This is a genomic window from Oerskovia merdavium, assembly GCF_014836755.1.
GTDB lineage: Bacteria > Actinomycetota > Actinomycetes > Actinomycetales > Cellulomonadaceae > Oerskovia > Oerskovia merdavium.
This window is the reverse complement of record NZ_JACSQF010000006.1, coordinates 1-49,137: the sequence shown is the minus strand read 5'-3', so window position 1 is coordinate 49,137 and position 49,137 is coordinate 1. Positions and strand designations below refer to the sequence as shown.

At 71.6% G+C, this 49,137-nt stretch carries 50 protein-coding genes and 1 pseudogene; 21 read left to right on the top strand and 30 right to left on the bottom strand.

Going from position 1 to position 49,137, the window contains the following annotated elements; genetic code table 11:
• Positions 1 to 38: 38 nt before the first annotated feature.
• The 5 genes from H9641_RS07270 to H9641_RS07250 all read right to left on the bottom strand — a co-directional run bounded on the left by H9641_RS07270 (position 39) and on the right by H9641_RS07250 (position 7,633).
• The gene (locus H9641_RS07270; protein WP_191802373.1) at positions 39 to 4,238 is read right to left on the bottom strand and encodes a beta-L-arabinofuranosidase domain-containing protein; all 4,200 of its coding nucleotides are present in this window, start codon (positions 4,236 to 4,238) and stop codon (positions 39 to 41) included.
• 453 nt (positions 4,239 to 4,691) lie between these two features.
• On the bottom strand, positions 4,692 to 5,270 hold the full coding sequence (locus tag H9641_RS07265) for a Dps family protein (protein ID WP_191802371.1): 579 nt from the start codon (positions 5,268 to 5,270) through the stop codon (positions 4,692 to 4,694).
• A gap of 121 nt (positions 5,271 to 5,391) precedes the next feature.
• A complete protein-coding gene (locus tag H9641_RS07260; protein ID WP_191802369.1) occupies positions 5,392 to 6,351 on the bottom strand; it encodes a manganese catalase family protein in 960 nt (319 codons plus the stop codon).
• 239 nt (positions 6,352 to 6,590) lie between these two features.
• On the bottom strand, positions 6,591 to 7,226 hold the full coding sequence (locus tag H9641_RS07255; protein WP_191802367.1) for a transcriptional regulator: 636 nt from the start codon (positions 7,224 to 7,226) through the stop codon (positions 6,591 to 6,593).
• On the bottom strand, positions 7,223 to 7,633 hold the full coding sequence (locus H9641_RS07250) for a DNA-binding protein (protein WP_191802365.1): 411 nt from the start codon (positions 7,631 to 7,633) through the stop codon (positions 7,223 to 7,225). The genes H9641_RS07255 and H9641_RS07250 overlap by 4 nt, the downstream gene beginning before the upstream one ends.
• A gap of 58 nt (positions 7,634 to 7,691) precedes the next feature.
• On the opposite strand from H9641_RS07250, the gene H9641_RS07245 reads away from it, so the two are divergent.
• Both H9641_RS07245 and H9641_RS07240 read left to right on the top strand, forming a co-directional pair.
• Positions 7,692 to 8,999, top strand: a complete 1,308-nt coding sequence (locus H9641_RS07245) for a PEP/pyruvate-binding domain-containing protein (protein WP_191802363.1) — start codon at positions 7,692 to 7,694, stop codon at positions 8,997 to 8,999.
• Positions 9,000 to 9,015: 16 nt separating this feature from the next.
• Positions 9,016 to 9,627: a histidine phosphatase family protein gene (locus tag H9641_RS07240; RefSeq protein WP_191802361.1), complete on the top strand. Its 612-nt coding sequence runs from the start codon at positions 9,016 to 9,018 to the stop codon at positions 9,625 to 9,627.
• 22 nt (positions 9,628 to 9,649) lie between these two features.
• On the opposite strand, the gene H9641_RS07235 is transcribed toward H9641_RS07240, so the two are convergent.
• From H9641_RS07235 to H9641_RS07225, 3 genes are all read right to left on the bottom strand, one after another.
• Entirely contained in the window at positions 9,650 to 11,245 is a 1,596-nt protein-coding gene (locus H9641_RS07235) for an MFS transporter (RefSeq protein WP_225220132.1), read from the bottom strand.
• A gap of 111 nt (positions 11,246 to 11,356) precedes the next feature.
• Positions 11,357 to 12,550 carry an RNA polymerase sigma factor gene (locus H9641_RS07230; RefSeq protein ID WP_318244455.1) on the bottom strand — a complete coding sequence of 398 codons (1,194 nt, stop codon included), beginning with the start codon at positions 12,548 to 12,550 and terminating at the stop codon, positions 11,357 to 11,359.
• 23 nt (positions 12,551 to 12,573) lie between these two features.
• A complete protein-coding gene (locus H9641_RS07225) occupies positions 12,574 to 13,014 on the bottom strand; it encodes a YciI family protein (RefSeq protein WP_191802358.1) in 441 nt (146 codons plus the stop codon).
• A gap of 690 nt (positions 13,015 to 13,704) precedes the next feature.
• Here H9641_RS07225 and H9641_RS07220 point away from each other — a divergent pair.
• From H9641_RS07220 to H9641_RS07210, 3 genes are all read left to right on the top strand, one after another.
• On the top strand, positions 13,705 to 15,312 hold the full coding sequence (locus H9641_RS07220) for an ABC-F family ATP-binding cassette domain-containing protein (RefSeq protein WP_191802356.1): 1,608 nt from the start codon (positions 13,705 to 13,707) through the stop codon (positions 15,310 to 15,312).
• Between the two features lie 246 nt (positions 15,313 to 15,558).
• A complete protein-coding gene (locus tag H9641_RS07215) occupies positions 15,559 to 16,158 on the top strand; it encodes a SigE family RNA polymerase sigma factor (RefSeq protein ID WP_191802354.1) in 600 nt (199 codons plus the stop codon).
• A complete protein-coding gene (locus tag H9641_RS07210) occupies positions 16,151 to 17,230 on the top strand; it encodes a hypothetical protein (protein WP_191802352.1) in 1,080 nt (359 codons plus the stop codon). The genes H9641_RS07215 and H9641_RS07210 overlap by 8 nt, the downstream gene beginning before the upstream one ends.
• A 28-nt stretch (positions 17,231 to 17,258) precedes the next feature.
• On the opposite strand, the gene H9641_RS07205 is transcribed toward H9641_RS07210, so the two are convergent.
• From H9641_RS07205 to H9641_RS07170, 8 genes are read right to left on the bottom strand one after another with little or no spacing between them, the layout of a single operon-like run.
• Positions 17,259 to 17,654 (bottom strand): GNAT family N-acetyltransferase, encoded by a 396-nt coding sequence (locus H9641_RS07205; RefSeq protein WP_191802351.1) that lies wholly within the window; start codon positions 17,652 to 17,654, stop codon positions 17,259 to 17,261.
• Positions 17,655 to 17,702: 48 nt separating this feature from the next.
• Positions 17,703 to 17,855, bottom strand: coding sequence for a hypothetical protein (locus H9641_RS07200; RefSeq protein ID WP_191802349.1), 153 nt, complete (start codon positions 17,853 to 17,855; stop codon positions 17,703 to 17,705).
• 50 nt (positions 17,856 to 17,905) lie between these two features.
• Positions 17,906 to 18,535 carry a hypothetical protein gene (locus H9641_RS07195; RefSeq protein ID WP_191802347.1) on the bottom strand — a complete coding sequence of 210 codons (630 nt, stop codon included), beginning with the start codon at positions 18,533 to 18,535 and terminating at the stop codon, positions 17,906 to 17,908.
• Positions 18,532 to 19,092, bottom strand: coding sequence for a DUF6286 domain-containing protein (locus H9641_RS07190; RefSeq protein ID WP_191802345.1), 561 nt, complete (start codon positions 19,090 to 19,092; stop codon positions 18,532 to 18,534). Before H9641_RS07190 ends, H9641_RS07195 begins: the two co-directional genes overlap by 4 nt.
• Entirely contained in the window at positions 19,089 to 19,529 is a 441-nt protein-coding gene (locus H9641_RS07185) for an Asp23/Gls24 family envelope stress response protein (protein WP_191802343.1), read from the bottom strand. The genes H9641_RS07190 and H9641_RS07185 overlap by 4 nt, the downstream gene beginning before the upstream one ends.
• Entirely contained in the window at positions 19,522 to 19,701 is a 180-nt protein-coding gene (locus tag H9641_RS07180) for a DUF2273 domain-containing protein (RefSeq protein WP_191802341.1), read from the bottom strand. Before H9641_RS07180 ends, H9641_RS07185 begins: the two co-directional genes overlap by 8 nt.
• Positions 19,702 to 19,725: 24 nt before the next feature.
• Positions 19,726 to 20,181 (bottom strand): Asp23/Gls24 family envelope stress response protein, encoded by a 456-nt coding sequence (locus H9641_RS07175; protein WP_191802339.1) that lies wholly within the window; start codon positions 20,179 to 20,181, stop codon positions 19,726 to 19,728.
• Entirely contained in the window at positions 20,178 to 20,738 is a 561-nt protein-coding gene (locus H9641_RS07170) for an Asp23/Gls24 family envelope stress response protein (RefSeq protein ID WP_191802337.1), read from the bottom strand. The genes H9641_RS07175 and H9641_RS07170 overlap by 4 nt, the downstream gene beginning before the upstream one ends.
• A 164-nt stretch (positions 20,739 to 20,902) precedes the next feature.
• On the opposite strand from H9641_RS07170, the gene H9641_RS07165 reads away from it, so the two are divergent.
• From H9641_RS07165 to H9641_RS07150, 4 genes are all read left to right on the top strand, one after another.
• Positions 20,903 to 21,469, top strand: a complete 567-nt coding sequence (locus H9641_RS07165) for an RNA polymerase sigma factor (RefSeq protein WP_191802335.1) — start codon at positions 20,903 to 20,905, stop codon at positions 21,467 to 21,469.
• Positions 21,466 to 21,924, top strand: a complete 459-nt coding sequence (locus H9641_RS07160) for a hypothetical protein (protein ID WP_191802333.1) — start codon at positions 21,466 to 21,468, stop codon at positions 21,922 to 21,924. Before H9641_RS07165 ends, H9641_RS07160 begins: the two co-directional genes overlap by 4 nt.
• Before the next feature lie 96 nt (positions 21,925 to 22,020).
• The gene (locus H9641_RS07155; RefSeq protein WP_191802331.1) at positions 22,021 to 22,629 is read left to right on the top strand and encodes a hypothetical protein; all 609 of its coding nucleotides are present in this window, start codon (positions 22,021 to 22,023) and stop codon (positions 22,627 to 22,629) included.
• On the top strand, positions 22,626 to 23,450 hold the full coding sequence (locus H9641_RS07150; protein ID WP_318244435.1) for a glycosyltransferase family 2 protein: 825 nt from the start codon (positions 22,626 to 22,628) through the stop codon (positions 23,448 to 23,450). Before H9641_RS07155 ends, H9641_RS07150 begins: the two co-directional genes overlap by 4 nt.
• A 7-nt stretch (positions 23,451 to 23,457) precedes the next feature.
• Here H9641_RS07150 and H9641_RS07145 read toward each other — a convergent pair whose 3' ends face one another.
• Positions 23,458 to 24,126 (bottom strand): response regulator, encoded by a 669-nt coding sequence (locus H9641_RS07145; RefSeq protein WP_191802329.1) that lies wholly within the window; start codon positions 24,124 to 24,126, stop codon positions 23,458 to 23,460.
• Entirely contained in the window at positions 24,123 to 25,298 is a 1,176-nt protein-coding gene (locus H9641_RS20670; protein WP_318244434.1) for a sensor histidine kinase, read from the bottom strand. The genes H9641_RS07145 and H9641_RS20670 overlap by 4 nt, the downstream gene beginning before the upstream one ends.
• 170 nt (positions 25,299 to 25,468) lie before the next feature.
• Between H9641_RS20670 and H9641_RS07135 the strand changes: the two genes are divergently transcribed.
• The gene (locus H9641_RS07135; protein WP_191802327.1) at positions 25,469 to 26,419 is read left to right on the top strand and encodes an alpha/beta fold hydrolase; all 951 of its coding nucleotides are present in this window, start codon (positions 25,469 to 25,471) and stop codon (positions 26,417 to 26,419) included.
• A gap of 69 nt (positions 26,420 to 26,488) precedes the next feature.
• Here H9641_RS07135 and H9641_RS07130 read toward each other — a convergent pair whose 3' ends face one another.
• The 5 genes from H9641_RS07130 to H9641_RS07110 form a co-directional block, all read right to left on the bottom strand.
• Positions 26,489 to 27,787: an MATE family efflux transporter gene (locus H9641_RS07130; RefSeq protein WP_191802325.1), complete on the bottom strand. Its 1,299-nt coding sequence runs from the start codon at positions 27,785 to 27,787 to the stop codon at positions 26,489 to 26,491.
• Positions 27,788 to 28,027: 240 nt separating this feature from the next.
• Positions 28,028 to 28,642 carry a TetR family transcriptional regulator gene (locus H9641_RS07125; RefSeq protein ID WP_191802323.1) on the bottom strand — a complete coding sequence of 205 codons (615 nt, stop codon included), beginning with the start codon at positions 28,640 to 28,642 and terminating at the stop codon, positions 28,028 to 28,030.
• A 207-nt stretch (positions 28,643 to 28,849) separates the two neighbouring features.
• Entirely contained in the window at positions 28,850 to 31,252 is a 2,403-nt protein-coding gene (locus H9641_RS07120; RefSeq protein WP_191802321.1) for a family 43 glycosylhydrolase, read from the bottom strand.
• A 123-nt stretch (positions 31,253 to 31,375) separates the two neighbouring features.
• Positions 31,376 to 34,264 carry a family 43 glycosylhydrolase gene (locus H9641_RS07115; protein WP_318244433.1) on the bottom strand — a complete coding sequence of 963 codons (2,889 nt, stop codon included), beginning with the start codon at positions 34,262 to 34,264 and terminating at the stop codon, positions 31,376 to 31,378.
• 442 nt (positions 34,265 to 34,706) lie between these two features.
• The gene (locus H9641_RS07110; protein WP_191802319.1) at positions 34,707 to 35,333 is read right to left on the bottom strand and encodes a TetR family transcriptional regulator; all 627 of its coding nucleotides are present in this window, start codon (positions 35,331 to 35,333) and stop codon (positions 34,707 to 34,709) included.
• A gap of 148 nt (positions 35,334 to 35,481) precedes the next feature.
• Here H9641_RS07110 and H9641_RS07105 point away from each other — a divergent pair, with 148 nt between their 5' ends.
• Entirely contained in the window at positions 35,482 to 36,444 is a 963-nt protein-coding gene (locus tag H9641_RS07105) for an aldo/keto reductase (protein WP_191802317.1), read from the top strand.
• Positions 36,445 to 36,616: 172 nt separating this feature from the next.
• Here the strand turns inward: H9641_RS07105 and H9641_RS07100 are convergent, their stop codons facing one another.
• Genes H9641_RS07100 through H9641_RS07085 form a run of 4 tightly spaced genes read right to left on the bottom strand, consistent with a single transcriptional unit; the run spans position 36,617 to position 38,061 of the window.
• Positions 36,617 to 36,916 carry an SHOCT domain-containing protein gene (locus H9641_RS07100; RefSeq protein ID WP_191802315.1) on the bottom strand — a complete coding sequence of 100 codons (300 nt, stop codon included), beginning with the start codon at positions 36,914 to 36,916 and terminating at the stop codon, positions 36,617 to 36,619.
• Positions 36,913 to 37,374: a DUF6325 family protein gene (locus H9641_RS07095; protein WP_191802313.1), complete on the bottom strand. Its 462-nt coding sequence runs from the start codon at positions 37,372 to 37,374 to the stop codon at positions 36,913 to 36,915. The genes H9641_RS07100 and H9641_RS07095 overlap by 4 nt, the downstream gene beginning before the upstream one ends.
• A 52-nt stretch (positions 37,375 to 37,426) precedes the next feature.
• On the bottom strand, positions 37,427 to 37,684 hold the full coding sequence (locus tag H9641_RS07090) for a lipopolysaccharide assembly protein LapA domain-containing protein (RefSeq protein ID WP_191802311.1): 258 nt from the start codon (positions 37,682 to 37,684) through the stop codon (positions 37,427 to 37,429).
• Positions 37,681 to 38,061, bottom strand: coding sequence for an SHOCT domain-containing protein (locus tag H9641_RS07085; protein ID WP_191802309.1), 381 nt, complete (start codon positions 38,059 to 38,061; stop codon positions 37,681 to 37,683). The genes H9641_RS07090 and H9641_RS07085 overlap by 4 nt, the downstream gene beginning before the upstream one ends.
• A 176-nt stretch (positions 38,062 to 38,237) precedes the next feature.
• Between H9641_RS07085 and H9641_RS07080 the strand changes: the two genes are divergently transcribed.
• Genes H9641_RS07080 through H9641_RS07070 form a run of 3 tightly spaced genes read left to right on the top strand, consistent with a single transcriptional unit; the run spans position 38,238 to position 41,198 of the window.
• Entirely contained in the window at positions 38,238 to 38,912 is a 675-nt protein-coding gene (locus H9641_RS07080) for a response regulator (RefSeq protein ID WP_191802307.1), read from the top strand.
• Complete coding sequence (locus tag H9641_RS20665) at positions 38,909 to 39,811, top strand: hypothetical protein (RefSeq protein WP_191802305.1); 903 nt, start codon at positions 38,909 to 38,911, stop codon at positions 39,809 to 39,811. Before H9641_RS07080 ends, H9641_RS20665 begins: the two co-directional genes overlap by 4 nt.
• Entirely contained in the window at positions 39,693 to 41,198 is a 1,506-nt protein-coding gene (locus H9641_RS07070; protein WP_191802303.1) for an ATP-binding protein, read from the top strand. Before H9641_RS20665 ends, H9641_RS07070 begins: the two co-directional genes overlap by 119 nt.
• A gap of 76 nt (positions 41,199 to 41,274) precedes the next feature.
• Here H9641_RS07070 and H9641_RS07065 read toward each other — a convergent pair whose 3' ends face one another.
• Positions 41,275 to 42,597, bottom strand: coding sequence for a DUF1254 domain-containing protein (locus H9641_RS07065; RefSeq protein WP_191802301.1), 1,323 nt, complete (start codon positions 42,595 to 42,597; stop codon positions 41,275 to 41,277).
• A gap of 150 nt (positions 42,598 to 42,747) precedes the next feature.
• On the opposite strand from H9641_RS07065, the gene H9641_RS07060 reads away from it, so the two are divergent.
• The 4 genes from H9641_RS07060 to H9641_RS07045 are packed head-to-tail and all read left to right on the top strand — an operon-like array spanning position 42,748 to position 45,491.
• Positions 42,748 to 42,888 carry a hypothetical protein gene (locus tag H9641_RS07060; RefSeq protein ID WP_191802299.1) on the top strand — a complete coding sequence of 47 codons (141 nt, stop codon included), beginning with the start codon at positions 42,748 to 42,750 and terminating at the stop codon, positions 42,886 to 42,888.
• Between the two features lie 8 nt (positions 42,889 to 42,896).
• Positions 42,897 to 44,009 (top strand): ACR3 family arsenite efflux transporter, encoded by a 1,113-nt coding sequence (gene arsB / locus H9641_RS07055; protein ID WP_404821928.1) that lies wholly within the window; start codon positions 42,897 to 42,899, stop codon positions 44,007 to 44,009.
• Positions 44,006 to 45,016 carry a metalloregulator ArsR/SmtB family transcription factor gene (locus tag H9641_RS07050; protein WP_191802295.1) on the top strand — a complete coding sequence of 337 codons (1,011 nt, stop codon included), beginning with the start codon at positions 44,006 to 44,008 and terminating at the stop codon, positions 45,014 to 45,016. The genes arsB and H9641_RS07050 overlap by 4 nt, the downstream gene beginning before the upstream one ends.
• A gap of 28 nt (positions 45,017 to 45,044) precedes the next feature.
• Positions 45,045 to 45,491: an arsenate reductase ArsC gene (locus H9641_RS07045; protein WP_191802293.1), complete on the top strand. Its 447-nt coding sequence runs from the start codon at positions 45,045 to 45,047 to the stop codon at positions 45,489 to 45,491.
• 103 nt (positions 45,492 to 45,594) lie between these two features.
• On the opposite strand, the gene H9641_RS07040 is transcribed toward H9641_RS07045, so the two are convergent.
• Positions 45,595 to 47,025 carry an FAD-dependent oxidoreductase gene (locus tag H9641_RS07040; protein ID WP_191802291.1) on the bottom strand — a complete coding sequence of 477 codons (1,431 nt, stop codon included), beginning with the start codon at positions 47,023 to 47,025 and terminating at the stop codon, positions 45,595 to 45,597.
• An 83-nt stretch (positions 47,026 to 47,108) separates the two neighbouring features.
• Here H9641_RS07040 and H9641_RS07035 point away from each other — a divergent pair, with 83 nt between their 5' ends.
• Positions 47,109 to 47,501, top strand: a complete 393-nt coding sequence (locus H9641_RS07035) for an ArsR/SmtB family transcription factor (protein ID WP_191802288.1) — start codon at positions 47,109 to 47,111, stop codon at positions 47,499 to 47,501.
• A 100-nt stretch (positions 47,502 to 47,601) separates the two neighbouring features.
• On the opposite strand, the gene H9641_RS07030 is transcribed toward H9641_RS07035, so the two are convergent.
• Complete coding sequence (locus tag H9641_RS07030) at positions 47,602 to 48,483, bottom strand: universal stress protein (RefSeq protein WP_191802286.1); 882 nt, start codon at positions 48,481 to 48,483, stop codon at positions 47,602 to 47,604.
• 200 nt (positions 48,484 to 48,683) lie between these two features.
• On the opposite strand from H9641_RS07030, the pseudogene H9641_RS20905 reads away from it, so the two are divergent.
• Together H9641_RS20905 and H9641_RS20900 are read left to right on the top strand one after the other, a co-directional pair.
• Positions 48,684 to 48,782 (top strand): annotated as a pseudogene (locus H9641_RS20905) (aldo/keto reductase); the annotation flags it as partial.
• A gap of 145 nt (positions 48,783 to 48,927) precedes the next feature.
• Positions 48,928 to 49,035, top strand: a complete 108-nt coding sequence (locus tag H9641_RS20900; protein WP_404821925.1) for a hypothetical protein — start codon at positions 48,928 to 48,930, stop codon at positions 49,033 to 49,035.
• Positions 49,036 to 49,137: the final 102 nt, after the last annotated feature.

Here is a 49,137-nt window from a genome sequence, read left to right as displayed (position 1 = left end):
CCCCCCCCCCCCCCCCCCCCCCCCCCCCCGGCGACCTGTCAGCCGCAGGTGAGCGAGTCGTGCTCGACCTCGACCACGCTCGTCACCGGAGCACCGTCGAGGACCGCGCTCGCGGACACCGTCACGCTGCCCGCGGCCAGGCTCGAGGCCCGCACGGCGAACGTCTGGGACGCGCTCTTGCCCGGCGCCACCCCGGTGAAGGACTTCACGCCCGACGCCGTCGTGATCTTCACGTCGACCGGCACGGCCTCACCGTTGACGGCCCGCACCGCGAGCTGGACCTTGCCCGCGACGCAGCGGGGCGTGACGTCGACGGCGATCTCGACGGTCTCGGCCGGGGCGTCGGCCGCGACGATCGTCACGGTGTAGGTCGTCGACGTCGTGTGGTCCTGCGCGACCGCCGTGATCTCGACCGTCGTCGGACCGCCGTCAGGGGCGAGCGCGACCCGGCGCCCGATCGTGTCGTCGACCAGGATCCCGTCGACCCTGACCAGGCCGCTCGCCACGTGCGGGTCGGCGTCGAGCGTGACCGCGGTCGTCCCCGGCGCGACCCGGAGCTCGTAGCCCGCGTGCGCGGGCGAGAACTCCGGGGCGAGGACGCCCGTGTCGAACGAGAGTCCCGAGAGCTCCGGGATGCTGTCGAACACCGCCGAGCGGTCCGTCCTGACCCCGAACAACCCGCCCACGAGCCCGCCCGTCGACTGGAAGCGGACCGTGACGACGGGGATCTTCTGACCGTCCTCGTCCAGGACGAGGTTCCCGCTGCTGTCCTTCTTGTAGCGGGTGTCCGGGCCGAGCTCGAGGAACCGGGCCGGGATCTCGGTCGAGTCGACGTAGAAGCCCTGCTCGTCCTTGTTCTCCGCCTTGTCGGTCACGGTGACGGTCTTGAGCCGCACGTCGTCGACGTACACGTCAAAGCTGCGCCCGCGGTCGCCCGAGTAGAACGTCGCACCCAGGTAGTTCTTGTCCGAGCCCGGGTCGATCTCCAGGTCGTAGCTGAACCACCCGCCCGCCTGGGCGTCACGGTACTGGCGTCCCGCGAACACCCCGACGCCCGACGAGCTCGAGCGCAGGTTCTTCGCGTTCTCGAAGTTGTTGTTGTCGAAGCTCGTGAGGCTGTCGATCGTCAGGTCCTTCGCACGTTCCTCCTGCTTGGCCCGCAGGATCCGGTCCTGCGCGGCCTGGCCGTCGGGCTCCTCGAGGTTCATGTAGATGCCGTAGCGCTCGTTCCAGCGCGAGGTGTGCGGGGCGTACACCAGGTCGCCCGCGTCCGAGGTGTTCTTCAGCACGAACTGCACGTCGCCCGCGGCCGAGTCCTCGATGCGCACGACGTTCTCCGCGAGATGCTCCTTCCACGTGGCCGCGTCCATGCCCTCCGTGGTGATGGTCGTCTGCGCGTCCGGGTCGAACGTCGAGATGCGCACCAGGATCCCGGTGCCCACCGAGCCGCCCTGGTCCCGGGTGCCGAGCCCCGCGCTGAGCACCACGGGACCGTACTTGAAGGCCACGAAGCTCTCGTTGTCGGCCGTGCTGTGCAGCGTGACGTCGAGCGGCATCGTGTACGCGATCTCGTCACCCGCCCGGACGTCGGCCAGGACCACGTAGCCGCGCGAGACGGTCGGGGTGACCGTGGCGCCGTTGACGGTCACGGCCGGCTCGCCCGCGATCCAGTCGGGCACGCGCAGGCGCAGCGTGGTGCTCTCGGCGACCGCTCCGCCGTCGAGCGCACCGACCGTGAACCGGACCGTGTCCTCGTTGGGGAGGTTCGCGGACTGGGTCAGCACCAGGTTCTGCTCCGCGTGCTCGAACGTCGAGCTGAAGAACATGTTGACGTAGACCGATCCCTGCCCCGTGAAGTAGATCGAGTCGCCCAGCTTGGAGAAGTTCTCCATGCCGGTCCCGGTGCAGCACCAGAACTCGGTGAAGGGCAGGTTGAACACCTTGTGGTACCCGGGCGCCATGGGGTTGAAGTACGTCGTGGTGCCCGTCTCGGGGTTCTGCGAGGCGAGGATCGTGTTGATGAACGTGTTCTCGTAGTAGTCCGCGTACCGCACGTCCTTGCTCAGCCGGAAGAGCTCGCGCGACAGCTTGAGCATGTTGTACTCGTTGCAGGTCTCGGACGTCTCCGCGTTGGCGTGCGTCCCCTGGTTCGCAGCCCGGTCGAACAACGAGTCGGCCGCGTGGAAGTGCTCCGACTGGCTGTTGGCACCGGTCACGTACGTGTGGTGCTCGACCACGATGTCGAAGAAGTTCTCGGCCGCCGCGAGGTACATCGGCAGTTCCTCCTTCTCCTGCGGGGTCAGCAGGTCGTAGTACTCGGGGTTCTGCGTGAACACCGTGTAGCGCTTGAGCGCACCGATGAGCTTGGGGATCGTCGTGTTGGCGTGCTTGCCCGCCAGGACGTCCTGGCCCGACGCGAGCTGCCGGAAGAGGGTCACCTCGTCGAAGGCCTCGGCGGCGTCCTTGATGCGGACGTCGCCGGTGAGGTCGAACAGCTCGTAGAGCGCCTCGTTCATGCCGCCGTACTCGGTGCGCAGCAGCACGTCGGTGCTCGGGAGCTTCGCGACCCGGCCGGACACGTACAGGCCGAACCCGGTCGCGACCTCGCGCGCCTTGTCCCCCGTGGGCCCGTCGACGTACTCCGCGACGTCCAGCAGGCCCGCGAGCACCTTGTGCAGGTTGTACCAGGGCACGATCACGTTCTCGTCGGAGGGCCCGGTGCCCTGGACCTGGTCCAGGACGCTCTCACGGAAGGCGGAGACGTAGCCCGCGCTGCCCGGGTGGGCCGCCCCGTAGGCGTCCTGCACCCGCTCAAGGCCGTCGACGGCCGCGACGATCTCGGCCGACAGCGCGTCCCTGGTCGCACCGTCGGGCGTGCCCGAGTACGACATCGCGAGGGCCGACATGTAGTGCCCGAAAGCGTGGCCGCGGAAGTTCACCGCGTCGCTGCGCTCCCAGCCGCCGTAACCCTGCGGGGTCGTGGGCTCCAGGCCGGCGACCTTGTAGAACTCGTAGAGGAACTTCTCCGAGCTCAGGCTCAGGAGGTAGTCCTGCTCCTTGGACGCGGCGTTGTTCAGGAAGTCGTCCGACAGCAGGACCGTGGGCAGGCCGCTGTTCTCGAGCGGGTCCATCGACACCAGCGCCGGGACGACCACGTGGAACTCGCGCGTGACCGGCTTGCCGTCGAGGTAGCGTGCGGTCGCGGTGAGCGTGACCTCGGCGTCGTCCTCACCCTCGGCGGGCCGGTTCACGGTGCCGTCGGTCGCGACGACGTCCGGGGCCGACGACGCCCAGGTGACGGCCGAGCCGCGCGAGCCCTTGGCCGACAGGATCAGCGCGACCGTGACCCGCTCGGGCAGCGTGAGCCCGTCGGCGTCCGCCTGCGCGACGGCCTCGCGGTCGATCACCCGGCCGGACTCCTCGTAGAGCCCGACGACGTCGGCGAGCGACGCGACGCCGTCGTACAGGCGGTACTCGTCGAGCCCCGCCCGCAGGTAGGAGCCGTTGTAGGACGGGCCGTTGAACCCGATGGTCTTGGGCAGCGTGGGCGACGAGCCCAGGACGCCGGTTGCGCCACCCGAGCCGATCGGGCTCGCGACGGTCGCCGGGACCTGCTCACCGTTGCGGTAGAAGGCCACGTCCTTGGTCGCCGCGTCGTACGTGACCACGAGGTGCGTCCACTCGTCCGCGGGGAGGAACGACGCACGGTCCGCCGAGGCCACCCGGACCTTGTAGGGCTGGCCCGACGCCGGGCCGACCGACAGCGCGAGCGGCGACGTGTCCGACTCGGAGGACAGGTACCAGCCGTCCGAGTTGTACGCGCCCTTGTTCCAGCTCACGACCTGCTCACCGGTCATCTTCCCGCTGGGGCGCAGCCAGAACGACAGCGTCAGGTCCTCGGGCTGCAGGTCGGTCGACGCGCCCAGGTCGAGGAACGTGCTGCCTCCCAGCTCGACGGCCTGCGAACCCTCGGCGACCCCCGGGACCCAGCCCAGGTTGGTCGTCGTCGATCCCGCGTGCCCCTTGACCGTGACCGGGTGCGCCGCCGACGAGGCGTCGGCCAGGTCACCCTCGAAGCGCAGGTCCAGGACCGGGGCGGGCAGGCCCGCGTCGGCGGCTGCGGCGACGGGCGCCCAGCCCGTGAGGACCAGTGCGGCCCCGAGGAGCGCCGCGACGGCGCGTGCTCCCGGGTGCGGTCTCGGTCGGCGCGTGACGACCGCTTCTCTGTGCGTGCTCATCGTGCTCTCTTCCGTTCGAACGACAGTGTTCGGAACCGGCCCGTCGACAGCTGACGGGCCGGACGTTGCGGGGCAACCGCTCTCGCACGGGGGTGGGTGAGACGAGGTCTCGTCCCCGTGGCACGGAGTGGTCGTGCACATGGTTCGGGTCCCGCGAGCGGGATGGTGCAACCCGTGGGGTGTGCGGTCGGCGCGGACGTGCGGGTGTGCGGTCGGCGCGGACGTGCGGAAGCGCTGCCCGGGCGAAAGGCTCGGTTCGCCTCCTGGCTCGGTGGGCACTGATCCCCGCTCCGGCCCGGCCGACGTCGACTCCCTCCGGTTCGATCTGAATGTTAGCGCTCACACACCGCTATCCGTCAACCCTCTCCAGAGCCGCGTGTCGCCGCCGCTCGGATCCCGGAACGACGCGTCCCCCTGCCCGCGGCTGCGAGCAGGGGGACGGGTAGTCGTCGGTCAGGCTTCCTTCTTGGCTGCGGCCTCCGCCTTGCGAGCGGCACCGGTCTCGGTCGTCGCACCCGAGGTCGAGAGCTCGCCGCCCGAGGACTCGAGGTGCGCGCGGACGAACCAGTGGAACAGCTCGAGGTCGCGCAGGTGACCGACCAGGAGGTCGTTGGTCACGGTGTCGAGGTCCTCGGTGTCGGCGGCGGCCTGGCGGTGGTCGGCGATGACGCCCTGGTAGACCTCGTCGAGGGCACCGAGATGGGCGATCGTCGAGGCACGGCCCAGGCTGTAGTCCTCCCAGGTGCGCTCGGCGACGATCGCGCCCGGCGTGCCGCGCGGCGGGACGCCGAGCGTGGCGATGCGCTCGGCCGTGCTGTCCACCATCCCGCGGACGGCATCGACCTGCGGGTCGATCATCTCGTGGACCGCGATGAAGTGCGGTCCCACCACGTTCCAGTGGATGTGCTTGAGCGTCAGCGCCAGATCGTTGAGCGCGTGGAGACGCCCCTGCAGGATCGCGGCGACCTTCCCCCCGTCCTCCAGGGTCAGCGACGGAACGGTGTACTCGGGCAGCTCCTTGCGGACAGCCATGTATTCCTCCTCGATGCTCGTTCCTTCAGCTTCCTTCAGCGCAGTGCGCTTCCTCCATCGTGGCCGCGTGGCAGAGGCCTCGCAGCGTGAGCCGTGGTGAGACGCGCCACGTCACACCGCGCTAGCCTCTGCTCGTCGGTGCGAACAGCGGTTCGGCGGCCGTGGCCATCTCGAGGTCGGCCGTCGCCTGGATGAGCGCGAGGAGCTCGGGATCGAGACCGGGAGAGAACTCCTCGTACCGTTCCCGGGCGATGGTCGACGGCATACCGGGCGGGGCCTGTTCGGTCGCGTCGAGCTCGGTCCCGTCGTTCGCGGGCGACATCCCCTGGAAGATGCGCCCGGCCTCCGAGGCGCCCTCGAGGTCGAACGTGTACTGCTTGGACTGGAGCCCCAGGTCGACGAGCTTCTTGACCTCGGGGAACTTCTCCGCGTTCGTCTTGGGTACGGGCAGCAGCTTGCCCCAGTCGACGCCCAGCGTCTCGAGGGCCCGGGCGTAGGCGTTCTCGTGCGCCTGGTCCCTGACGATCAGGTAGGAGATCGTCGACCGAGCGGTCTTGTTGTCGGTCATCTCGTAGATCCGGCACTTCTGCAGACGTCCCGTGGACTCGAGCATCAGGTTGTAGAGCAGGTCCAGGACGAGGTTTCCCGAGTTGTAGACGTAGCTGCCGCTCCACGGGTTGCCGGCTGCGTCGACGGGCAGGGCACCTTGAGCCGCGACCAGGTAGTGATGGATGTTGCCCTCCCCCAGGGCCAGGTCGAGCGGCGTCTTCCCGCCGCCTCCGGGTGTGTCGAGAGGGTCGGTCTTCTTCCCGTTGTAGCGCGGTGAACCGTCGAGGAGTCGAGCGATCGTCGTGCCGATCAGCTCGACGTGGCTGATCTCCTCGGTCCCGATCCCCTGGAGCAGGTCCCGGTACGGCTTGCCCGTCGGGCCGCGGAAGTTGATGCTCTGGAACAGGTACTGCATCATCGTCCGCATCTCGCCGAACTGGCCGCCCAGGCCTTCCTGGAGGGCGTTCGCGGCCGCCGGGTCGGGTTCGTCCGCCACGATGTCGTTGATCAGTCGCTGCACGTGCAGATACATCTCGAGCCTCCTCGGTGAAACCGATGTGGATCCGTCCACCGTGCGCTCCTCGTGCACTGCCGGCCTCTGGGGCGCCGTCGAGGTCTTCCGGACTGCGAGCCGCCAGACCGCCACCTAGGGTTGCCGGAGGACCGTCCTGTCACGGACGCGGTGCGCACCGCGGTCCTCCCGGCCGGGCGCCGCTCGCGCGACTGATCGCGTCGGGCGACCTGGTCGGGCATGCGGGGCACAGGGCCGCGTCAGACTCCCCGAGCCCGGTCGATGCCGAGCGTCGCGACGAGGTCCTCGTGGAGCTCGAACCAGACCCGGTGGCACGAGTCGACGTCGGTGCGGTCGACCCAGCCGCCGTCGCCCGCCTGCACCCGGCGGAGCGCCGCGGCGAACCGCTCGTCGTAGCCCCGGAACCGGGCGAGAACGTCGCTCAGCCGTCGCACGAGCGGCGCGATGGCGCGGTCGATCGCGGCAAGCTCGTCCAGCACCCCGTCCTCCCAGGCGGGGTCGGAGTGGTCGTTGGAGGCGAGGCGGTCGCCGGGCGCGGGTCGCAGCTGCCAGTCGGTACAGGCCCGCTGCAGTCGTGCGTTGAGCGGGAGGAAGTCGCGGTGGACCTCCCTCACCTCCTCGGCGCGCCCCGTGCCCGCGAGCTCGCTCGCGAGCTGCCGCTCGTTCTCGGTGCGCCCCGCGACCGTGAGCGACCAGCCGCCGAGCCCCGCGAAGGCGGACCGCTGGACCCAGCCGCGCGCCTCGGCGTCCTCGAGCAGGTCGGTCGTCTCGTCCAGGCCGGTCCCGAACCGGCGAGCGAGAGCCGGGACGTCGGCGAACCCGGTGATGCGGACCGCGTGCAGCACGAGCAGGTCGACCGGGGAGTCCTGCGTCACGAGCGGTCTCCCTGCCTGGCCGCGAGCCGGTGGTAGTGCTGCTGACAGGCCTGCGGGGAGTTGAACCCCATCGCGTCGGCGATCTGGGCCCAGGTCAGGCCCGCGCTGCGGGCCGTGAACAGCAGGCCGTCCTCGAGCCCGTCGACCTCGGCCCGAGCCGCCGGCAGGAGCGCGAGCGCGCTGAGCAGGTCGCCCGGAGCCAGGTCCGTGGAGCGCCAGAGCGCGAAGCGAGCAAGGTCCACGGCCGACGGCGGGACCGGCGCGGGCTGCCATGGGCGGTTCGCGAGCGCGTCCGCCCCGAGGCTCAGCAGGTGCTCGCGCGCCACGTGCTCGCGGCGCGCCTGGTCGTGGTCGGCGCGCGCAGCGCCCGCGGTGCGTGCCGGTGCGGGGTCGTCCTTGCGTGCCATACGAGGATCCTGCAGAATCAACGAATTGTTGTCAACACTCTGTTGAAGGTGGCCGGGGATGCTCATCCCTCTCTCGGAGGCGACGCAGGAGACCTGCGGAGGCAAGGCGGGAACGCTCGGCATGCTCCTGCGCGCCGGGTTCGCCGTGCCTGACGGGTTCGTCGTGCCGCTCGACGCGCATCACGACACCCTCGGGAACGAGCGTCCCGACGTCGCGGTCGACGGACCGGAGGGCCCCTCCCGCGCCGGGCCGGCCGCGCCGCTGCCCGCGGCCTTGCTCGACGGGCTGGCCCACGGGCTCGCCGCCCTCGGCGACCCGCCGGTCGCCGTGCGCTCGTCGGCCTCGTCCGAGGACACGGGCGAGGCGTCCGCCGCGGGTCAGCACGAGAGCGTCCTGGCGGTGCAGGGGGTCGACGGCGTCGCGCAGGCCGTGCGCGCCTGCTGGGCCTCGCTGCACTCACCGCGTGCCACCGCGTACCGCCGCGGCGCCGCGCACGACCAGCCGGTCGACGCCGGGTCCATGGCCGTGCTGGTCCAGCGGCTCGTCGACGCCGAGCTCTCGGGGGTCGTGTTCGCGCCCGCCGCACCGGACGGCGTGACCGTCATCGAGGCCTCGTGGGGCCTCGGCCCGAGCGTCGTCGGGGGCACGGTGACCCCGGACTCCTACCGCGTCGCGGCGGACGGCAGCGTCGGGCGCACCGTCGCCGACAAGCGCACCCGCCTCGACCGGCGCGGCACCGGGCTCACCCTGAGCGACGTGCCCGCCGACGGACGGATCCGGCCCACGCTCGACGACGAGACCGCGAGGCGGCTCGCTCGCCTCGGACGGAGGGTCGTGGAGCTTCTCGGCGGAGCGCAGGACATCGAGTGGGCGATCGCCCGCGGCCGGACCTGGGTGGTGCAGGCCCGGCCCGTCACCGCCGCACTGCCACCGATGCCGCCGATGCCGCCGATGCCGTCCGCGACCCAGGGGGCGCCCTCGCCGTCGGCCCATCCCTCCCACCCGGCCCGCCCCTCCCCGGCCGGGCCACCTGCGCCTCGGGCGAACCGCCTGACGGGCACGGCGGGCAGCACCGGCGTCGCCACGGGCACCGCGCGGGTCGTCCGCGGCCCGTCCGACTTCTCCCGCGTCCGTCCCGGCGACGTCCTCGTCTGCCCTTTCACGGATCCCGCGTGGACCCCCTTGCTGCGGATCGCCGCGGGCGTCGTCACCGAGACCGGCGGGGTCCTGTCCCACGCGGCGATCATCGCCCGCGAGCGCCACATCCCCGCGGTCCTCGGGATCGCGGGGGCGACCGTCCTGATCCTGGACGGCAGCCCGGTCACGATCGACGGCACCGCCGGCACGGTCACGACGAGCACCTGACCCGAGGGGACGATCCATGGGGACCAGACATCTGTACCTCGCTCGGCACGGGGCGGCCGACGCGTTCGGGGAGCTCACGGCCGCGGGGAGGCGGCAGGCGAACCTGCTGGGCGAGCGCCTCGCACGGGTGCCCGTGACGGCCGTCTGGCACTCCCCGCTCCCCCGGGCCGTCGCGTCCGCGCACGAGCTGGCGCGCCACGTGCCGCACGCGGTCCTGGCCGAGGCTCCCGAGCTCGTCGACCACGTCCCCCACGTCCCCGCGCCGGCCGAGACGCCCGCGCCGTGGGTCGGGTTCTTCGACGGGTACGACGACGCCGAGGCGAGCGCGGGGCGCCGGACCGCCGACGCGCTGGTCGCGCGCTTCGCGTCGGCGCCCGACCCGGTGGTCCATGGCACCGCCGACGTCCACGAGGTCCTGGTCACGCACGACTACCCGGTCGCGTGGCTCGTGCGGCATGCGATGGACGCGCCGGAGGCCCGGTGGCTCGGCCTGAGCAGCGCCAACGCCGCGCTGACGGTCATCGAGTACCGGACGAGCCTGCCGCCGACGCTCGTGCAGTTCAACGACATGGCCCACCTGCCGGTCGAGCTGCGCTGGACGGGGTTCCCCGGGCCGGCACGGCCGTGACGACGCGGGGAGGACCGGCCGGTCAGCCCAGGTCCAGGCCGTCGAGCGACGACCTCGGCTTCTGGTCCGGCAGGCGCAGCATACGGAACGAGTTTCCCAGCCCGAGCAGTCCGGCCAGGAGCGGGACGAGCAGCGCGACCTGCAGCGACCGGTTGCGCGCCCGGTCGTTGATCGCCAGCACCTCGGCCTCCACGGCCGGGGGCTGACCCGTGATCTGCTCGGCGAGCCGGGACGTGCTCATAACCTCCGCGTCCTCCTCGAGCGCAGCGGCGATCTGCTGCTGCTCGGCGGCGGGGATGACCGCGCTGCTCTGCGTCATCTGGGTGAACCCGAGCGAGAGCGAGGCGAGCATGAGGCCCCCGGCCATGGCGAGCCCGAACGACAGGCCGAACGATCCAGCGGCCGAGTTGACGCCCGCCGCCTCGCTGACGCGCTCCTCCTCGACCGGGGCGAGCGTGTAGTTGTTGAGCTGGGACACCAGCAGGCCCAGGCCGCACCCGGTGATCGCGAGCGGGAGGACGAGGTACCAGCCGCTGTCCACGCGCGGGACGAACGGGATGACGAGCGCGATCCCGACGCTCGCCAGCACGAAGCCGGTGCGGATGATCGCGGCGGGGCGGCGAGACCCGGACCGCCGGCCCGCCACGACCGCTGCCGCGAACATGGTGAGCGACAAGGGGGCGAGCGAGAGCCCGGCCTGGAGGGCGTCGTACTCGAGGGTCATCTGGAAGAAGAGCGGGAGCGCGATCATCGCGCCGCCCAGCATGATCTGCTGCAGCATCTGCCCGGTGACACCCGTGGTGAAGTGCGGATGGCGGAAGAGGTCCGGGTCGAGCAGCGGCACCCGGTGCGCGCGCTGGCGCCGGACCAGCCATCGGGCGAGGAGCACGAGCGCGACGACCCCGACGGCCAGGAGCACACCGACGAGCTCGCCGCCCTCCTGCCAGACGAGGATGCCGAGCACCACCCCGCCCATGCCGATCACGGACAGGACCGCGCCCACGAGGTCGACCTGGCGAGAGCCCGTGAACGGCACGTCCCGCACCAGGCCGATCTGGCTCAGGACGACGGCGATGATGACCACCTCGAGCGCGAACCCGACCCGCCAGGACAGGTAGGTCGTGACGAACCCGCCGAGGAGCGGGCCCACCGCCGCGGCGATCGCGGCGGAGGCCCCGACCAGCGCGTATGCCTTCTTCTGGTCGGCGCCCGAGAAGTTGCCGTGGATCAGCGACTGCATCGCGGGCAGCAGCAACGACGCTCCCAGCCCGCCGATGATCGCCCAGAACACGACGATCGCCGTGAGGCTCTGCGCGAGCGTCATGGCCAGGGCGCCCGTCGCGTACGCGAGCAGCCCCAGGACGTAGGCCCGCTTGCGCCCGATCAGGTCGCCGACCTTGCTGTTGATGAGGATGAAGGCGGCAGAGACCAGAGCCTCGAGCGCGATGGCCGACTGCACGCCGCTCGCCGTGGTGTCGAGGTCCTCGACCACGGCCGAGATCGAGACGTTCATGAGCGACGTGTCGACGACCAGGACGAACATCGCGGCCGCGAGCAGGAGCATGAGCCGCCTGTTCCCCGTCGCTGCGGGAGCCTTCTCCTCCGGTGCGGTGCCCATGTGCCCACCTCGGCTCGGGTGCCTCGTCCGCTCGAGCGGGCGACCTCCGGTGACCGTCGCCGGATCGCTGGGACCAGCCTAGGGACCTCGGCGGAGTCGTGCGCGGCGGAGTCAGCCCGCGCCCCCTGCCAGGCGCGCGACCTGGGCGGCCAGGTGCCGCTGCTCCGGAAGGCTCGTCGCGCGGGCCGCCGCCCGACGGTAGTGCTCGAGCGCCGCCGTCGGGCGCCCTGCTCGTTCCAGGAGGTGTGCGCGCACGACGTCGACCCGGTGCGGGTCGCCCGGGACCGGGCCGATGCCCTCGAGGACCGCGAGCCCGGCGTCCGGCCCCTCGACCATGGCGACCGCGACCGCCCGGTTGAGCGTGACGACGGGGCTGCCCGTCATCCGCTCGAGCAGCTCGTAGAGGTCGACGACCCGCGGCCAGTCGGTGTCCTCGGCCGTCCGCGCCCGGGCGTGCACCGCGGCGATCGCGGCCTGGAGCTGGTACTCGCCGACGTCCCCCCGGACGAGCGTCCTGTCGAGCAGCGACAGGCCCTCGGCGATCAGGACGCGGTCCCAGCGCGCGCGGTCCTGCCGAGCGAGGGGCACGACGTCACCGGCGGCGTCCGTCCGGGCGGGCTGCCGGGCGTCGGCAAGCAGCATCAGGGCCAGCAGACCGCTCACCTCGGGGTCGCCCGGGACCGCGCGGTGCAGCCACCGGGTCAGCCGGATCGCCTCGTCGGTCAGGTCCACTCGCCGCAGCGAGGGGCCGGCCGACGCCGTGTGACCCTCGGTGAACAGGACGTACAGCACGTGCAGGACCGGCCGGAGCCGCGCCGGCCACTCCCCTGGTCCCGGCACCACCAGCGGGCGGTCCGACGCCGCGACCGTCTGCTTGGCACGGCTGATGCGCTGCGCCATGGTCGGCTCGGGCACGCCGTAGGCACGCGCCACCTCGGCGGTGGTCAGGCCGGCGACCGCCCTCAGCGTGAGCGCGACGGCCGACGGCGGCGTCAGGTCCGGGTGGCAGCAGCCGAACAGGAGCGCGAGCGAGTCGTCGTGCGCAGACGGCTCGGCCCCTGGCACCTGGCTCGCCGCGAGCGCCCGCGCGCGGCGCCGTCGGGCGATCTCGCTGCGCTGGGCGTCGACCAGACGCCGTGAGGCCACCCGCTGCAACCAGGCGCGGGGGTGCTCCGGGACGCCGTCGGCACCCCACGTCGTCACGGCCACGAGGAGCGCCTCCTGGACGGCGTCCTCGGCCCCCACGAAGTCGCCCGAGCGGCGCGCGAGCGTGCCGAGGACCTGCGGCGCGAGATCGCGCAGCAGGTCCTCGACGGCCGTGGCAGCGATCAGCCCGCTCCCTTGGCCGTGTCGAGGAACGCGGCCATCTCGGCAGCGTCCGACGGCGAGTCGTCCATGAGGCGGCGCACCTGGATCGGCTGCTGCGTGGGCCTGCCTCCGCGCCCGGGCACCGCCGAGACACGCGCGGCGATCTCGAGCGCCCGCGCCTCGGACTCCACGTCGACGATCTGGTAGCCGGCGAGCCACTCCTTGAACTCGGCGAACGGCCCGTCGGTGACGACCGGTGCGGTGCCGTCCGAACGCACCACCTTGGCGAGGTCGGGGCCCGTGAGGACCACGGTCTCGACGAGCTCCCCGCTCGCGACCAGCTCGGCGTTGAGCTCCCCGTAGTACTCGAGGTGCGCCGTCACCTCCTCGGGTGCCCACTCGTCCATCGGGGTCTCGTCGAGCCCCGCCCGGAAGTCCACACCCACCAGGTACCTGGCCATGGGTCTCTCCTCTCGTCCCGTCGTGCCCAGCGTGGCACGCTCACCCCGTGGTCGGAACCGGCGGCCGGTTCTCGACACCGTCGGCGGCCGCAGGGCGCGGCACGTGCCGCACGGGGCCGCACGGGGCCGCTTCGCGCAGCAGGTATGCTCGCTGGCATGGATATCGAGGTCGACAGAATCTAGCCACCGAGCTGCCGGTGGCCATCACTGTTCGTCAGGCGTGCCTCGCACCCTGGGTGAATGACCCCTTCCCCTCGTCGCCGACGCCGGCGTCCGAGGAGACGCTTCGCTGCTGAGCCCAGCAGGAGCCGTACCGGCACGTTCGTGACGCACCGACCACCGGTGGACCCTCGTGGACCCCGCCCCGTGACGCCCCGCCCTCCCTGATCGAGCGACTCCCGTCGTCGACCTGGGCTGGACCCTGTGCTGACGGCCATCCTCACGAGCCCTTCCCTCGCCCCGGACCCTGGTCGGTCGTGTCCCTCGCCCGCCGGTCCGCGCACCGCTCCCCGGGGAGCTCCCTCGACCTGCGCGGCAGCCTCTCGCCTGGACGCGCCCTCGCGCGCCCGGGGTCGCGACGAGGACGCCGCCATGACGAGGGGCACCGAGGACATCGTCCGCGGACCGCACCGGCTCGTCCCCTCCTCAGACCTACCGCCCGCCCTCACCTGGGCCGAAGGAGCACGTTCCATGGCCATCCGATCAGCCGTCACCCTCCACCAGCTCTCGTTCGAGTGGCCCGACGGCAGCGTCGCGCTGGACCGGCTCGACGGCACGTTCACCACGGGGCGCACAGGGCTCGTGGGCCGCAACGGCACGGGGAAGTCCACCCTGCTGCGCCTGATCGCCGGGCGGCTCACCCCCACCTCGGGTCGTGTCGACCTCGCGGGCGACGTCGGCTACCTCCCGCAGACCCTCACCCTCACCGGCTCGACCACCGTGGCCGAGCTCCTCGGGATCGACACGGTCCTCGCGGCACTGCGTGCGATCGAGTCGGGCGACGTCGACGAACGCCACTTCGAAGCGATCGGTGACGACTGGGACATCGAGTCCCGCGCGGACGAGGCCCTCCACGAGATCGGTTTCGGCGCAGCCGACCTCGACCGGCGCGTCGCCGAGGTCTCGGGCGGCGAGGCGATGCTCATCGCCATCACGGGTCTCCGCATCCGGCGCACCGCGATCACGCTGCTCGACGAACCGACCAACAACCTCGACCGCGCGACGCGAGCCACACTCGCAGGGTTCGTCGACACCTGGCCCGGGACGCTCGTCGTCGTGAGCCACGACCTCGAGCTGCTCGAGCACATGGACCACACCGCCGAGCTCCACGCCGGTTCGCTCGGGATGTACGGCGGCCCCTACAGCGCCTGGGCAGCCCACCAGGAGCAGGAGCAGGCCGCCGCGCTGCAGGCGGCCCGCGGGGCGCAGCAGGCCCTGAAGGTCGAGAAGCGCCAGCGGGTCGAGGCCGAGACCAAGCTCGCCCGCCGTGAGCGCACTGCCAGGAAGACCCAGAAGGACGGCGGTATCCCCAAGATCCTCGCGGGTGCACGCGCGAGCAAGGCGCAAGGGTCCGCCGGGGCGATGCGGTCGACGGCCGACGACAAGGTCCGGACCGCGCAGGCTGCCGTCGACGCGGCCGACGCGCGCGTCCGCGAGGAGGAGCACATCCACCTCGTCCTGCCCGATCCCGACGTACCGCGTGGCCGCCGCCTCGCCGAGCTGCACGGCCAGGGACGCGACGTCGTCGTCCGGGGCCCGGAGCGGGTCGCGCTGGTCGGGCCGAACGGGTCGGGGAAGTCGACGCTCCTCCAGCAGCTCGTGAGCGGGAGCGCCCCCGTCGAGGGACGCGCGCACGGGACGCTCCTGACGGACCGGGTCGGCTACCTCCCGCAGCGCCTGGACGGTCTCCTCGAGGACGCGAGCGCCGTCGACAACGTCCAGGCCGTCGCGCCGGGCATGGAGACCGGGGCGATCCGCAACCAGCTCGCCCGCCTCCTCCTCCGAGGCGCCGGTGCCGACCGTCCTGTCGCCTCGCTCTCAGGAGGGGAGCGCTTTCGTGTGTCCCTCGCCACGCTGCTCCTCGCGGACCCGCCCGCACAGCTCCTCGTGCTCGACGAACCCACCAACAACCTCGACATCGCGAGCGTCGAGCAGCTCGCGCAGGCGCTCGACGGCTACCGCGGCGCCCTGCTCGTGGTCAGCCACGACCATGCGTTCCTCGAACGGCTCGGGATCGACACCGTCCTCGAGCTCGACGCCGCGGGCCGGCTGCACGAGCGCAGCACGCTGGCGGGGTGAGCGCTCCGGCGTCCGGCTGCCAGCGGGTGGCGGCCAGCGCTCGTCCGCCGGGTGCAGCTCGCCCAACCGGTCCTGAGCATCCTGTGGTCCGCGCACCTCCTGCCCGGGCACCACACGTGGCCCACGGCCGCGGGCCGGTGCGGTCAGAACGGCCCCGAAGAGCGCCCTGAGACCGATCCCGGCCCAGAGGGAACCGATCGGCGGGCTCGTGCGTGGTGGAGGATATGCAGGGATGTCGTGGGTCAGATGACGAGCACTGAGGCAGGCGTGACGAAGGACGAGACCCTGTGGGCGGACGGCACCGTCTCGGTCCGGTACCTGGCTGCCGGGACGGTGAACCGCGACGCGGAGTTCGTCGACTTCGTGGAGACGCACGGCGGTCGCCTGAGACGGATCGCGTTCCTGATCAGCGGCGACCACCACCGGGCCGAGGAGCTGTGCCAGGCCACGCTCGAACGGACCTTTCGGTCCTGGGCGCGCGCCCGGGACGGCGACCCCTTCGTCTACGCGCGGAGGATCCTGACGAACCTCAAGATCGACACGTGGCGGCGTACCCGACGTGAGGTCCTGATCGAGCCCGAGGACCACCTGACGGGTGCGGCCCCGGATCGTACGGCCGAGATCGCGGTGCGTGACGAGCTCGTGCGCGCCCTGCTGCTCCTGCCGGTCCGGCAGAGGCGCGTGGTCGTCCTGCGCCACCTGCTCGACCTCTCCGAGGCCGAGGTCGCCCGCGAGCTGGGCATGCCGCACGGAACGGTGAAGTCCAACGCCTCGCGGGGGCTCGCCCGGCTCCGCGCAGAGCTGACCGGCACGACCACCCCGACGGCGGGAGCGAGCCATGTCTGAGCACGACGACTTCGCAGCGGAGCTCCGCGCTCTCGCCGACGAGGCGATCCCTGTAGAGCACGTGCCGGGCACTCCGGCTCTCGCCCTGGTCAAGCGCCGCGTCCGCAGACGCACGGCGCGGGTAGCCCTGCTGTCCGCTGCTTGCATGGCGCTGGTCGCTCTGGCCGCGGTGGCCCTTCCACGCGTCGGGATCGCCACCGTGGCGCCGGCTTCCTCGACTCGGCTCGCGCCCGGGATCGAGATCCCCACCGACCCGACGACGTCTGCGCGCACCGGCGGGGGGCTGGTCATCGACACCAGAATGCCCGGCTGGACGGCGGGCACGCGACTCTTCGTCGTCAGCAGACTCAGCGCCCAGGATCGAGCCGTCAACGCCGTGTACGAGGGGGACGACGCCGACCTCCGAGAGCTCCGGGCCGGGAACGCCGCCGGCACGATGCTGCTGAGCTCGGACGCCACCGCGGCCTCGGCGACCTCTCCCGACGGTGACCGCCAGGTCGTGATCGGCCTGGGAGTCCCCCCGGAGGCCTCCGCCGGCGGGCCGCCCGGCCGGAACGAGCGGCGTCTGATCTCCTGGGACCTGTTCCCCGCCGCGGACGGCACCCTCGTCTCCTCGGTGGTCCTGCCCGGCTCGCTGATGAAGGACGCGGCCGGCCTGCCCCTCGACGTCATCTCGCTCAGCAAGGTCGATGGCGAGATTCCCGCGTTCGGTGGCTTCTTCACGATCAACGCCTACCGCAACGGGTACGGCCAGGACGGCTGCCTGGGCGACTGCCCTGCCATCTTCGGGTACGAGACTCCGACGTCCTTCCCGAACGACGGCCCCCGGGGTGTCGCGCAGGCGCAGCGTCTGACGGTCGAGAGCGCGATCGAGGACGCCGCTGCCGCGGCGGACCTCGCCGGGGAGTCCCGACCCACACCCCGCGAGGTCTGCGTGGACGTCCGCGAGGACCTCGACCGCGCCACCGGGACCGAGAGGACCGCTGACGATCGCCTCCTCCAGTGCTTGCTCAGTGCCACGGACTGGTACGCACACCAGGCGGAGCTTGCCTCCTCGGACAGGTCCGGCTGACAGTCCGGCCTCGACCCCGACGGGCGCACTACCCGATCGGCCGAGCGACGGCCGAGGCCGGGCCGCCCGTGGAGACCCAGGAGCCGAGGGGTTCGCCAGGCATGTCCTCGTCGGCCTCCTCGGTCCCGCAGACCACCAGACCCCGCGCCTGGTAGTTCGCGAGCGCCGCGGGACCGTCGAGCGTGCAGGTATGGACCCAGACGCGGGCGGTCGGCGGGACGTCGGCGCGCTCGGCGAGCGACCAGGCGGCCGCGATGCCGTGCTCGAGGAGCGGGCCGCCCAGGCCACGACCGATCGCCCGCTCGGCCAGGCCGAAGTACCGGATCTCGACGTGGGTCCCGTCAGCAGCGACGAGAGGATGCAGGTGGACGTAGCCCCACGGGCCGCCCTCCCCATAGAGGACCCAGAACTCCGTCCCCGGCACCTCGAGCTCCTCGACCCACTGCTCACGCGTCCAGCCGAGCCTGTCGGTTCAGAACCACGGCCCGCCGACCAGGCCGTAGAGGAATCGGGCGTACTCGGGATCGACGGCGACGGTCCGCTCGAGGCGCACCTCGTCGGGCAGCGCGCGCGGCGCCCGCGACGACGGGCGGTGCATCTGGAGCGTCGTGATGGTGACCTTCACGAGCGTCAAGGGTAGTGGTGTCACGACGGGCCGTCGTCTGCCGTGCACCCTCAGGCCGCGACGTACCGTGGAGGCCCGCGGCGCCGTGGCGCCCAGGCGACCCGTGCCGTGCGGTCGCGTCGGCGGCTGCTCCTGATCCGCAGGGTCGTGCGCGAGCGGAGCCGGTCGTCGGGCAGGACGGTCGCGGCGTCGGCGAGGAGTCGGTCCAGCCGGGCGGCGAGGGCGGGCAGGTCGGTCGCCGGGTCGACGGTGACGACCAGGCTCAGGACGAGCTCGGGGCCCTCGTCGTGCAAGGAGGCGGTCGCTCGGTGGACGGCAGGGATCTGCTGGGCCGCACGGGCCGTCGCGTTCGCCACGGCGTCTCGGGAGATCCGCAGGCGCATGGTGCGGGTGGATCCGGGCAGGTCCTGCTCGGGGACGGAGCGGGCCGGCAGGTGGGCAAGCATCCACCACAGCGAGACGACCGCGAGGAGAACTGCGACCGCACCGGTCGCGTAGGGCCACCACGGCTGGGACACGGCGTCCTGGGCGGCGCCCGTGTCGATCGCGTCGGGGACGCCGTCGAGGATCTCGGCCAGGGTTCCCGTCGTCCACAGCAGGGCAGCGACGCCGACGACGACGAGCACGAGGCCGGCGAGGGCGAGCAGGGCGCGGTCCAGTCGCAGGACGGTGCGGTTCATGATCGTTGCCCTTCGCCCGAGCGCACGGTCAGGCGCGGCGGCTGCTCGAACGCCGAGAGCTGGTGGGAGACCTCGGCGCGGACGTCGTCGAGGATGTCCGGGGAGCCGGTCGAGCGGACCGTGACCCGGACCGCGGTACGAGAGACAGAGGTGCTGGTGTCCAGCACCCCGGGCACGTCTCGGGCCGTCGCGTTCACCCAGCGGGCGACGTCGGCAGAGCGCACGTGGATCCCGCTGCCGGCGGAGATCCGCCGGGTGGTCCGCGGACGGGGACGCACCGCCTGCCAGACCAACCAGAGGCCGAGCAGTGCGACCACCACCCCTGCCGCCCCCACCCACGTCTCGGGCTGCAGGCCGTCCAGGGAGTCCGCGAGCGAGGCGATCCAGCTGGTGCCGGCCCCCTGCACCGCCACGAACGACGCCTGCCCGGCGAGCACCGCGACGGCGAGCAGGACGATCGCCAGGAAGAAGGCCCACGAGGTCAGCGCGAGCCCGGCCCGGGGCGACCTGGCAGGGGCGGGGACGGTCTGCGTGGACGGTGCCGTGGGTGTGCTCATCGGACTCGCTGCTCCTTGGGTGTTCCGGCGACGTCGGACGGGTCGACGATGCGAGCGACGGTCGTACGGACCTCGTCCACGTGCACCCCCGCGAGAGCGAGGAGCTGGTCGGTCACGGCTTCGCACACCTCGCGAGCGACCCGGGCGGCCGGGTAGGGCCACACCAGGGCGATCTCGAGGAGGACACGGGCACGGTCGCCGGCTCGTGAGCACACGACCTGGGGATAGCTCCTGCCCAGGGCTCTCCCCACCGTCCCGGCCGTGGCGGCAGCGGGCGCGACGCCGGCGACGCCGAGCACCGCCGCGCGGGCGACCTTGTCGACCACACGGTCAGCGACCCGCAGCACGCCCCGGTCCGCGGCGTCGACCGGCTCGGCACGGACGTCGGGCCGCGGGGCGTCGAGGAGGACGTCGCCGGCCCAGGCCTGATCAGACATGGCGTCGGCTGTGGAAGACGGCGCCGAGGTCTATCCGCCCCTCGATCTGGGCCGCGACGACCCAGCCGACGCCGCCGAGGACGACGGCGAGGAGGAACCCCCAGAAGCCCCCGAGGATCGCGGCGATGGCGAGCAGGAGGCCGGTGAGAAGACCGGTCGTGGACACGGACATGTGTACTCCTTGGACGGCGCCCGGTCAGGGCGCGGGCGATCTTGTCGGCGGGGACTCGACGTCCTCGACGAAGAGGTGGACCGGCCCCGAGACCAGGGCGCGCACGGCCTCGTGGACGTTGCTGGCAACCTCCGGGATGGGGCGCCCGGCGGAGACCACCAGGTGCACCTCGGCCTCGTCGGGCCGGAGCCGCACCCCGGTGACGGCGCGACCTGGGAGGTATGTGGCGACCTCCCCGAACGCCCCGGCGTGCAGACGCACGACTCCCGGGACAGCGAGCACCGCCGCCACCACCCGGTCCGCCAGGTCCTCCTCGTCACCCGCAGACGCACGAGACGAACGAAGGGGGGCGGCCTCGAGGTCCCGCCCCACGGGCGAGGCATCGAACGCGGCCGCGACGTCCAGGGGTGTCGGGGCGGCAGGCTCCGCGTCCCGGCCGGACGTCGGAGACCCGGAGGACTGCGGTGACGAGGTGGTCATCGCACTCGCCCGCCACCCTCCTCGCCCTCACCGCTGCCTGAGGCCTCCTCCCGCGACGAGGACCGCCCTGAGCTCGAGTCGGCGTCGTCGTCGGGCAGATGGACGTCGTTGACGTCGATGTTGACCTCGGTGACCTCGAGCCCGGTCATGCGTTCGATCGAGGTGATGACGCTCCGCCGGACCGCCTGCGCCAGGTCGGCGATCGAGACCCCGTAGTCCGCGACCAGGTCCAGGTCGACTGCGGCCTGCCGCTCGCCGACCTCGACGTGGACGCCGGAGGTGGTGTCGCTGCCGCTCCCGGGGATGTACTCGCGGATGGCGCCGAACGCCCGAGCCGCTCCCCCGCCCACGGCATAGACGCCCTGGACGTTGCGGGTCGCGATACCCGCGATCTTGGCGACGACCTGGTCCGCGATCGTCGTGGTGCCGTGCTCCGAGGCAAGGGCCGACACGTGCTCCGAGCTCTCTCGTGGGGCACGTGCCGGACCGTTGTCCCGTGGTCGCGCCGCGGACCCCGCAGCCGCGGTTCCCGTGGTGGGGGTGCTCTGCTCGCTCATCGTCGGCTCCTCGTGCTCAGGCTGGTCCGCCCGTGCCGGGCGGTCTGGGACGTTCCCCAGTGAGTGCCGACCTACGGGTCATACGTCACGCACTCGTCAGTGTGATCTACATCACACATGCCGCGCCGCTGGCGAGTCCGTCGAGGATCGATATCGTCGGACGGATGGAACCCCTCGATGCGGGTGGCGTCTCGGGGGCGGTCTCGGACCTGTCGCTCGCACGCCGGGCTGCCCTCCGCGATCGGGACGCGTTCTCCCAGCTCGTCGACCGGCACGGCCCCGCGCTCTACCGCTACGTCCTGCGGATGGTCCACGATCCCGAGGTCGCCGCCGACTGCCTCCAGGACACCCTGGTCGCCGCGTGGACCGGGTTCGCCGACTTCCGCGGCGAGTCCACCCCGCGCACCTGGCTCTTCGGGATCGCCACCCGTCAGGCCTATCGGCACCGCAGCCGGGTCGCGCTGCAGCCCGGTCCCCTTCCCGACGATCTCGTCGAGACCACGTCGCACCGACCCGACCAGGACGCCGTGGACAGCGCGCTCGTCGAGGCCCTCGACATCGCCCTGCTCGGTCTGCCACCGTTGCAGAGGTCGTGCTGGCTGCTGCGCGAGATCGAAGGACTGCACTATGCCGAGATCGCGTTGATCCTCGGAACGACCCACGACGCCGTACGCGGGCTCCTCCACCGGGCCCGCTCCACGCTGGCCGAGACGATGGAGGGATGGCGATGAGCGACGAAGCCGTCCTCGACCGTGCCACGCAGGCACTGCGGCGGCACACCGACCGAGGGTGGACCGTCGTGCGGGAGAATGCGCTCCTCAGAGCGCTGTCGGCCTTCCGGCCCTCTGCCCCGGTCCGCGGTCGTACGGCCACCCCTGCCGGTGCTGCGGGCTACTTCGTCGCGGCCGACGTCGTGGTCGCGGCCCTCCGCGAGGGCGTCTCTGCGGTGCCGGGCGCCGCGCCGCTCACGATCACCTGCTCGACCGACGACCACGACCGGCTCGTGGCCGTCACGATCGAGATCGTCGCCGCGTTCGACGAGCCACTGCTCCCGCTCGCCGCCGCCGTCCGCCGCGCCGCGACCTCGTGCCTGCGGACCCTGCTCGGCGACCTCGCGCCCCTGGCCGGCGCTGTCGCCGTCCACGTCGCCATCACCGACGTCACGGACGACCCGCGAGAGCTCTAGCGCGCCAGGACCGGCGCCGTGGGTCTCGCTGCCGCCGGACGACCCTCGCTGCCCCGTTCCCGCGCGAGTCGCCGTGAGCGTCGCTAGGTTTGCTCGATGACCACCGGCAAGATCCACGGACGCAGCACAACGTGGACCGCTGCGGGTGACCTCGTGCGGGTCCTCGCAGGGATCGCGGTCCCCGTGGGTGGCCTGCTCTACGGCCCGGTCGGGATCGCCCTGCTCTCGCTCGTGCTGCTCGGCACCGTGCTCCCCCGCGCGATCGGGCTCGACGGACCCGTCGACCCTGCCATCGGCCTGACCCTGTCGGCCGCGGCCTGGATCAGCCTGCTGGACCTCTATGCCCTGGCCTCTTGGCTCGATCTCGTCGTGCACCTGGTGGCGACTGCCGTCCTCACGGTCCTCGCGTATGCCCTCCTCGTGTTCGTGGGAGCCCTTGCCGTGCCGGGTGCGATGCTCGCCCGCTCGACCGGGGCAGGCGCTCGCCACGACGGCTCCGGCCTCTCCCGCCCACGTCTGGGTGCGGTGGTGACGGCGACGGCGCTCGGTGTCCTCCTCTCGCTGCTGTGGGAGGTGGGCGAGTGGGCCGGCGCCGCCTTCGTCGACGAGTCGATCAACGTCGGCTACCGGGACACGCTCGGCGACCTCGCCGCAGGCGGGGTCGGCGCCCTCCTCGCCGGGCTCTTCCTGGTGAGGCGTCCGTGAGCCAGGCGGCCTCGGCCTGCGCCACCCCGATGACGGTCGTCGTCCCCGTCAAGGACGACGCCTTGCTCCTCGAGAGCTGCCTGTCCGCGATCGGTCGACAGACCCGGCCTCCGCACGAGGTGATCGTGGTCGACAACGCGTCCTCTGACGACAGCGCGGCAGTGGCGCGCCGCGCGGGCGCGCACGTGATCAGCGAGACCCGGCCCGGCATCGCTGCGGCCGCGTCCACCGGGTACGACGCCGTCCTGACCGGCATCATCGTGCGCTGCGACGCCGACACCCTTCCTCCCGAGGACTGGCTCGAACGGGTGCACCGAGCCTTCGCCGACGACCCAGGGCTGGCCGCCCTCACCGGTTCGGGCTTCTTCTACGACCTGCCGGCGGTCCGTGGTCGCCTCGCCCGGATCTTCTACCTGTGGGGCTACTACGGGGGGATGCGTGCCGCCGTCGGCAACGTCCCCCTGTGGGGATCCAACATGGCGATGCGCGTCGATGCCTGGCGCGAGGTCCGTCGCCACGTCCACCGGCACGACGCGCTCGTGCACGACGACACCGACCTCAGCTTCCAGCTCGGCAGCACCGCCCGCGTCCGCTACGACCCCCGGCTCGTCGTCGGCGTCTCCGGGCGCACCTTCGAGTCCGTGGCCGCCGTGCGCCGCCGCTTCCGGCTGGCGTGGCACACGCTTGCCGTGAACTGGGCCGACAGCCCGCCCTGGGAGAGGTGGTCGGTGCGGATCGCGTCCGGGTTGCGCCGCCGTCGGGCCCGGTCCCGGGGTGTGGTTCGGCGGCCACGGCCACCTCGTCGCCCTCCACGCGGCTGAGCGGACGTCACGGACGCGCCGTGACGAGCCCCGACTCGTAGGCCAGGATCACCAGGTGCGCCCGGTCACGGGCGTACACCTTCGCCATGATCCGGTTGACGTGCGTCTTGGCGGTGTGCGCGGAGATCACGAGCTCGACCGCGATCTCCTGGTTCGTCAGCCCTCCCGCGACGAGCAGGAACACCTCGCGCTCGCGCTCGGTGAGGCGGTCGAGCCCCTCGTCCTCCCAAGCGCTCTCCTGCGGCGACTGTCGGCGCACGAAGCGCTGGATGAGCGCCCGCGTCGCCGCGGAGGACAGGAGCGACTCGCCCAGATGAACCGTGTGCACCGCACGAACGATGTCCTCGGGCTCGGCCCCCTTCCCGATGAAACCGCTCGCGCCCGCACGGAGGGCCGCGACGACGTACTCGTCCTCCTCGAAGGTCGTGAGGACGAGCACGCGCGTCGCGTCGCCCGCCGGTCCGGCGCAGATCTGCTCGGTCGCGGAGATCCCGTCGAGCTCGGGCATCCGGATGTCCATCAGGACGACGTCGGGAGCCAGTGCCGCGGCCGCGCGCACGGCCTCGCGACCGTTCGACGCCTCGCCCACGACGTGGACACCGCCGCTGTCGGTCAGGATGTCGCGCACCGCCTGGCGCACCAGCGGCTGGTCGTCGACCACGAGGACGGTGATCATCGCCCCTCCCCTGGTTCGGCGGGCACGGTCCTGTCGGCGGGCACGGTGACATCGAGCCGGAACTCGCCGTCCACGGTCGACGCCTCCACACGACCCCGCACCGACGCGACCCGCTCGCGCAGCCCACGCAACCCGTGGCCGCTCGGGGGTGCATCGGCACCGCCCTGCCGCACCGGGTTGGTGACCTTCAGCGCGAGCGCACCGCCACGCGTGCGGACGTCGACGACGGCCCGGTCACCGGCGCCGTGCTTGTGCGCGTTCGTGAGTCCCTCCTGGAGAGCGAGGTAGGCGACGTGGTCACAGGCCGGCGAGAGGGCGACGAGGCCCGACTCTCTCCGCAGCACGACGTCGAGGCTCACGCCCGCGAAGCGTTCGACGAGCGCGTCGAGCTGCGCCAGCCCCGCCTGCGGGTGCAGGTCGCGGTGCTCGACGTCGTCCTGCGCGCGCAGCATGGCCAAGAGGCCGCCGATGTCGGCGAGGACGGTCCGCGAGGCGCTGCGGATGGTGGTGAGGGCCTCGCGGGCCCGCTCGGGCCGGGACTCGAGCGACGACGACGCGACCCCCGCGCTCAGGCTGATCACCGAGATCTGGTGGGCGACGACGTCGTGCAGGTCACGGGCGATACGCACGCGCTCCTCGACCACGCGCCGCCGCGCCTCCTCGTCCCGCCCCTGCTCGGCGCGTTCGGCCCGCTCCGTCACGGCCGCGAGCGCCTCGCGACGTGACCTGGTGGCGTCGCCCATGGCTCCGGCGAGGACGACGAGCGTCACAAACTGCGTCGCCCCGGGGTGGAAGAGCTCACCGCCGAGCGGGACGGCGCTCACGAGGAACACGACGAGGGCGGCCGCGCCCACGCACGCGAGCCCGACCGTGCGGCGCGTCCGGTTCGTGACCGCGAAGGCCGTGATCATGACGGCGACCAGTGCAGCCGGTGCGAGGGTGCCCGCGAGCGCGACGGCGACGACGCAGACGACGCTCACCGCCAGCGCGGTGATCGGCCGTCGTCGGCGCAGCGGCATCACCGCGACCGGGACGAGCGCGATCACCATCGGCAGGCCCCGCGTGCGGAAGTCCTCGTCGGGGAACGGCAGGACTCCGAAGAGCACGACGGTGGCGATCGCGACGACGTCGCCGACGGGGACCGCTGCTGCGGCGGAGCGAGGTGACGTCACTCCCCCAGTATCCCGGTCGACCCGCGCCGGCGGATCGCCCCGCAAGGTGACGCGCGCGTACTGCGATCGCTGTACCGAGGTGACCGCGCAGGGCTGATGCGCGCGTTCTGCCGGCACACGATGCTGGACCGGAAGGCGGGGCACACCGTGTGCCGCGTAGAGAGGAACGCGTGAAGAAGCCTGTGAAGAGAGTGCTCGTGGCCGTGGCCGCGACCGGCGCCGTGGTCGCGGTGGCCCTGGCCACGACGACCGTCGTGAACGCCGTCGCGACCGCGCGCGAGAGCGACCGGATCGAGTCCTACGGCCAGACGGTGACGGTCGACGGGCGCCAGATGAACGTGCTCGTCACCGGGGCCGGCCCGGTCGACGTGGTCCTCCTGCCCGGGTTCGGGACGCCTTCTCCCGTCCTCGACTTCGAGCCGCTGGTCACGGACCTGGCCCACGACCACCGGGTCGTCGTCGTCGAACCCTTCGGCTACGGACTGAGCGACGGCACCGACGTGGAGCGGACCACGGAGAACGTCGTGACCGAGGTGCACGAGGCGCTCCAGGCGCTCGACCTCGACCGCTACGTCCTCATGGGGCACTCGATCGCGGGCATCTACGGCATCGAGTACGCCGCACGCTACCCCGACGAGGTGATGGCGTTCGTCGGGGTCGACACGAGCGTCCCCGGGCAACCGCACACCGACACGGCGTTCCCGACGGGCCTCATGGCCGCGGCGAAGAACCTCGGCCTGGTCCGCGTCCTCACCGCGTTCGGGAGCGGCGGGCTCGACGGCTCCGTGTACTCCGACCACGCACGCGAGCAGATGACGATGTTCACCCACCGGAACTCGCTGCGCCCCACGTACCTCGACGAGATGTCGCACATCAGCACGAACTTCGAGCGTGCGCTCGGGACGACGTTCCCGGCGGACCTGCCGCTGCTGCTGTTCGTCGAGGCCGACAACGCGAACAACCCGGACTGGCTGGCGCTGCACGAGGAGCAGGCCGCGACCGTCGAGGACGGCACCGTGGTTCCTGTGCCCGGCGAGCACTACCTCCACCACACGCACGCGCCGCAGATCGCGGCCGGGTTCCGGGAGTGGGCGGCGGCCCGCGAGCTGACGACGGGCTGAGGCCGGGCACGTCAGGTCGGCCCGCCCTCGCCGGAGGGCGGGACGATCGGAGCACCCGCCAGGGCGTCCCTAGGGAGCGCCGCGACGGTCTCGACGCTGGACGGCGAGGAGGACCAGGAGCGCGGCCAGGGCGGCCAGCACCTCGCCCGCGGCGAGCGCGATCCAGGTGCCGCTGGATCCGGTGGGTCCCAGGACGAGGACGAGGGGCACCTTGATCCCGACGAGCGTCCCGAGGGAGATCAGGTAGGACGGGCGAGCGCGTCCCAGCGCCTGGAAGTACGCCGAGACGAGCGGGGCGACCTCGGAGACCGCGAGGCCGACGGCGAGGACGCGAAGCGCCACGGACCCGGTGCGGACGACGTCGGGCTCGTCGACGAAGAAGGTCACGAGAGGTTCCGCCAGGACCGCGAGCGCGGTCGCGGCGAGCACGCTGTAGAGCGTCGTCGCCCGGAGCGCGAGAGTGCGTGCCCTCCTGACGCGGTCCACGAGCCGCGCCCCCGCGTTGTACCCCACGACGGGTTGAAGGCCCTGGCTGATGCCGGTCTGGGGCATGGTCGCGAAGGTCTGCAGCCGGGCGCAGACGGCGAACGCCGCGAGGACGGTCGCACCACCCGTTCGAACCAGCGAGAGGTTGACGAGCACGACGAGCAGCGTCGTGCCGAGACCCGCGAGGAACGAGGGCGCGCCGACGCCGAGGATCGCGTCGTCGGGGGTACCGGCTCGCCCTGCCACGTAGGCGAGGTCGCGGATCCCGTGGTCCACGACGAGGTGCTCCACGAGCCGGGTCATGCCCGCGGCGTTGTCGACCGTCACGTGGTCGTAACGGTCGGTGACCATCGGGCCCGCGAGCACCACGAGCGGGACGCGTCGGGCGACGTGATCGAGCAGGTCGTCCGGGAGGGACTGGGCCACCACGACGAGCCCGTCGACACGACCCGCCATGGCCAGGACGCGGGCCTCGAGATCGGGCTCGCGCGCCGTCGCGACGGTGAGGGCCAGGCCCGCTTCCCAGGCCGCGTACTCGGCTCCGCGCAGCACCTCACCGAAGTACAGGCCTCCCCACCCGATCTCACCGGCCGGCCGCGGGTCCAGGAGCACGCGCACCCCGGAGCCGTCGTGCGCACGACCGGCCAGGTCGTCGGGCTTCCCCGTGTCGGGCAGGCACAGCCCGATCATCCCGCTCTGCCGGGAAGCGAGCCCTCGTGCAGCGGCCGACGGCACGTAGCCGAGGTCGTCGATCGCCTCGAGCACCGCGAGCCGCGCGCCGTCGCTCACGAACCCCTTGCGGTTGACGACCCTCGACACCGTCGTCGTCGAGACCTCCGCGCTCCGTGCGACGTCCTGGATCGTCGCGACACGTGACTTCATCGTTCACCCCTCTCGTGCGCCCAGTGGATCATGGAAGCGCAACCACACCGCGCGGTGCGGTCGGCTCACCACGACTGGAGGCCGCGACAGCGCGTCGGGGACCCGACGGCGGCGGGGACTTTCGCGCGTCGCACCGGGCAACCCGGTCGCGGCACGGGGGCGGCGTCGGACGCGTCTGGACACACCTCGAACGCCGCACAGGCGGACGGTCGCCGCCGTGCAAGGACTGGGCAGAGCTCCCTAGCGCACGGCGGTCTGGTCGAGCCTGGCGGCGAAGGCGATGTCGAGCGTGTCGACGAGCGAGACGGAGCCGTCAGCGGTGGTCCAGCTCGTCAGCGCGGAGTCGAGGCAGGCGAAAGCAGAGGACACGACGACACGAGCCGGCAGGTCCCCGAGTCTCGGGTCAGGCGCGACGTGCCCGGACATGACGGGGGTCAGCAAGGCGGACGACGTCAGGTGCTTCTCGATGTTGCGCGCTCTCAACGACGCCGTGCTGTTGATGACGCGCATGGTCCGCCGCCAGCGGACGGGGTTCGCGTCGATCTCCTCAGCTCCCTCGCGCATCGCACCGTGCAACGCGTGCCACGGAGCCTGCTCCACGATCAGCGCGGCCACCCTGTCCCTCAGGGCAGCGCCCCCGATGATCAGGTCGCCGATCACGACGTCCTCCTTGGTCGCGAAGTAGCGGAAGAAGGTGCGACCCGAGATCCCCATGGCTGCGGCGATGTCGTCGACCGTCGTCTCGTCGTACCCCTGCTCGTCGAACAGCTGGAGGGCACGGTCCGCGATCGCGGTACGCACGCTCGCCCGAGCGAGCGCGCGCAGCCCACCGGTCGCGCTGGATGTATCCGTCACGGGGCACGATAGCCCCGTGACATGTGTGTCACTCGCTGCCACCTTCGGCATGCACTGCGCTCTTGGTGCCGGAGAGAGGCGGCCGAGGAGCAGGCGCCGAGCGCCTGGTGCTGGTCGTGCTGGTCCTGTCACCGGCCCGTCTGGACCGGAGGGTTCACGCCGGGGCCGCGAGAGGACCTCGCGACCCCGGCGGAGCTGGTGCGGTCGTCAGCCGCAGGTCGTGGCCGGGTACTCGACGTCGAACGTCGTCGAGCGGGCCCCGGCCCCCGTGCCGATCGTGCCCACGACCGTCGCGGTCCCCGCGGGGACCGCAGCCGCACGGCTGTTGAACGACTGCGACGCGCTCTTGCCCGGCGCCACCGACGCGAACGTCTTGGTGCCGAACGGCGTCGTGAGCGCCACGCTCACGGCCACGTCCTCACCGTTGACCGCACGCACCGTGAGGTTCGCCCGGCCCGCGACGCACTGCGTCCTGGCCACGACCGCGAGATCCACGGGCTCGACCTCGGCGCCGGCGACCCCGAATCGCCAGGTGTCGACGTCGAACAGGTCGCCCTCCTGGTCGCCGGCGAACGTCAGGTAGACGTCGTGGACACCGGTCGTGCGGTCGATCGTGGTCGCGAGGTCGGTCCAGGTTCCGTCACCTGCGGGCACGTCGATCGTGCCGACCAGGTTCTCGCTCGTGGACGTGTCGGGGCTGTCGAGCCGAACCTCGACGCGGCCGCCGGCGAGGGGTGCGATCGTGGTGCCGAACTCGGTCGCCCCGTCCTGACCGAAGTCGACACCGGCCAGAGCCACCCAGTCGCCGGAGTCGATGTCCGTCAGCTTGAGAGCGGGCGTCGACGTCGGGCTCGTGAGCAGCGCGGTCGTGATCCCCTTCTGGTAGCCGATCGTCTCGGCCTCGATGATCGAGTACGGGTCGAGAGGCGCGATCTGCGAGACACCGACGTAGTCGGCATCGACCTTGTTCATGGTGCCGTCGGGCTGGAACGTCACCTCGTTGATGTGGGTGCTGCGGAATCCCCTGACCTTGCTCGCGTCTCCACCGACGAGTGCGAGGTTGAGGGTCTGGGCGTGGTAGGCCATGTAGTAGGTACCGTCGAGCTCGAAGAACGACTGGTGGTTGTTCCCCCCGACACCGAACTCCTGGTACATGCCGTCGAGGACGGTGCCCTCGAACTGCTCGGGGGTCCAGGGTCCCTCTGGCGAGTCCGCCATCATGTAGGCGATCACGCCGTTGGCCGGGTAGCCCGGCGACGGAGCGACGCTGCTGAAGTTGGTCGAGTAGGAGTAGTAGTACTTCCCCTCGCGCTCGAAGACATGGCTCGCCTCGAACATGCGGGGGGCGTCGACGACCTGGGCGGTCCCGACGGTGGAGACCATGTCGTCGCCGAGCTTGATCCAGCGGGTGGTCCTGGGGTTGTTGGGCGTCTCGGGCGGGTTCCCTTCGCCGCCACCGAAGTACAGGTAGCCCTGCCCCGAGTCGTCGACGACCACCGCGGGGTCGAACAGCCAGTTGCCGTTGCTCGCCGCTCCGGGCGTCTCAGGGCTGATCAGGGGCTTGCCGAGGGGGTCCGTCCAGGGGCCGAGAGGAGAATCCGCTTCCAGGACGCCGACGCTGGCCGCGTTGTTCGCGAAGTAGAGGAAGAACTTCTCCTTGCCGGCGATCGTCTTGCTGGCGAACGCCGGAGCCCACGAGTTGTTGGCCCAGGTCGCCGCGCCGGTGGGGCCCGCGACCTGGATGGGACCGTGGTCGGTCCAGTTCACGAGATCGGCCGAGCTGATCACGTTGATCTGGTTGATCTTCCCGTAGGTGTTGGGCGTGCTGATGTTGTTCTCGTCGGGGGCCCACTCCTGGGTGTCGTTGGTCGTGTAGACGTAGACCCGGCCATCGTGGGCGAACGCGTACGGGTCGGCACCGAACGCGTGGGAGACGAGCGGGTTGGTGTTTCCCGGGACCTTGCCGACGGCGTCGAACCCGCCACCGCCCGGGCTCGTGAGAGTCACCGACACGTCGTCGACCCGGAAGTCCATGAGGTGCTGTGCCGGGTCCGCCGCGGGGTCGGGCACCCAGGGCGTCTCGACGAAGACGTGCGCCTCGGCCGGTGTCGTCCCGGCGGGCAGGAGCCAGGTGCCCTCGAGCGTTCCCCACTCACCCCGGTTCAGCGTCCCGGTCGCGATGTTCGTGTAGCTGGAGCCCCCGGTGAACGCGGTCACGAAGAACTGCTTGGTCGCAGGGCCCGTGTCGTAGCGCACCTTGGCCGACACGGCATAGGACCCTCCTGCCTCGACCTTGCCGGTGAGGTCCTGCCACGGGCCGGACTGCGTGGTCTGGCGCTCGGTGACGAGGACGGAGGACGCTCCCGAGTACGCATCGTCCGAGAGCTCGAGGTCTCCCCCGTTGCGGATCACCCAGGGCGCGACGACACCGTCCTCGAACCCCGGGTTGGCGACGACGTTCGTCGAGGCGGTGTCCGCAGACCGGGCGTGGGCGGCGCCGGGCGCCGCGGAGCTGGGCACCGCGACCGCGGCCAGTCCGACGACCCCCAGCGAACCGGCCAGGATCATTGCGGTGGTGCGTTCCTTCAGTCGTCCGTGACGATGTGTCACAAGAGCCTCCTTGCTCTGTCGGTCTTCCATGGGTGGTGCTGTGCCGCCGCGACGTCGGGCCGCGGCACGAGTGGTGGCCTCCGGGGACCTGGCCCCGCCCGTGAGGGCGGGGCCGCGCGCCATCTACGACCCGGTCCGGCCGTAGGCGACGACGCGCGAGGTCGTCAGGTCGTCGACCGTCCGGGTGACCGTGACGGTCGCTTCTCCTGCGGGAACGGCTGCGAGCCGGGTGGCGAACGACTGCTGGGCGCTCTTGCCGGGTGCGACGGCCGTGAACGTCTTGGTCCCGTACGACGTCGCGACGGTCACGTCCACGGGGGCGTCCTCGCCGTTGATCACCCGGACCGTGACGACGTCCTTGCCTGCGACCGGTCGGACGACGGCCTCCGCCGTGAACGCGACCTCGCTGGCGTCCCTCCTGACGAGCGATGCGAGCGAGACGGAGAGGGCGTGAGCCGGGGCATCGACCTGGTTCTGCGTGGACGGGGACGTGGTGGCCAACGCCCAGCCGAGCGCCTTCTCGACGACGGTCCAGGACTCCGGGGTGTAGCGCTGCTCGTCGAGCCCTCGCGCCTCGTCGACCGCTGCGTCGAGCGCCGTCCGGTCCGCGCCTCCGTCCGCATCGAGCACGTCACTGAGGTAGTAGTAGTCGAAGTCGACGGTTCCGCCGGTCTGCTCGGTGGCGTAGCTGAAGAGACCGAACCTGTTGGCCATGAAGTGCGACAGGCTCCAGTCCATGACGATGGGCCCCTGCGAGGGGCCGAGCGGCTGCCAGGTCCGGCCGTCGAGGCTGTAGGAGAACTGGACCCGCAGCTGCCCCGGGGTGGAGGAGAAGTCGGCGTCCGCCTTGAGCCGGACGTCGGTGCGTGACCCGAGGTCGATCGTGGTCCCAGGGACGAAGCTCTCGACCGCGGCGGCCTCGATCGACTCGTCGAAGGGCTGCAGGCGGGTCACGAGACCCAGGGTGCGAGCGCCGTCGACCTGCTTGATCCCCGCATAGGTGAAGCTGCGGCCGTAGACCGCAAGGCCGGCCACGTCGCCGTCGAGCATGGCTGACACGTCCAGTCGCGTCTCAGCAGAACCGGTGGGACCGAAGGTGCGCTGGGACAGCGTGTTGCGCGCCTCCTCGAGGTAGGTCAGGTCGCGTCCGGGAGACTTGCTGTACTCGGCCTCGCCCGTCACGACGTGCCCGTTCGTGAGGCGCAACCATCCTTCGCGCTCGGTGAGCGACCAGTAGCGGTTGTCCGGGTTGTGGTTCCACTCCCATGCCAGGTCCAGGTCGGACCCGTTGTAGGCCACCTCGTCGGCGTGGACGTGCTCGAGCTGCGGAGCATTGCCCGTCACCGAGACGTCGTCGAGCACGTACCCGACGCTCGACGACGGCGGCTGCGGGTTCGCCCACGGTGTCTCGACGGCGAGCTTGAAGGAACGCACGTCGGCGTCGGCCGGGATCGTGTAGGTACCGGTGATCGTCGCCCACCGCCCCTTCGCGGCATCGACGCCGGCGAGTACCTTGACGCCCGTGCCCCAGTCACCCACGACGTCGAACCGCACGGTGTCGGGTCCTTCGGTGTAGCGCACGCGTGCGGAGATCTCGTAGGTGATGCCTGCCTGGATCCTGCCGTCGAGCTGTTGGTAGGGGGCAGAGCCGTTGACGGTCCGGTGGGTGACCCGCAGGGCCGCGGTCCCGGACGATGCCGTGCTCGGGTCGCGCGAGATGATCGCGCCGAACTGAGACCCCCAGGGCTCGATGCCTGCGTCCTCGAAGCCAGGGTTGTCGACGAGCTCGACCCCGAGCAGGGACTCGTCGTACTCGGGCGCCTCAGGAATCTCCCAGCGGGTGTCGCGGAAGGTCTTGTGCTCGGCGTCGTTGGCGAAGTCGTCGGACGCCACGACGGACTTGAGTCGCTCGACCCGGTCCTGCTCGGGCGTGAGCGTGATCGGCTTGGTGAACGTGTCTCCTGCGTGGACGACGCCGTCGTCACCGAAGGTCGGCCACCCGTCCTCCCACGTCGCGGGGATCAGGGCGGGGATCCGCCCGAGCGGATAGGTGTCCCGGAAGAACATGCCGTACCAGTCGGTCCCGCCGTCGGCCGAGGCGATGTCGACGAGGCCGCCCTGCGCGAACCCGTCGGAGTCCAGGCCGCTGCGCACCTCGTAGGTGTTCGTCCCGTCGACCGCCGTGTACCGACCGAGCAGCTCCTTGGAGCGGAAGAGCACGACCTGCCGGTTGCCGCCGGCCGGCCAGGTGATCGTCGTCATGTAGTAGTAGCCGTCGCGGTAGGAGACCTGGGTCCCTTCGTAGTGCATGCCGCTGGCGAGGATCGGGAAGTCGGGGAAGTCCTTCGACCCGAAGATGTCGGGGTACTCGGCGACGATCGTCGTGAGGTCGTCGCTGAGCTGCACGGCGCTCGTGCTGCCCGACCCGTGGAAGATGTAGGGAGTCCCCCCGCCGGCCTCGTCGAAGAAGAGCGACAGGTCGTGGAACCCTCGGCCGAGCGCAACCTTCTCCCAGGTTCCGTCCTCGATGTCGTCCGTGCTGTAGACGTAGGCACCACCGAGGTTGTTGGTGTTGAACGCCACGTAGAACCTGCCGTCGTGGTAGCGCAACGACGAGGCCCACTGCCCTTCGCCGTAGGAGTTCTGGCCGTTGCGCAGGGAGGGAGCGTCACCGATGCCCAGCCGGTCGTAGACGTAGTTGACCGTCTCCCAGTTCACCAGGTCGTACGACTTCATGATCGGTGCGCCCGGACTCAGGTGCATGGTCGTGCTGATCATGTAGTAGACGTCACGCCCTTCCGTGCTCTCCGCAGCGGGCACCCGCGCCACGCTGATGTCCGGCACGTCGCTGTTCAGCAGGGGAACCCCGTACGTCCCGTCGCCGTTGTCCGTCGAGGTCAGGCCCGACGGCGGCGGCGACACCTCCGCGGCGACGGCGGTGGGGACCAGCAGCCCCACGAGGAGGGTCCCTCCGACCATCGTGTGCACCCGGCGTCGTCTTGCTCCTGTCACGTCAACTCCTTTGTCGGGACGTACTTCCTGCCAGACCGGTCGATCCGGGGCTCTCCCCCGAAGATCGGGCCGTCACCGTCGACGAGGCCAGCAAGGGACTCAGCCGTGAGGCCCAGGACACCCGACGAAGGGTGCCCGCTCGCCATCGAGCGGAACTGTCGACCGCGCCTCCCCGAGCGGGTGCTCGGCGACCGGCGAGCGTGCGTCAGACTTTGCCGCACGTGACAGTGAATGCCATGTTAGCGCTCACACATGCCGTGTCAACACCCTGCGGAGGTGAGTCCGACTGGTCGACACCGACCGATCCCAGCGCGTCGAACACGGGCAGGTCGCGGCCGCGCGCTCGCCGAGCACCCGCTGTCCACGCGCAGCCTGGGCCCGTCTCCGCGCAGGACACGCAGTCAGCGACCTGCGCGCGACGGGCTTGACGCCCCGCTCCGAGCTATGGACGCGGAGCTGCCGCCGGGAAGAGGCGCTCGACGGCGCGCACCACGGCGGCCCGCCGCGCTGCGACCGAGCGGTCGTCCGAGTGCTCGCTGGCGGCAGCCGCTATCTCGGGCTGCGCCGACCATGTCGTCGCGATCTGGTTGACCAGGGCAAGGACGTCGAACGGGTCCCAGGTGGGATCGAGCGCCCCGTCGCGCTGCGCCTGACGGAGCTGCTCGACCTTGCCGGCGATCGCGTCCTGACTCGTCCCGTCGCCCTCCGTCAGCTCGAGGCGCCCCCAGCTGATCAGCCGGTAGTGATCGGGGCGGCTGGTGAAGTAGTCGAACAGCCGCCCGGCATAGCCCGGCAGGTCGCGCGCATCGATGTGGGTGGCCTGGGCGATGACGCCGAGCTCGCGGGCCGCGGTCTGGGCGTAGAGCGCTTCCTTGCCTCGGAAGTGCGCGTAGACGCGCTCCTTGCTCGTGCGGGCCTGCTTGGCGATGCGGTCGACCCGGGCGCCGGCGATCCCGTAGCGCGCGAACTCGTCCATGGCCGCAGCCACCACTCGTTCACGCGTCCCGTCAACCCCGCCGACGGCACCCTCGGACGATGCGGGGAGGTTGGGTGCGTGATGGTCGGCCATGCGTCCAAAGTACAACCAAACCGTTCGGTTTGACTCTCGACCTCCTCGGCCTAGAGTGGAACCGAACCGTTCGGTTCGGCCGATCGGCCGGCCGCCGCACCGCCCGTCGTCGAACGAGCGTCGGAGCGAGCAGAAGAGAGGCGCCCTCATGCAGAACCGCACCCTGGGCCAGCAAGGCCTGGAGACGTCCGCGCTGGGATTCGGGGCGATGGGCATCTCCATCGCCTACGGCCCCGGCGACCAGCAGGAAGGCATCGCCACGATCCAGAGAGCTCACGACCTGGGTGTGACGTTCTTCGACACCGCTGAGCTCTACGGCTGGGGCGAGAACGAGAAGATCGTGGGCCGCGCCGTCAAGAGCTTCCGGGACGAGGTCGTCATCGCGACCAAGTTCGGGTTCACGCGCGACCACGGCCAGGACTCCCGGCCGGAACACATCCGTGAGGTCGTCCAGAACAGCCTGCGCCACCTCGGCGTCGATCACATCGACGTCCTCTATCAGCACCGGGTCGACCCGGCCGTCCCGATCGAGGACGTCGCCGGCACCGTCAAGGAGCTCATCGACGCGGGCGTGGTGAAGTACTTCGGCCTCAGCGAGGCCGGCGAGACCACGATCCGCCGCGCGCACGCCGTGCAGCCGGTCTCGGCCCTGCAGACCGAGTACTCGTTGTTCGAGCGCGACGTCGAGTCCTTGTTCCCCACCCTGTCCGAGCTCGGGATCGGCTTCGTGCCTTACTCCCCCCTCGGCCGCGGGTTCCTCACCGGCACCGCCAAGCCCGCCGACCAGTACGACAAGACCGACATGCGCCGCACCGACCCGCGCTGGCAGCCGGGGAACTTCGAGAAGAACCTCGAGGCAACCCGCCACCTGACCGCTCTCGCAGAGTCCAAGGAGGCCACGGTCGCCCAGCTGGCACTCGCCTGGCTGCTCGCTCAGGGCGACCACGTCGTGCCGATCCCCGGCACACGGAGCCCGGAGCGCGTGGCCGAGAACATCGCCGCGGCCGACCTGACGCTCACCGCGGAGGATCTCCGCCGCATCGCCGAGATCCTGCCTACCGGTGGCTTCGGCGCCCGCTATGCCGGTGGAAACGTCCCTACCTGGGAATAGGGGAGACCCGTCGGGCCGGAGCCGCACGTCCTCGTCTCGTCCCGCGCTGGCTGGACGGTACAGCCGGACCCACCGGGCATCGGCGCCACCCGCTCGGGCTCGATGTCGCGCCCGGGCGAAGGACCGGCCACAGCGCGCAACCTGTGCACGCGCGGCCGGTCCTTCGCCGGCATCAACCCAGCACCCGGACCTTCTGGGTCGCCAGCTCGGCATCGGTGAGCACCCCGGCGTCGCGGAGCTCGACGAGCTGCTGGAGGAGCTGGATCCGGCGCTCGACGTCCGGGATGGCGTCGAGCACGGGTGTCAGCGCCGAGCCGCCGGCCGGGTTCGATCCGGCTGCCGGACGAGCTGCCGCCACCCCCGCGCTCGCGCCCTGGTCCTCGGCGGCCCATCGCGCTCGCTGGCGTTGCTGGACCCGCCCGTGGACCGAGCTCGCGACCGCGACCTTGCTCGCTGTCCGGAAGAGGCTCATGTGCCGCTCCTCACGGGCTCGCTCTGGTCGAGCGCCAGCTCGAGGTCGCCGGGCAGGAGGGCGAAGGAGTGGACGGCCTCGACTCCGTGGCTCGCGAACCTGTCGACGACGTCGCGCATGACCAAGGACTCGTAGACCACGACGATGCCGACGGACCCGAGTGCGAGCCGGTCCGCGACGACCCGGAGGTCTTCGTCGTCGAGCAGGTCCGACGAGGACCCGACCAGCTCGATGACGGGTGGCGCAAGCCTCCAGAACCAGTCGGCGTCGTCGACCTTTCGCAGGCCGGTCCGGGTGTGCTCGACGACCTCGATGTCGAGCAGGCGGACCGCTCGCGAGTCGACCAGGTGCAGGAGCTCGACGACGCCCGGGCCGACGTTCGCGCCCGGTGGCACTTCGAGGAGGAGGCACGAGACGGGACCCCAGACCTCATCTGACGCTTCGTTCTGGTCACGCATGACACTTCCTTGGTCGGTGGACGGATTCCCGTGCTCCACGCACCCCGTCGGGCTACCGGCGGCCACGAGCGGCCGCCTTGTGCTTGGACCTGACGCGCAGACCGCCGGCGAGCAACCCGACGACCAGGACGATCGCGAGCACGACCCACAGCGGCGCGAAGAAGGTGGCCCACAGCAGGCTGAACGAGACCTCCTGCTGGTTCTGCGCGACGAAGACCACGGTCAGTGCGACCAGGACGATGCTCAGCCAGCGCTTGGCCAGGAAGGTCGTCCAGCGTCCCGTGCTCGCCTGCGGTGCCTGGTTCGTCATGCCGCGGCCAGGGCCACTGCCTTGAGGCGGTCGAACTCGTCGGAGGTGATCGCACCGGAGTCCAGCAGCGCCTTGGCGGCTGCGACGTCCTGGGCCGGAGACGTCGCGGCCACCTGACGGATGTAGTCGTCGGTGCGCTGGCGCGCGGCGTCGACGGCGGCGTTCTGGCGCTGTGCCATGCCACGGCCGCGGGCGATCACGTAGACGAGGGCCGTCAGGACCGGGACGAGCACGAGGAACAGGATCCAGGCCGCCTTGGCGACACCGCCGAGCCCCCGGTCACGGAAGAGGTCGGAGAGGACGTGGAACAGGATCACGAGGTAGGCCATGAAGAAGAAGATCTCCACGACGAGGAGGGCGGACTGCCAGAAGGTCATCGAGGTTCCGTTCGGTCGAGAGGGGTTTCCTAGGGAACGTAGCCCCGGGCGAGCGTTCGATCCCGGGGTATCCCCCAGTTGTGGGGGTGGGTGATGAGGTGCTCGGCGGGTCCGGCCGTGACGGGGCACGGGGCTACGATCGACGCGACCACGACCCGGCTGCGAGGACGGCACCGATGAACCGCACGCCCCACGCCCCGCCGCCCGATCCAGGTCCTCGGCGTCGCGTCGGGATCGTCGACGACCACGCAGCGGTCGGGCTGGGAGTCGAAGCCATCCTTGATCAGCACGACGACCTCGCCCTGGTCGCGCGCGCGGCGACGGTCAGCGAGCTCGTCGACGCCGCGCCGGACCTGGACCTCGTCCTTCTCGATCTCCGGCTGGCGGACCGCACGACCCCCGCGCAGAACCTGGAACGGCTTCGCCGGCTCGGGGTGACCGTCGTGGCGTACACCTCCGGTGACGACCCGGCCTTGGTCCGGCAGGCAGCAAGGTCCGGGGTGGCCGGGATGATCCGCAAGTCAGAGTCGCCTGCGACGCTGGTCGACGCGCTCCGGGCCGCGGCGCGAGGAGAGATCGTGGCCAGCGTCGACTGGGCAGCGGCGATCGACGCCGACGCAGCCGTGCAGGACGCGGGCCTGACCGCTCGCGAGAGCCAGGTGCTCGAGCTGTACGCCTCAGGCGAGAAGGCGGACCGTGTCGCTCGGATGCTCGGGATCACCCGAGAGACCGTCCTGGATCACGTCCGACGGATCCGGACCAAGTACGCGGCCGTCGATCGGCAGGCCCACACCAAGGTCGACCTCTACCGCCGCGCGGTCGAGGACGGGATGCTGGCGCCACCTCGGTGACCGGCTTCGCAGCACCTCGGGTCGCGGGGGCCTCCTCGTCGATCACCGCCGATCGTCGGGTCGGCCTGCTCATCGCGCTCGGCGGCTCCGCGCTCGTCCTGATCACCGTCCCGGTCGCGATCGAGCGGTGGGGGGACGCTGCCGGGTGGTGGAACGTCGCCGCAGTCGTCCTGGCGGCGCTGATCCTGGTGCTCGTAGCACTCGCCCGAACGGTCCCGGCGCGCGCGCTGCGCGCGTTCTGGGCGACGATCCCTGCACTGAGCCTCGCCCTCGCGCTGACATGGCCTCTCGCGGAGACGTCCGGCGCGTCCTCCGTCCCGTGGGTGTGGGAGCTCGAGCCGGTGGCGGTCTCGCTCCTCGTCCTGCTCGTGCGCTGGCAGTGGGCTCTCGTGCTGTCCCAGGCCTTCGCCCTGGCCGTTCCTGTCGCGATCTGGGCGGTCCAGGGTTCCGTGCCTCTGGACGTCGTCCTCCAGACGCCGATCCACCTGGGCAACATGGCGTTCGTCGCCGTCTTCGTCGCGCTCCGCCGCCAGCTCCAGCAGCTCGCCCGCTCGGAGCGCGATGCGGAGCGGCGTGAGCACGGGCGCCTCGAGGCCGAGGCCGCAGCGGCCGAGCAGCAGCGCTTCGTCAGCATCGTCCACGACGAGATCCTCTCGACTCTCGTGTTCGCCGGCCGAGCGGCCGAGGGGGTCGGCTCCACGCTCGTCGCCCCGGCGCGACGCGCGCTGGGGTTCCTGGGCGCGGGGGGGCGGCGACCCGGTCGGTCAGGTCGACTCGATCGTGACGCTCGTCCAGGCCCGTGTCGCACAGGTCCACCCCACGGCCCGGGTGACGAGCCGGTGCGAGGCGGTCACGGTGCCGCCCCCTGTCGTGGATGCTGTCGTGTCGGCCATGGCTGAAGCGCTGCGCAACAGCCTGATCCATGCCAGGAGCGGCACCCAGGAGCAGGTCAGCGTCCACGTGACCCTCGTGTCGGACTCTTCCGGGCTGACCGTGGAAGTCATCGACGACGGCGTCGGGTTCGACCCTCACCGGGCAGGGACGGACTCCGTCGGCATCAGGACGAGCATCGTCGGCCGCATGACCGCGGTCCCCGGCGGGGACGCCGTCATCACCTCTGAGCGCGGGCGCGGCACGTGCGTGACGCTCTCCTGGAACCGCCACCTGAGCGAAGCCCTCACCCCGACCGGCCGCGCCGACGGCGGGCAGGCGCTCCCGGACGAGCGGGGCACCGGAAACCTGTCGACCGGTCGTACGCCGTGGCCCGACCTGGTGCCCTCCGGGCTCGGCACCAGGGGCGCGCGGCTCGCGCTCGCCTACGTGTGGTGCACGGTGGCGGCGCACGTGCTCCTGGGCCGGGAGGACTCCCCTGGCCCGCTCGCGCTCGCGGTCGCACTCCTCGCGCTGTTCTCCTCCCTGCTCGCACTGACGTCGCACGGGCCCGACCACCTCTCGTCGCGCAGGGCGGCTCTCGCGCTGCTTGCTCCGCTCGCAGCGGTGATCGTCCTGACCCTGGCAGCCGACTCGTCGGGGGTCTGGACCGCGCTGGTGTACCTGGCGGGCTACCAGGTGGGGCTGGCGGCCGTGCGGGGACGGGTCCGCGGCGCGTGCGGTGCGGGCTCCGCCCTGCTTCTCGTCCTGACCGCGTGGGCCGTGGGGCAACGGCTGGACGCGCCCGAGGTGCTCGAGCTCCTGCTCAAACCGACGGCCGCGATCATCGTCGGCACGATGTGGCGACGCATGCTCGTCGGGCTCGTCGCATCGGTCACGGCGCACCGGGCCGCCGGAGCACGGGCGACCTCGCAGGCGAACGCCATGAACGCTGCCGTCGAGGCCGGGCGGCAACGCCTCGAGGAGGTCGCAGAGATCGTCGGGCCCACCCTCCAGGTTCTCGCGCGCGGCCGAAGCCTCACCGACGTCCAGCGCGCCGACGCGACACTGATCGAGGCCGGGCTGCGGGACCGGCTCCGCGCTCCGGGCCTCGCCACGGCCGACATGGTGGAGGCGTGCGCACAGGCGCGCTCCAGAGGCGTCGACGTGCGTCTGCTCGACGACCGCGGGCAGCCCCTGGTCGACCCCACGACGGTTGCGGAGGCAGCCGGTCACGTCCGGGGTGCGCTCGCGGGTCAGGTCACCGTGCGTGCACTACCTCCGGGCCGAGGTGCCGAGCTGACCGTGGTGCTCGACGACGGCCGGCAGGTCGTGCGGCACGAGCTTCGTGGCACGCGAGATCACACCACGCAGACCGGTGCTGCCGAAGGACGTCGGCATCGTCGAGGACGTTGAGGACGGCCCGACCGGCCGACTCTCCGACGTCCGCAGACGCGGTCTCTGCGGCGTCAGAGAGCCAGCACGCGCGCGGTCAGACCTGGGTGATGGGCGGGAAGCCGTAGGTGCCGTCGAGCACCGTCGGCCCCGGGATGTAGAGCCGCAGGACCAGGCGGAACGCCGCGTCGGGGGCTGGGAGCCAGTTCGCGCGCGCGAGCGGGTCAGCGGGTTCTGCGTGGGAGATCGTCACGGTCAAGGTGCCGTCGTCGGCGCGCCGCGTGCCAGGCGTGCGGTCGCCGATCGAGTACCGGTCGATCGGGTTGTCGACCAGGAAGTACCGGGGGACGTCGTAGAGGGTGATCGACCAGAACGCCCCGACGGGCGGCTCAGTGTCGAAGTGCACCTCGTAGGTCGACTCACCGTGCAGAGGTGCGCCGTCGACGTCGGTGAAGGCTTGGGCGTACACGGCCTCATAGGCGTGGTTGCCCCACAGGCCGAGGCGCGCCGCCTGGGCTCGATCGAGGAATCTCTCGGCCGGGTCGGCGATCTTCCACTCGGGCGCGTCGATCGTGCCCAGCCCGAGCGCGGCGACGTTGTAGTCGAACATGTGCAGTCCGACGGTCCACCCGTTGTTGACGGGCGCGGAACCGTGGTGAGAGGCGTGCTCCACCAGGTCTCGCCCGGCCAGATACTGCTCGGCGAGCTCGCCGTCGGGGTCCTGGATCGGTGCGGTCCCGGCGAGCCCGAGCGGGTCGAACCGGGTCGCGTACTCGACGTCGGCCGGTGAGGGCGGGAGCTCCTGGGACAGCCGTCGCAGGTCCTCGAAGAAGTCCAGCCCCTCCTCCCCGGACGCCGCCTTGTCGGGCAGGCCGGCAGGCTTCGCGGTGAGGTCGAGAGGCCGGAGCAGGAACTGGTCCTGGACGGAGTTCGCCGCGCCGACGTCGTCCGGTCCTGCGCACGCGATCCGCCCGACGATGCTCACGATCCGGGTCGACGCCTGCACCACGACGGCGTCGGCGGGCAGGTCGCCCGACCAGCCGGGCGGGACGACGACGAACCGGCCCGCCTCGTTGCCGGTGGCCCGCGTCCCGACGTACGCGATGTTGTTCGTCCAGGCGTCGACGAACTGGAGCACGTAGTAGCGCTCCCCGGTCGCCGGCACGTCCAGCACGAGCGGACCGACGGACAGGTCCAGCTGTGCCATCGAGTACAGGGTGTCGTTGTTGATCGTCACGAACGTGTCTGCGGGGCCCGCGAGGTGCCGTGCGTGCGAGAACGTGTTGAACGCCGCCGCCGGGTTCGCACCGACCCCCTCGTTCACGTAGCGCCGCACCTGGTCGACGTTGAAGACCAACGGATACCCGTACACGTACGCGTCCTTGGCCAACCCCGCCCGGTCCGTCAGCTCCGTCGCCATGCCCCACACCCTCACTCGATCACCGGCGTCCAGGTGGAGCGCCCACCCCATGCTCCACGGTCCGCTGCCTTCCGCAACTCGGCTCAGGTCCGACGTCGGCAGCGCGGTATCGCCTTGTCTCGCTATATCGAAATGTGTCAACATAGACGCATGTCGATGCACCATCCTGGCCGCCGCTGCCCTCTCATGCCCGACCGTGACCGCCACCTCCTGGGGCGAGCCATGACGTCGATCGTGGGCAGGCGCCCTCCGTGGGTGCTGGTCGCCGAGATCGAGGAGGCCCTGGCGTGAGCCGCACCGTGGCACCAGCCACCACCCCCGTGATCACCCAGGGCGCAGGACGGTTGTCGACGCTCGACCGGTGGCTGCCGGTGTGGATCGGGCTCGCGATGGTCGCCGGACTGCTGCTGGGCCGGTTCGTCCCGGCCCTGTCGGACGTGCTGGCCTCGATGGAGGTCGGGGGGATCTCGGTGCCCATCGCGATCGGCCTGCTCGTGATGATGTACCCGGTCCTGGCCAAGGTCCGCTACGACAAGGTCGCCTCGGTCACGGGGGACAAGAAGCTCCTGGTCTCCTCCCTGGTGCTGAACTGGCTCGTGGGGCCCGCGCTGATGTTCGCGCTGGCGTGGATCTTCCTGCCCGACCTGCCCGAGTTCCGCACCGGATTGATCATCGTGGGCCTGGCCCGCTGCATCGCGATGGTCGTCATCTGGAACGACCTGGCCTGCGGGGACCGGGAGGCCGCGGCGGTCCTGATCGCGATCAACTCCGTCTTCCAGGTCCTCGCGTTCTCGCTCCTGGGCTACTTCTACCTCACGATCCTGCCCGGATGGCTCGGCCTGGACACCGCCGGCCTCGACATCTCCATGGGACAGATCGCGCTCAACGTCCTGGTCTTCCTCGGGATCCCGCTCGTGGCCGGGTTCGCCTCGCGCCTGGTCGGGGAACGCACCAAGGGCCGGACCTGGTACGAGGACAAGTTCCTGCCCGTGATCGGCCCCTGGGCCCTGTACGGGCTGCTGTTCACGATCGTGCTGCTCTTCGCGCTGCAGGGCGAGGCCGTGACCTCCGACCCGCTCGACGTGGCCCGCATCGCCCTGCCGCTGCTGGTGTACTTCGCCGTGATGTGGGGCGTGGGCATCGTCACCGGGAAGACTCTGGGCCTGGGGTACGCCAAGTCCACGACCTTGGCCTTCACCGCGGCCGGCAACAACTTCGAGCTCGCGATCGCGGTGGCCATCGCGACGTTCGGCGCAGCCTCGGGCCAGGCCCTGGCCGGTGTCGTCGGGCCGCTCATCGAGGTCCCGGTCCTGGTGGGCCTGGTCTACGTCTCCTTGTGGATCGCCCGCCGCTGGTTCGCCGTCGACCCCTACGCCACCCAGGTGGCCGAACCCGCGAAGGTGACCCCATGACCACCACTCCCCCGCCTCTGACGGTGCGCGACGCGGACTGCGGACCGCAGATCGAGTCCCACGCCATCGGCGCCGGCATCGCCACCGTCGTCGCGACCGCGCTCAAGGCCCTGGCCGAACCGCTGCGCCTGCGCATGCTGTCCTTCATCGCCACCGCCCCGGCCGGCGAGGCCTGCGTGTGCGACCTGGCCGCCCTGACCGACGTGTCCCAGCCGACCGTCTCGCACCACCTCAAGGTGCTGCGCGACGTCGGGGTCCTCGCCTCCGAGCGGCGCGGCACCTGGGTCTGGTACCGCATCACTCCTGGCTACAAGGCGGCCGTGACCACCCTGCTGGACTCCTTCGCCCCGGCAGCCCTCGAGGCATCGGTCACCCAGGAGGTGCTGCGCGGGCTCGAGGACGTCGACCCGGCCCTGGACCACCTGGCCACCGAGCTCGCGACCACGTTCCCCGGCGTGCGCTTCGACGCCGTCCAGCGGGTCGTGCGCGAGTCCTACACCGACCTGGCACGCTCGGCGAAGGTCTCCGCACACCTGGTCACCCTTACCGAACGCTTCGCCCGCCAACGCCTGACCGACATCACCCGCGACCCGACGAGCGGCCCCCAGGTGCTGTTCGTGTGCGTCGCGAACGCCGGCCGCTCCCAGCTCGCCGCGGCGCTGGTACGCCGCTACGCGGGCGACCGCGTCACGGTCCGTTCCGCAGGCTCCACCCCCGCTGCCGAGATCCACGCCGGGGTCCGCGAAGCCCTCGACGACCTGGGCACCGCCCACGACGCGTTCCCCAAGCCGTTGACCGACGACGCGGTCCGCGCAGCCGACGTCGTGATCACCATGGGCTGCGGCGACGTGTGCCCGGTCCTCCCCGGCAAGCGCTACGAGGACTGGCTCGTCGGAGACCCCGCCCTGGCCTCCCCCGCGGGTGTCGCCGCGATCCGCGACGAGCTCGACACCCGGGTCCGTGCCCTGCTCGCCGACCTCCTGCCCGACCTCACCCTGCCCACCTGACCCGCACGCACCAGCCTGGAGAGACCTCATGAACGCCCAGCACGCCCCCACCGAGAAGCCGTCCGCCCTGTTCGTCTGCGTCCACAACGCGGGCCGCTCCCAGATGGCCGCCGGGTTCCTGCGCGCCCTGTCCGGTGGCGCCGTCGAGGTCCGCTCCGCCGGGTCCACGCCCGCCGACCAGATCAACCCGGTCGCGGTCGAGGCCATGCTCGAAGCCGGGATCGACATCCGCACCGAGACCCCCAAGGTCCTGACCACCGAGGCCGTCCAGGCCTCCGACGTCGTGATCACCATGGGCTGCGGCGACGTGTGCCCCATCTTCCCCGGCAAGCGCTACGAGGACTGGCAGCTCGAGGACCCCGCCGGGCAGGGCATCGAGTCCGTGCGCCCCATCCGCGACGAGATCCGCACCCGCGTCCTGACCCTGCTCACCGAGCTCGGCGTCGACGCCGTCGAGGTCCCTGCCACCGCCTGACCCCGGACGCGACGAAGGGCCGGACACGTGCGCGTCCGGCCCTTCGTCGTCCAGGCGAAGCCCCCGCCCCTCCGGGCGGGGTTCGCTGCACGCAGGCCCAGCCTTACTCGCAGGCGCTCGCCGGCGTCGGTTCGTCGCCGGAGCGCCCGTGGACGACGCCGGTAGCGAACCCGGACCCGGACGGCGCACCGACCCCGAGCGTGACGAGCTGCGGCTCGGTGGGCGCTGTGCCGCAGCACGAGACGTCGGACTCGTCGTCGGCCTCCAGCGCCAGGTCCGTCGAGCACACACCGGTGGCGGGCAGGTTCAGCTGGACGAGGTCGGCTGCGGCCCGGTCGCCTGCCAGGGCGGCGGCGATCGAGCGGACCTGCTCGTAGCCCGTGGCGAGCAGGAACGTCGGCGCCCGCCCGTAGGACTTCATCCCGGCGAGGTAGAACCCGTCGTCGGGGTGCCGGAGCAGCTTCTCCCCGTGCGGGGGCACCGTGCCGCACGAGTGGAAGTTGGGGTCGATGAGCTCGGCCAGCCGGCTCGGGGACTCCACCACCGGGTCCAGGTCCAGGCGCACCTCGCGCAGCATGTCCAGGTCCGGGCGGAACCCGGTCGCGTTCACGATCGCATGGACCTGCAGGTCCAGCGCCTCGTCGCGCGAACGGCCCAGGACCCGCACCGTGTCCTGGCCGGGCACGAGCTGTTCGATCGAGATCCACTTCACCACCGTCAACCGGCCGGCCTCCACCGCGGCCTGCAGGCGGGTGCCCAGGAGCCCGCGCGCGGGCAGCTCGTCGTCGGTCCCGCCGCCGAACAGGCGCCGCGCCGACCCGCCGCGGATCGCCCAGGTGACCGTGGTGCCAAGCGCGGACTCCGCGAGCTCGACCAGGGACAGGAGCGTGTTCGCTGCCGAGTGGCCCATCCCGACGACGAGCGCGTGCCGGCCGGCGAACCGCTCCCGCTGCGAGCCCAGGACATCAGGCAGGGGGCCGGTGACGAAGCCCTGCGCCCGGTCCTCGCCGACGGCCGGAAGGCCGCTGGTCCCCAGCGGGTTGGACGTCGTGAACGTCCCGGACGCGTCGATCACCGCACGGGCCAGCACGTCCTCGACCTGCCCGTCCGCACCCACGGTCCGCACCCGGTACGCGCGCCGCTCCCGGCCCAAGGACCGGGTCTTGTCCGCGCCGTCGCGGGCCACGGCCAGCACCCGTGTCCTGGTCCGCAACCGCGAGGCGATCGCCGGGGTCGCGGCCAGCGGCACCAGGTACTCGTCCACGAGCTCGCGACCCGTGGGCAGCTCGTTCAGGTCCGGGGCCCTCCATCCGGTGGGCTCGAGCAGTCGGCACGCGGCCTCGTCGATGTCGTAGCGCCACGGCGAGACCAACCGCACGTGTCCCCACGACGCCACCGCCGCACCCGGCCCCTCGCCCGCCTCGAGGACCACCGGCTCCAGGCCCCGCTCCAGCAGGTGAGCGGCCGCGGCCAGCCCCACCGGTCCCCCACCGATCACCACGACCGGCAGGTCAGCACGCACGACCTCGCTCATCACCACTCCTCGCATCGACAACCATCAATGAACTCCATGGCGACAACGTATCCACAAACTTCGATACGTGGCAAGATGGGCTCATGACCACGACGACGGACCTGCCCCTCGCACCAGCCGGCACCGCCGGCGCCGCCTGCTGCGCGCCGCTGGTCCGGCAGGCGGCGGACCCCCAGACCGCCCGCGCCCTCGCGCGCACCTTCAAGGCGCTGGCCGACCCCACCCGGGTCCAGCTGCTCTCGATCGTCGCCTCTCACGAGGGCGGCGAAGCCTGCGTGTGCGACCTCACCGAGCCTGTCGGCCTGTCCCAGCCGACCGTGAGCCACCACCTCAAGATCCTCGTCGACGCCGGCCTCCTCACCCGAGAGCAGCGCGGACGCTGGGCGTACTACTCGCTCGTGCCCGGCGCCCTCACCTCGCTCGCGACGATGCTCACCGAGACCACCGCCGAGGGAGGCCGACGAGAGCCGTCCTGAACCCGCCGATCGCGGACACCACGTCGATCCGCAGCATCCGCACGTCCCTCTGCACGGACCAGCCCCCCCGCCCACGAGGGCCCAGCGCCTCGGTCGCCCGTCAGGACTCGTGCGTGACCAGCACCGGCCACTTCGCGTGACGCAGCAGGGTCTGGCTGACCGATCCCAGGACCGGTCCCCTGACCTCGCCGTACCCCCGCGAACCGACCACGACGACGGAGGCGGCCACGGCGGCTCGCGAGATCTCGTCGGCCGGCGGCCCTTCCATGACGTGCGTCCGCACGATCAGGGACGGGCCCACGCGTCGGGCGGACTCTGCAGCCCACTCCGCCACCTCGTGCGCTCGGCCGCGGAATGCCGCGCGCAGATCGTCGACCGACGGCGTGAGGGAGGTCACGAGCGGGTCGGCAGGGACCGTGTATGCCGCGACGACGTCGAGCGGGACGTTGCGACGGACCGCTTCGTGGGCCGCTTCGACGGTCGCGACGTCACTCCGAGGCGATCCGTCGACGCCTACCAGGACGGGGCCCGCGGTCGAGAACGTCGCGTCGCTCGGCACCACTGCCACAGGTACCGGAGAGCGCGCTGCGAGCTGGATGCTGACGGAGCCCAGGAAGAGTGCACCGAAGGCACCGAGGCCGCGTGTGCCGACCACGACGAGCCCGGCGCCTTCGCTCGCCGCGTCCAGCAGAGCAAGGGCTGCCGGTCCCGGTCGAGCTGATGTCTCCACCTCCAGCTCGGGCTCGGCCTGTCGGGCTACGTCGACGGCGACGCGCAGCACCTCGTCGGCCTCGTCGCTCTCGGAGGCCATCGGTGGCAGGTAGAAACCTCCGGCGAACATCGGGTCGTAGGCAGGCCGGAAGCGCGAGTGCACGACGAGAAGCGGCTCGCCACGCAGGCGGGCTTCGTGGGCGGCCCAGGTCAGTACCGTGCGGCTGCTCGTCGATCCGTCGACACCGACGACGACACGAGTTCCAGACATCCTTGTCTCCTTCGTTGGACGTTCGCCGGACTGCCGCTCGTGAGAGAACAGAATGGGCGACGGTACCGAGAGCTTCCACGTCGCCTCCGAGCATTCGCCCGCGGAGGTCGTGCCGTCCAGTCTTTGCCCGCCCCCCAGCAACGGCAACTGGGGACTGGGGACGCTCGCCGCCCAGGCACTGCTACAGCTCCTGGCGGGCCATGCTGGAGCTCTACCGTCAGGGAGCCGTCCGCGCGATCGGCGTCTTGAGCTTCTACCCCGACCGACTCGTGGACCTCGTCGAGCACAACGAGATCACCCCGGCCGCGAACCAGATCGAGACCCATCCGTTCTTTCAGTGCGTCGACGACCAAGCCCTCCTGACCGAGCGCGGCGTACAGATCGCGTCCTGGGGCCCTCGCCGAAGGCGAGAACAACATCTTCAGAGACCCCACCCTGACAGCCGTGGGTGCGGCGCACGGCAAGTCCGTCGCCCAGGTGACCCTGCGCTGGTTGATCCAGCGCGGTGTCGTCGCCATCCCCAAGTCGACGCGCCCCGAACGGACCCGCTGATAGGACCCGCCCACACCGCCCTCGCCCCGGGTCCTTACCGCCCGGGGCGCGGGCGCCCCCCCCGCCGGGGCGTCGCCGCCCGCTCCCAGCCCAGTCACCGTC

What these genes read in the sequence shown, in the direction of transcription:
- H9641_RS07270 (WP_191802373.1), bottom strand. Translation starts at nt 4,238, where the DNA reads ATGAGCACGCACAGAGAAGCGGTCGTCACGCGCCGACCGAGACCGCAC.
- H9641_RS07265 (WP_191802371.1), bottom strand. Translation starts at nt 5,270, where the DNA reads ATGGCTGTCCGCAAGGAGCTGCCCGAGTACACCGTTCCGTCGCTGACC.
- H9641_RS07260 (WP_191802369.1), bottom strand. Translation starts at nt 6,351, where the DNA reads ATGTATCTGCACGTGCAGCGACTGATCAACGACATCGTGGCGGACGAA.
- H9641_RS07250 (WP_191802365.1), bottom strand. Translation starts at nt 7,633, where the DNA reads ATGGCACGCAAGGACGACCCCGCACCGGCACGCACCGCGGGCGCTGCG.
- H9641_RS07245 (WP_191802363.1), top strand. Translation starts at nt 7,692, where the DNA reads ATGCTCATCCCTCTCTCGGAGGCGACGCAGGAGACCTGCGGAGGCAAG.
- H9641_RS07240 (WP_191802361.1), top strand. Translation starts at nt 9,016, where the DNA reads ATGGGGACCAGACATCTGTACCTCGCTCGGCACGGGGCGGCCGACGCG.
- H9641_RS07235 (WP_225220132.1), bottom strand. Translation starts at nt 11,245, where the DNA reads ATGGGCACCGCACCGGAGGAGAAGGCTCCCGCAGCGACGGGGAACAGG.
- H9641_RS07225 (WP_191802358.1), bottom strand. Translation starts at nt 13,014, where the DNA reads ATGGCCAGGTACCTGGTGGGTGTGGACTTCCGGGCGGGGCTCGACGAG.
- H9641_RS07220 (WP_191802356.1), top strand. Translation starts at nt 13,705, where the DNA reads ATGGCCATCCGATCAGCCGTCACCCTCCACCAGCTCTCGTTCGAGTGG.
- H9641_RS07215 (WP_191802354.1), top strand. Translation starts at nt 15,559, where the DNA reads ATGACGAGCACTGAGGCAGGCGTGACGAAGGACGAGACCCTGTGGGCG.
- H9641_RS07210 (WP_191802352.1), top strand. Translation starts at nt 16,151, where the DNA reads ATGTCTGAGCACGACGACTTCGCAGCGGAGCTCCGCGCTCTCGCCGAC.
- H9641_RS07195 (WP_191802347.1), bottom strand. Translation starts at nt 18,535, where the DNA reads ATGAACCGCACCGTCCTGCGACTGGACCGCGCCCTGCTCGCCCTCGCC.
- H9641_RS07190 (WP_191802345.1), bottom strand. Translation starts at nt 19,092, where the DNA reads ATGAGCACACCCACGGCACCGTCCACGCAGACCGTCCCCGCCCCTGCC.
- H9641_RS07185 (WP_191802343.1), bottom strand. Translation starts at nt 19,529, where the DNA reads ATGTCTGATCAGGCCTGGGCCGGCGACGTCCTCCTCGACGCCCCGCGG.
- H9641_RS07180 (WP_191802341.1), bottom strand. Translation starts at nt 19,701, where the DNA reads ATGTCCGTGTCCACGACCGGTCTTCTCACCGGCCTCCTGCTCGCCATC.
- H9641_RS07175 (WP_191802339.1), bottom strand. Translation starts at nt 20,181, where the DNA reads ATGACCACCTCGTCACCGCAGTCCTCCGGGTCTCCGACGTCCGGCCGG.
- H9641_RS07170 (WP_191802337.1), bottom strand. Translation starts at nt 20,738, where the DNA reads ATGAGCGAGCAGAGCACCCCCACCACGGGAACCGCGGCTGCGGGGTCC.
- H9641_RS07165 (WP_191802335.1), top strand. Translation starts at nt 20,903, where the DNA reads ATGGAACCCCTCGATGCGGGTGGCGTCTCGGGGGCGGTCTCGGACCTG.
- H9641_RS07160 (WP_191802333.1), top strand. Translation starts at nt 21,466, where the DNA reads ATGAGCGACGAAGCCGTCCTCGACCGTGCCACGCAGGCACTGCGGCGG.
- H9641_RS07155 (WP_191802331.1), top strand. Translation starts at nt 22,021, where the DNA reads ATGACCACCGGCAAGATCCACGGACGCAGCACAACGTGGACCGCTGCG.
- H9641_RS07145 (WP_191802329.1), bottom strand. Translation starts at nt 24,126, where the DNA reads ATGATCACCGTCCTCGTGGTCGACGACCAGCCGCTGGTGCGCCAGGCG.
- H9641_RS07130 (WP_191802325.1), bottom strand. Translation starts at nt 27,787, where the DNA reads ATGAAGTCACGTGTCGCGACGATCCAGGACGTCGCACGGAGCGCGGAG.
- H9641_RS07110 (WP_191802319.1), bottom strand. Translation starts at nt 35,333, where the DNA reads ATGGCCGACCATCACGCACCCAACCTCCCCGCATCGTCCGAGGGTGCC.
- H9641_RS07105 (WP_191802317.1), top strand. Translation starts at nt 35,482, where the DNA reads ATGCAGAACCGCACCCTGGGCCAGCAAGGCCTGGAGACGTCCGCGCTG.
- H9641_RS07100 (WP_191802315.1), bottom strand. Translation starts at nt 36,916, where the DNA reads ATGAGCCTCTTCCGGACAGCGAGCAAGGTCGCGGTCGCGAGCTCGGTC.
- H9641_RS07095 (WP_191802313.1), bottom strand. Translation starts at nt 37,374, where the DNA reads ATGCGTGACCAGAACGAAGCGTCAGATGAGGTCTGGGGTCCCGTCTCG.
- H9641_RS07090 (WP_191802311.1), bottom strand. Translation starts at nt 37,684, where the DNA reads ATGACGAACCAGGCACCGCAGGCGAGCACGGGACGCTGGACGACCTTC.
- H9641_RS07085 (WP_191802309.1), bottom strand. Translation starts at nt 38,061, where the DNA reads ATGACCTTCTGGCAGTCCGCCCTCCTCGTCGTGGAGATCTTCTTCTTC.
- H9641_RS07080 (WP_191802307.1), top strand. Translation starts at nt 38,238, where the DNA reads ATGAACCGCACGCCCCACGCCCCGCCGCCCGATCCAGGTCCTCGGCGT.
- H9641_RS07065 (WP_191802301.1), bottom strand. Translation starts at nt 42,597, where the DNA reads ATGGCGACGGAGCTGACGGACCGGGCGGGGTTGGCCAAGGACGCGTAC.
- H9641_RS07060 (WP_191802299.1), top strand. Translation starts at nt 42,748, where the DNA reads ATGTCGATGCACCATCCTGGCCGCCGCTGCCCTCTCATGCCCGACCGT.
- H9641_RS07050 (WP_191802295.1), top strand. Translation starts at nt 44,006, where the DNA reads ATGACCACCACTCCCCCGCCTCTGACGGTGCGCGACGCGGACTGCGGA.
- H9641_RS07045 (WP_191802293.1), top strand. Translation starts at nt 45,045, where the DNA reads ATGAACGCCCAGCACGCCCCCACCGAGAAGCCGTCCGCCCTGTTCGTC.
- H9641_RS07040 (WP_191802291.1), bottom strand. Translation starts at nt 47,025, where the DNA reads ATGAGCGAGGTCGTGCGTGCTGACCTGCCGGTCGTGGTGATCGGTGGG.
- H9641_RS07035 (WP_191802288.1), top strand. Translation starts at nt 47,109, where the DNA reads ATGACCACGACGACGGACCTGCCCCTCGCACCAGCCGGCACCGCCGGC.
- H9641_RS07030 (WP_191802286.1), bottom strand. Translation starts at nt 48,483, where the DNA reads ATGTCTGGAACTCGTGTCGTCGTCGGTGTCGACGGATCGACGAGCAGC.